This window comes from Klebsiella sp. CB_Kp196, from assembly GCF_040061575.1.
GTDB lineage: Bacteria > Pseudomonadota > Gammaproteobacteria > Enterobacterales > Enterobacteriaceae > Klebsiella > Klebsiella michiganensis.
This window is the reverse complement of the sequence record NZ_JBEAFH010000061.1, coordinates 1-57,252: the sequence shown is the minus strand read 5'-3', so window position 1 is coordinate 57,252 and position 57,252 is coordinate 1. Positions and strand designations below refer to the sequence as shown.

The window sequence follows — 57,252 nt, the reverse complement described above, 5'->3', positions numbered from 1 at the left end:
CTCGTCGGGGGCTGCGCCGGGCTTATCGGCGGCCGCGTCGATCAGGCCACCATGCGCGTCGTGGATCTGTTTATGACCTTCCCGACCTCAATCCTCTCTTTCTTTATGGTGGGGGTACTGGGAACCGGGCTGACCAACGTAATTATCGCCATCGCCCTGTCGCACTGGGCGTGGTATGCGCGGATGGTGCGCAGCCTGACAATCTCCCTGCGCCAGCGCGAATTTGTGCTCGCCGCGCGACTTTCCGGCGCGGGACACGTGCGGGTATTCGTCGACCATCTGGCCGGCGCGGTCATTCCGTCGCTGCTGGTGCTGGCGACCCTGGATATCGGGCATATGATGCTGCACGTCGCCGGGATGTCGTTTCTCGGCCTCGGCGTCACCGCGCCAACCGCCGAGTGGGGGGTGATGATTAACGACGCCCGCCAGTATATCTGGACCCAGCCGCTGCAAATGTTCTGGCCGGGACTGGCGCTGTTTATCACCGTCATGGCCTTCAATATGGTGGGCGACGCGCTGCGCGATCGCCTGGATCCTCATCTGATCGCGGAGCACGCCCACTAATGCCGCAACAAATTACACTGCAAAACATCGTCTTACAGGCCGAGCGTCCGCTGGTGCACGGCGTATCATTGACGCTCAAACGCGGGCGCGTGCTGGCGCTGGTTGGCGGCAGCGGCAGCGGAAAATCGCTAACCTGCGCGGCGGCGCTGGGCATTTTGCCTCCCGGCGTACGGCAAACGGCGGGGATGATCCTCGCCGACGGCCAGCCGGTCTCCCCTGGCGAGCTGCGCGGCAGCAAAATCGCCACCATTATGCAGAACCCGCGCAGCGCCTTTAATCCGCTGCACACCATGGCGACCCACGCGCGGGAAACCTGCCGGGCATTGGGTAAACCCGCAGACGACGCCACGCTTACGGCGGTACTGGAAGCCGTTGGGCTGGAGGAGGCGCAGCGCGTCCTGAAGCTTTATCCGTTCGAGATGAGCGGCGGCATGCTGCAGCGGATGATGATTGCCATGGCGCTGCTGTGCGAGGCGCCGTTTATCATTGCCGATGAACCCACCACCGACCTGGACGCCGTGGCCCAGGCGCGCATTCTCGATCTGCTGGCAGGTGTTATGCAAAACCGCGGGCCCGGGATGCTGCTGGTCACTCACGATATGGGCGTCGTGGCGCGGCTGGCGGACGATGTGGCGGTGATGGATAGCGGCTGCATTGTGGAACAGGGGGATGTCGAAAGCCTGTTCAACGCTCCGCAGCACAGCATCACCCGCAGCCTGGTGGCGGCGCATCTCGCCCTCTACGGACTGGAGCTGGCCTGATGACATTACTGAGCGTATCCGCGATAACCCATCAATATACCGATTCAACGGTGCTAAAAGAGGTCTCTTTGGCGCTGAAAAGCGGTGAAACCGTTGCCCTGCTGGGACGCAGCGGCTGCGGGAAAAGCACCCTGGCGCGCCTGCTCGTTGGCCTGGAATCCCCCACTCAGGGCAGCGTCTGCTGGCGGGGAGAACCGCTCTCTCGGCTCAATCACGCTAAGCAAAAGGCGTTCCGTCGGGATATTCAGATGGTGTTTCAGGACGCCATCAGCGCGGTGAATCCGCGTAAAACGGTACGCGAGATTTTGCGTGAACCCATGCGACATCTGCTGTCATTGACGAAAGCGGAACAGCTGGCCCGGGCAAGCGACATGCTCAGGGCGGTGGATCTCGATAATAGCGTGCTCGATAAGCGCCCCCCTCAGCTGAGCGGCGGACAGCTGCAGCGCGTCTGCCTGGCGCGCGCGCTGTCGGTTGAGCCGCAGCTGCTGATCCTTGATGAGGCGGTGTCTAACCTCGACCTGGTGCTCCAGGCGGGCGTCATTGGTCTGCTCAAAAAGCTCCAGCGACAGTTTGGCACCGCCTGTCTGTTCATCACCCACGACTTACGTCTGGTGGAGCGTTTTTGCCAGCGGGTGATGGTGATGGATGAGGGGCAAATCGTTGAGACGCAGGTCGTGGGCGACAAATTAACGTTTTCTTCCCACGCCGGTCGCGTGTTACAAAATGCGGTACTTCCCGCCTTTCCCGTGCGCCGTAATAAGGTTTAAAACAGATGCAACGTATCACGATTACTCTTGATGACGATTTACTCGACACGCTGGATAGCCTGAGCCAGCGCCGCGGCTATCATAATCGCTCCGAAGCCATCCGCGATATTCTGCGCGGCGCGCTGGCCCAGGAAAGCGCTCAGGAGCACGGCACCCAGGGCTTCGCGGTACTCTCCTATGTTTATGAACATGAGAAGCGCGATTTAGCCAGCCGTTTAGTTTCCACCCAGCATCACCACCACGACCTCTCCGTCGCCACCCTCCACGTACATATCAACCATGACGACTGTCTGGAAATCGCCGTGCTGAAAGGCGATATGGGCGACGTTCAGCATTTTGCCGATGACGTTATCGCCCAGCGCGGCGTGCGCCACGGCCATTTGCAGTGTTTGCCAACGGAGAAGGAGTCACCCCACTCATAGCCGTGGGATGCGATAAATGACTCTTTAACGCGCGATCGGGACTAACGCCATTATGGCGACTCGTTGGCCCATGCGCCTCGTATCGGTTTTGCCAGCAGGGCAAGAACGGCAATCATGCTGATTTCAATCGAAAACGACCAGCAAATATGTCCGAGGGTTTCGCTCCACAGCTCGTAGCCATTCAGGTTCCACAGCCACCCGGTTTCCCCGTTTAAATAGGCGGGATGCCTGAAGCCCAGCGCGGGAATGAGGAAGCCGTGCATAACGAGAGTAATAATCAGACCATAGGCCGCGCCGTACCAAAGCCGGATTTTCGGCCAGTATGCGGAAATAAAGACATAGAGAAAGGCAAAAGCAAAGCTGAACAGCCAGTGGTAAAGCATGACGGCGCCGGGGATTGTCACCCCCTGATAAACGTAGTCCAGCGAGTGTGAATTAATGCCAAGCCAGCCGAGCCAGGCGTCGATATGCGCCGCCGGGGGCGATATCTCGCCCGCCACGCGGGGCGGCATATTAGCTTCCGTTCCCGACTTCACCAGAGAGCTGATGAACCCTCCAATGAGCGTCGTCCAGATAATAACCTGAAGATTAATCCTGTTTTTCAACATAACAGCGTTCCTCTTAAATATCGCTTATACGATGGGTCACCTCAGTTTTTTCAACCAACAATCTCGCGGGAAATAGCATTTATAACGCATCCATTGCTAAGTATAGTTTGAAAAAATTTTGTTCACCCTAAGAGGGAAAAATCCCTGTATCGCCCTGATCGCAATAAACTTTCGCCTTTTCTCAACAATTAATAAACCACATGAATTATATGCTTGGTTAATCATCTCTCTTCGCGAATAATCAGGCCTCATTTAACGATCTCGTTATGGCGAGGCTCCTGCATAAACATAAGTTACCGCCCTGTTGGTATCGAGAGAGACCACTCAGGGAAATACAGGCTTCCATCGAATCAAGGTGTTGCCAAGGTAACTTCTGACGGCGTTCATGCCGGGCAGATACGTTGTGCAGTGCTAAAACCAGGACGTAGGGATCTGCCTGTGCTCATCCTGTCTTGTTCGCCCCTATGAGTGATTTTTTATAGGGAATTACACCATGTCTTCCATTCAACTGTGCGCCGCACATCAGGCTACCGCAGCGTTCGACGGCGACGCGATCGCCCAGTACATGCGTACCGATTTCATTACCCTGCCGGAACATTTCAGCGTTCATGAAGCGCGTGAGCTGTTCGTTTCTCAGCTGGCCAGCGATGAGATCCCCGGCCAGGTTTTTGTCGTCGCCGGGAAAAAACTGCGCGGCAGTTTATCGATTAAAAAGCTGCTGCAGGAGAGCGATACCGCCCAGTCCATTCGTTATTTAATGGATAGCTGCCTGTTTCGCGTCAGGCCTGACGACCCGCGGCCGCAGGTGGTCGCCGAGCTGGCCGAGCGCGGGCTCGACCTCGTGCCGGTGGTCGAAAAGGGCGAGCTGGTCGGCTGCCTGATGGAAAAAGAGATCGCGCATCTGCTGGAAGATGACGTGACCGAGGATGCTCAGCGTCAGGGCGCGACGCTGCCGCTGGAAAAGCCCTACCTGGAAACCAGCCCGTGGGCGCTGTGGAAAAAACGTTCGGTATGGCTGCTGCTGCTGTTTGTCGCCGAAGCCTATACCAGCAGCGTGTTACAGCATTTTGAGGAAGCGCTGGAGTCGGCGATTGCGCTGGCCTTTTTCATTCCGCTGTTGATTGGTACCGGCGGCAATAGCGGAACGCAGATCACCTCCACCCTCGTGCGTTCCATGGCGCTCGGCGAGGTGCGGCTGCGCGATATGGGGCGCGTAATCCGTAAAGAGGTCTCAACCTCGCTGCTGATTGCCATTACGCTCGGCCTGGCGGGCTGCCTGCGCGCCTGGATGATGGGCATCGGCATGGAGATCACCCTGATTGTCAGCCTGACGCTGGTATGCATTACCCTGTGGAGCGCGGTGGTGTCTTCGGTGATCCCCCTGACGCTCAAACGCGTCGGCATCGACCCGGCTGTAGTTTCAGCGCCGTTTATCGCCACCCTTATCGACGGTACCGGACTGATTATCTACTTCAAAATTGCCCAGTATTTCCTGGGGCTGAACTGATTATTTTGCCCGGCGGGAAGGACTTGCCGGGCTGTTTTATTCCCGCCCGAATATCCGCAATCGCATTAAGCAATCTCAGTAACTCTGGAGCAAGCCGATAAAAAGCGTGTCCTTTTTCCGTTAAGATAACTTTTCTGATATTCCTGCCGCGCTTAATCAGGTTGAAACCCAGTTCATTTTCAAGCGCACATACGCTGGTTGTTATCAACGAAGGCGCAATACTCAGCCGCTGCGATACAAAATGAACACTCCCCTCCCGAACCATAAGCATGAATATCTCCACCTGTGATTTATTCATTGCCGAAACCTCTCCAGATTAACCTTTGGCTTACGTTTTAAGTTGTCCACCGGGCAATGTCAATCGCTACAAGAAAATGCTCTCCGCATATAAATAAAATAAAGTGTGAAGCTCGCCATTCGCACATTTAATTATGCATTTCAGCCATTTCATAATTAAATAACCGACCTCACTTCGGCGTTCAGGTATGTGAAGAACATCACCACAACTCGTTGACCACAAAAACAAAATACACATACATATCAAAGCATTACAAAAAACATTCATCTTGCATGAATGTATGGCACACGCCATGCAATTACCTCCACGTAATCAACACTGGAGATAGTTAAATGACGTACAAAATTTTACTCCCGCAGGAAATCATGGCAGAAGGGAGAGAATATCTGGAAAGCCGCGGTTATCAACTGATTAACGGCTCAGGGATGGAAGAAGAAGATATCATTCGCGACATCGTCGATTGCGACGGTATTATCGTCCGCCTTTCAAAAATGTCCGACCGCGTATTTGAAGCGGCTAAAAAGCTGAAAGTCGTTGCGCGTCACGGTGCCGGTTACGATACGGTCGATCTGGCGTCGGCTAAACGTCACGGCGTCGTCGTATTAAATGCGCCAATTGCTAACAGCATGTCCGTTGCCGAACTGGCCATATTTTATATGCTGCACTGCTCGCGTAATTTCAAGCTGGTACAGGAAAAGATGCTTGAAGATTATTACTGGGCAAAACTGCGCACGCCAAAAGTGGAGCTGGATGGAAAAATGCTGGGTTTAATTGGCGTCGGGAATATCGGTTCACGCGTGGCAATCAAAGCGCTGCATGGCTTTAATATGAAAGTTATCGCCTATGACCCGTATAAAACCCAGCAGCAGATCCCCGAAGGCGTAGAGCTTACCAACGATTTTAACCGTATTTTCAAAGAGAGCGACTTCGTTTCTCTGCACTGTCCGACGACGGCGGAAACCACCGATTTTGTCGGAGAGAAACAGTTTTCCATGATGAAGCCTACCGCCTATTTCATTAATACCGCACGCGGAAAGCTGGTTGATGAAAAAGCGCTGTATCACGCCTTGAGCACCCACGCTATCGCCGGGGCGGGCGTGGATGTTTTAAAGAAAGAGCCGTTTGATGCCAACGACCCGATTTTCTCGCTAAGCAATATCGTGATTGCCCCGCATATTGGCGCCGCCACCATTGAAGCGACCGACAGAGCCTCGCTCCATTCCGCGATTGGCATTGATGAAGTCTTATCCGGTAAGAAACCGTCCTGGCCGGTCCCGGGTTTTTAAGGAGAAAAAAATGACTATTGGTAACCGTATTTTTTTAAAGCGTCCGACCTGCAGCGTCGATCTTCTTAAAGAATTTGAACAGCTCCCGGCGGCGAATATTGCTGACACCATGAACCGTATTGCCGTTCTGGGTAACGGCATTAAACGTATCTCTTCGCCGAAAAAGCCGATTATGGCGGGGTTCGCCATCACCGTGAAAGTCCGCGCGGGCGATAACCTGATGCTGCACGCCGCGCTGGATATGGCGGGTGAGAACGATGTGATTGTCGTCTCCAACGAAGGCGACCGTTCGCGGGCATTAATGGGCGAAATCATGGTGGCCTATGCCCACTGCATGAAAAAAATCGCCGGTATCGTGCTGGACGGGCCTATCCGCGATATCGATGCGCTGTCGGTTCTCGATTTTCCGCTGTTCGCTACCGGCTCCAACCCGGCAGGCCCGTTTAAACAAGGTCCAGGGGAGGTAAACACGCCGATCGCCGTTGGCGGCGTCGCGGTTTGTCCGGGCGACCTGATCGTCGGCGATGCGGATGGCGTGATTGTTATTCCCCTCGGCGACGCAGAAGCCGTACTGAATAAAGCCAAAGAGTATGCAAAATTCGATGCCAGCAAAGTAGAGGCCGCCAAAAACGGCACCGCGAATCGCCTTTGGGTCAAAAAATCACTGGATGAGACCGGCGTTGAGTTTATCGACGACATGTATCGTTAATTTGATTAAATAATATCAGGCCGCGGTGCCCTGACGGGCCGTGGCTTTAAAGCAAAGGTAATAAAAATGCTTTATTTAAAACTCTTGCCCATTATCTTTTTCCCCGTTTTATTTTGGATAATACCGCACCCGGAAGGCGTCTCCGCACCGACCTGGCATATGGTTGGCATCTATCTGGCGATGCTGTGCGGGCTGGTTTTGCGCCCGTTTACCGATGCGGTCATTATGCTGATTATTCTCGGGTTTGCCTCTCTGGTTCTCGACCCCGCTCCCCTGTTTGCCGGTTTTGGCAGCCCTATGGTCTGGTTTATTATCAGCGCCTTTATTATTTGCAAAGCGTTTGTTATTACCGGACTGGGTAAACGTATCGCCTATCTTCTGCTAAAACGCTATGGAAAAAATACCCTCACCCTGGGTTATTTGATGATGGTGACGGATACCGTACTGGCCCCGGCAACGGGTTCAAATATGTCCCGTTCGGGAGGCATTACCTATCCCATCTTCAGGAACATCGCCGAAGCGCTGGGCTCGAAGCCCGACGACGGTAGCCGCAAAATCGGCGCCTATCTGACCATCCTGATGTACGTCGTCTCAATGGGAACCTCCAGCCTGTTTCTGACGGGGATGGCGACCAACTCAATTACCGTCTCGCTGGCCAACGAGATCATGAAGGTGAATCTCGAATGGATGACCTGGTTTAAAGCCGCCGTGGTGCCAGCCGGACTGGTGCTGCTGCTCGCGCCGTGGATACTGTATAAAATCTACGCGCCGGAACTGAAAGTTATCGATAACGTCAATGAAATTGCCGAGAAGGGCTTGCGTGAGCTGGGTCCGGTAAAACGTGAAGAGAAGCTGCTGATCGTGTTCTTTGTCCTGGGCGTGCTCGGCTGGATGACGGGTTCCATCACCGGCATCGCCTTTATTCCCGTCGGCCTGGCGTTCCTCGCCTGTCTGCTGCTTTTCGGCGTGCTGAGCTGGAATGACGTGGTGAGCGAAAAATCGGCCTGGCAGACCTTCGTCTGGTATGGCGCGTTTTATGGCTGTGCGGTTGCCCTATCAAAAGGCGGGTTCTACGTCTTTCTGGTGGACGTTATCAAAAACTATCTCGACCTGTCGCATCTCAATGAAATCAGCGCGATTGCCGTGCTGGTCTTTATCAGCCTTGCCGTCCGCTATTTCTTTGTCTCGAACAGCGCGTTCGTCGTCTCTTTCTATCCGGTACTCTTTACCCTGGGAATGACGACCCAGGCGCACCCGATGTACGTGGCGCTTTCTCTGGCTTTCTCCGCAGGCTATGGCGCACTGCTGACGCACTACGGCAACGGCGCGGGCGTATTTACGTTCTCCAGCGGCTACGTCCCGCAAAAAACGTTCTGGATGTTGGGCACCATCATGGTGGTGGTCAACGTATTAATCTTCTTCCTGATCGGTATTCCTTACTGGAAGTTTATCGGCATTTAACAGGAGCATAAAATGAAACTGGATATTCTGATTAAAAACGGTCTGGTCGCCGATCTCGAAGGTCATGATTATATTAATCGTAATATTGGCGTTATCGGCGATCGCATCGTGGACTTAAATACCGTTGACGATTTGCAGGCCGAAACGGTGATTGATGCCGCGGGTTGTATCGTGCTGCCTGGCTTAATCGACTTCCATGGTCATGTTTTTCACGGCGGGACTGCCATCAGCGTCAACCCTGACATCGTATGCTTGCCCAACGGGGTCACCAGCATGGTCGATGCCGGCAGCAGCGGCTGGGTGAATTATCAGCTTTTTCGCAATAGCGTGATTCATCCTGCCATGGTGAAAATCAAAAGCTATTTGAACGTGGTCAACGTCGGGCTTTCCACCCTCGGGGGCGGGCCGACCGGGTATCTGGAAAATACCAATCCGGCGAATTACAACGAGGAGAAAATCGCCCAAACGCTGAATAGCAACAGAGACAATATTCTGGGATTGAAACTACGCTACAGCCAGGATATCGCCAAAGGGAAACAGTACGCCAGCGACCCTCTTCTCTCTACCGTCTCCCTGGCGCGTAAACTGGATACCACGATTTGCGTTCACGTCACGGACTCTCTTCTCTGCGCCGATGAACTGATCCGCTATTTTAATGCCGATGATATTTACGCCCACTGCTTCCACGGTACCGGCCACTCGATTCTCGATGAACAGGGCGAGGTCTATGCGGCAATAAAAGAGGCGCAGACCAGAGGGGTTATCTTCGACTGTTCAAACGGCGTGGCCCACTTTGATTTTCACGTTGCCAGAACCGCCATGGAGCAGGGATTTTATCCCGATATCATCAGCACCGATCTCACCCTGAGAAATAGCTTACGGACGGATAAGGTCTACAGTCTGCTCCACGTCATGTCGAAATATCTCAACATGGGAATGTCCTTCTTCGATATCGTTCGCGCGGTAACCGCCACGCCGGCCCGCTTAATGAAAATGCAGGGACAAATTGGTACCCTGGCGCCCGGCGCTTTTGCTGATATTTCCATTGTTAAGCTGCGAAAAGAGAACGTCATTTTTGAAGATACCCACGGGGTCAAACTCGAAGGTGACCGTTATATCGATAACTGCGCTACCTTATGCAACGGTCAAATTGTCTACCGCCGCCTGCGTTTCTAATCACTAATGACATAGCCTTACGCATTTGCTATGCGTAAGGCTTTTATTCTTAATATCGTATTATATGACCACCCTCATTGATTCTCCCTGTGCTCGCCATATAATAAACATTGCAAACCCAGAACACCTGAGCGAACAATATATGAAGAATAATGAAATTGTCATTTTTTCAGTTTCCAAAACAATAACCCAACGCATCATGAATGTTCTTATTGAGAGGAAGCTCGATGTTCCGGTATATGAATTTCGTTATTCTGACGTTCTCGATAAAGCGAATGAAATGATCCAGTCCGGCGCTAAGATAATTATTAGCCGAGGCGGCACCGCCGCCCTCCTGCGTAACAATATTAGTATCCCGGTCATTGAGATCGCCCATGATTTTCACGGCGTTTATCGCATTTTACAACAGGCCAAAATCAAATCACAAAAAATCGCCGCGGTTGGTTTCCCCCAATTTTGTAATGCCTTACGTCATTATCAGAACATGACTAACGAAGAGTTTAAAATTTGCCAGGTATACAACCACAATGATATTGAAAACGTTATAAAAAATCTTTCAGAGAACGATTACCATACGGTCATCGGCGGCCTTACGGTTGCTGAAATGGCTAAAAAATATAATCTCAATGCTATTATGGGAGACACCGATAATATTTCGATTGAGCAGGCCATCAATGAAGCCTATAGCCTATTAAAATATCTCAACCGAGAAAATACCAAGCTCATCATGAGCCACGCCGCGCTGAATCAAGCACGTGAGGGCATCATGTGTATTGATCAGTTGGGTGAGATCATAAATATTAATGCTATCGGCCTGAGCTTATTCCAGTGTCATGTCGGAGATAAAATATTCAAAAAAGAGGCATTTAAAGATATTTACCCCAGTATTATTAACGAATTAGACATTAAAGAACAGGCTATTGATATTAACGGCCAAAGTATTTACATTTCCATACGTCATTTCTCCAACCGCCAAACATCTTATAGCATTATTACAGGATTAAACCAGGAGAGTTCACTTTGGCAAAATAGTATCAGCAAAAAAAGTAAACTCCGCGGTTTTTCCACAACCTGGTCTTTCGACGACATTATTGGCCAGTCTCCGGCGATACGCGATGTAATAAAAAAAGCTAAACTGTGCGCCCGCCACGAACTTCCCATTCATATTTTGGGCGATACCGGCACAGGTAAAGAGCTTTTCGCTCAGAGTATTCATAACCATAGCGCCAGAAGCCACGGCCCTTTTATCGCGATTAACTGCGCGGCCATTCCCGAGAGCATTCTGGAAAGTGAACTCTTTGGCTATGCCGACGGCGCATTTACCAGCGCGCGCAAGGGCGGAAAACCGGGGGTGTTTGAAATGGCGATGAACGGCACGGTGTTTATCGATGAAATCAGCGAAGCGCCGTTATCGGTACAGGTTAAGCTGCTGCGCGTGTTACAAGAGAAGCAATTCTCTCGTCTCGGCGGCGATACGCTGATCACCGCCGATTTTCGCCTGATCACCGCCAGCAATAAAGATCTGCGCCAGCTCGTCGCCAGCGGTGAGTTCAGGCAGGATCTGTACTATAGAATCAATATTCTTGAGTTGAGTCTACCGGCCTTACGCCAACGACCGGGCGATATCATGTTGTTGATTCAGCACCTGCTTTATCAGCAAGGTAAGCAAATCACATTTACCCCCGACGCGGTGGATTTTTTGCATCGCTATAGCTGGCCTGGCAACATTCGTGAACTTCAGGCGGTTATCTACCGGCTCATCGTCCTGCTGGACATCGATCGAGTGAGCAAAGACGTTTTGCTGCAGATCGGTCAAATTTCACCGGATGACGCCAACGAGAGCTCTCACTTCCCGGCCGCGGGCGTGGCATCAGATGAAACCGATTTATTAAAGAAACAAGAGAAACGGCTGATTAGCCATATCATAGAAAAAACCGACGGGGACAGAACCAAAGCGTCGGTGATGCTCGGCATCAGCCCCACGACCCTGTGGCGCAAATTAAAGCAGCACAATATCAGCGGATAAGGCGGAGCCGGGTCCGCTGATACAGAGCAGGCGGTTATTTCTGTTCCGCTAAAGCCTGCGCGCATGCCCAGGCTGACGCCCACGCCCACTGGAAGTTATAGCCTCCCAGCCAGCCGGTGACGTCCATCACTTCGCCGATAAAGTACAGACCGGGCACCTTGCGGGCCTCCATGGTGCGCGAAGAGAGTTCGTTGGTGTCGACACCGCCGAGGGTCACTTCCGCCGTGCGATAGCCTTCGGTGCCATTCGGCTGGACGCGCCACGCGGTCAGCGTCTCAACCAGCGCCTGCTGCTCGCGAACGTTTAGCTGTTTCAGGGTGACGTCCGGCAGCTGCCCCAGCTGCTGCAGGCACTCAACCAGCCGCTTTGGCAGCTGTATTGCCAGGGTGTTCTTCAGGCTCTGATTGGGATGCGCCGCGCGCTGCTCGTTAAGGAAGTCATCAAGATGGCAATCCGGCAGCAGATTGATGCTGACGAACTCTCCCGGCTGCCAGTAGCTGGAAATTTGCAGTACCGCCGGCCCGGACAGCCCGCGGTGGGTAAAGAGCAGATTTTCCCGGAAGACGGTCCCGTTTTCTGCCGTGATGGTGGACGGCACCGACACCCCGGAAAGCACCTGCAGCTGTTCGAGCAGCGGCTTATGCAAGGTAAACGGCACCAGGCCCGCGCGGGTCGGCAGCACCTTCAGGCCAAACTGCTCGGCGAGCTTATAGCCAAACGGCGAGGCGCCCAGGCCGGGCATGGATAATCCGCCGGAGGCAACCACCAGCTTTTTCGCCGCCACCGTCTCGCCGTTAAGCTGTAGCGTATAGCCCTCATCATCCCGCTCTACGCTGATAATTTCGCTACGCAGGCGAATGTGTACGCCGCCTTTTTCGCACTCGGCCAGCAGCAGGTTAACGATTTGCTCGGCGGAATCATCGCAGAAAAGCTGGCCCAGGGTTTTCTCATGCCAGGCGATACCGTGTTTGCTAACCAGATCGATAAAGTCCCACTGGGTGTAGCGCGCCAGCGCAGATTTGCAAAAATGCGGGTTTTGGCTGAGATATGCCGCGGGTTCGATATACATGTTAGTAAAGTTGCAGCGGCCACCGCCAGACATCAGGATCTTCCGCCCGGGCTTTTTGCCGTTATCGAGCAGCAGCACCCGACAGCCTGCCTGCCCCGCCTGCGCTGCACAAAACATTCCCGCCGCTCCGGCGCCGATTACGATGGCATCAAACCTTTCCACACAACATTCCTCATATCCCGATTGTCGGGAATTGTAAATTTTTCATTCTGGTCGCACCAGACTGAAAAAAACAGATTTGCGTACCTCATTGAAAGATATAGGAATACTCCCAACAAGGTAAAACTTAAACAGGAAGAAAATCAAAAAAAGTCTATATTTCACTTTGCCCGCGCCGCGAAAGTCACTGATAATGCGCCGCGTTCATGTCCTCAAAATGGCGTAACGTCCTATGGTACATTTATTTGCCGGTCTGGATTTACATACCGGGTTACTATTATTGCTTGCTCTGGCTTTCGTGCTTTTTTACGAAGCGATCAATGGTTTTCATGATACCGCAAACGCGGTTGCAACGGTGATTTACACTCGCGCAATGCGGTCGCAGCTTGCTGTGGCGATGGCGGCTCTTTTTAACTTCTTCGGCGTTCTGTTGGGCGGTCTCAGCGTAGCCTATGCCATCGTGCATATGTTGCCGACCGACCTGCTGCTTAACATGGGTTCAGCACATGGTCTCGCCATGGTCTTTTCCATGCTGCTGGCGGCAATTATCTGGAACCTCGGCACCTGGTACTTCGGCCTTCCGGCCTCCAGCTCGCACACCCTGATCGGCGCGATCATCGGTATTGGTTTAACCAATGCCCTGATGACCGGTACGTCGGTGGTGGACGCGCTGAACATCCCGAAAGTCATGGGTATTTTTGGCTCGCTGATCGTCTCGCCAATCGTTGGCCTGGTCGTAGCGGGCGGCCTGATTTTCATTCTGCGTCGCTACTGGAGCGGAACCAAAAAACGCGCCCGTATCCACCTGACTCCAGCCGAGCGTGAAAAGAAAGACGGCAAGAAAAAGCCGCCGTTCTGGACGCGTATTGCGCTGATTCTGTCCGCCATTGGCGTCGCGTTCTCCCACGGCGCGAACGATGGTCAGAAAGGCATTGGCCTGGTGATGCTGGTGCTGATCGGCGTGGCTCCGGCTGGCTTCGTGGTCAATATGAACGCTTCCGGCTACGAAATCACCCGTACCCGCGATGCGGTCAACAACGTGGAAACCTTCTTCCAGCAGCGTCCTGAGCTGTTGAAAAAAGCGACCGGCGCCGAGCAGCTCATCCCGTCTCCGGACGCAGGGGCTGCCGCAAACGGCGAGTTCCACTGCCACCCGGCAAACACCATCAACGCGCTTGACCGCGTGAAGACGATGCTGACCGGTACCGAAAGCTACGACACGCTCTCCGTGGAACAGCGTAGCCATCTGCGCCGTATTATGCTCTGCATCTCCGACACCACTGACAAAGTGGCTAAGCTGCCGGAAGTGAATGCTGACGATAAGCGTCTGCTGAAGAAGCTGAAAACCGACATGCTGAGCACCATCGAGTACGCGCCAATCTGGATTATTATGGCGGTTGCGCTGGCGCTGGGTATCGGCACCATGATCGGCTGGCGTCGCGTGGCGACCACCATCGGCGAGAAAATCGGTAAGAAAGGGATGACCTACGCACAAGGTATGTCAGCTCAGATGACCGCCGCCGTATCGATTGGTCTGGCGAGCTATACCGGTATGCCGGTTTCCACCACCCACGTGCTCTCCTCCTCGGTAGCGGGGACGATGCTCGTTGATGGCGGCGGTCTGCAGAAGAAAACCGTCACCAGCATCCTGATGGCCTGGGTACTGACCCTGCCCGCGGCGATTCTGCTGTCCGGCGCGCTGTACTGGCTCTCGCTGCAGATTATCTAAGCGAATATCAGAAACAAGAAAGATAAACGGGTCAGGAAACTGGCCCGTTTTTTTTGTATCGTGAAGCTAGTGCCAGATAGCCAGAGCAATCATGCTGACCACCACCAGGCCGCATAGCGCGCTGGTGAGAATAAACTGCCGACGAACCCGCTCGCAGCGGCGGATAAATTCATCGTCGTGGTGATCGCGGTAGCGCTGGGCGTAGATGTACCACACCAGGCGCACCTGTTTGCCGGGCTGCCCGTGCGACGTAAAAAAACCGCCGCCGTCGACATATTGATAGAGCAAAGGGTCACAACCACGTAGCACAACAAGCAATGCACGCAGCGACGAGAAGTAGCGTGCCATATTCACTACACATACGATACACAGGGCCCAAAACAGCGCAACAGTGCTGATCATACCTCCTCCCCGGCGACCCGTCCTCGGAGGCTCCCTCCGGGACTACCGCTCCCCAATATCAAACCGACTGTACTGTGAAAGAGTGCGATTCCGATCACGTTTATTTATCCGACCGGCTCATTAAATAGTGTAGGAGATCAGTTAATTTTTTTACCACAACGTTAATCATTATCAATGCATAAGTCGGATATATTTGTTTAACTATTCGCTGAACAAGGTGGATTGACGGATCGCGAGGGGCGCTATAAGGTAGAAATATCTTCTACAATTAGGTCCTTAAGGACTCCCCCCCGCGAATGTAGCACGCAGGACGCGGGCGAAGCGGCAGCGCTGGCTGTCAGGTCCAACGGTCATCGACAACTTATGGAAGGAGTAACACCATGGCTTACAAACATATTCTTATTGCAGTAGACCTGTCCCCGGAAAGCAAAGTACTGGTAGAAAAAGCCGTTTCTATGGCCCGCCCCTACAATGCAAAAGTTTCCCTGATCCACGTGGATGTGAATTACTCCGATCTCTACACCGGCCTTATTGACGTCAATCTGGGCGACATGCAGAAACGCATCTCCGAAGAGACTCACCACGCGTTAAGCGAGCTGTCCACCAACGCGGGCTATCCGATCACTGAGACCCTGAGCGGCAGCGGCGATCTCGGCCAGGTGCTGGTTGATGCGATTAAAAAGTATGATATGGACCTCGTGGTTTGCGGTCACCATCAGGACTTCTGGAGCAAACTGATGTCCTCGGCTCGTCAGCTCATCAACACCGTTCACGTGGATATGCTGATTGTCCCGCTGCGCGACGAAGAAGACGAATAACAGGCCGTTACTTCATTTCGCTGATGACCAACGCCCGCCAACGCGGGCGTTTTTATTTCCCCCACCCGCCGCAAAAAGCATATAAATCCAAATAATCGCCACAATGCCAGGTTGATCAACCATTTCAAAAGCAATATAGCCATATAATAATTCGCCAAAATAGATAAACATCATATCATTACGCAAAATTAACCTTTTTCAGCGCGTTTTGGCATACGCGTTCATACTTTTCCGGACAGGACTTAAAGGCGAAGAAAGATGAATTCAACCGCACCGACAGGCTTGCTGCAGCAACCTCGCCCATTCTTCATGATCTTCTTTGTGGAACTATGGGAGCGATTTGGCTATTACGGCGTTCAGGGGATCCTGGCCGTTTTCTTTGTTAAACAGCTCGGTTTTTCTCAGGAGCAGGCGTTTATTACCTTTGGCGCGTTTGCCGCGCTGGTATATGGCCTTATCTCCATCGGCGGCTATGTTGGCGATCACCTGCTGGGTACGAAACGTACGCTGGTTCTGGGCGCGATTGTGCTTGCCGCAGGCTACTTTATGACCGGCCTGTCGCTGCTCAAACCCAATCTGATTTTCATCGCGCTGGGGACCATTGCGGTGGGTAACGGCCTGTTTAAAGCTAACCCGGCGAGCCTGCTGTCCAAATGCTATCCGCCAAAAGATGCCCGCCTGGATGGCGCCTTCACGCTGTTTTATATGTCGATCAATATCGGTTCGCTGCTGTCGCTGTCGCTGGCGCCGGTGATTGCCGACAAGTTCGGCTATGCGGTAACCTACAACCTGTGCGGCGCCGGTCTGATCGTCGCCCTGCTGGTTTACTTCGCCTGTCGGGGTATGGTGAAAGATATCGGCTCTGAGCCGGACCACAAACCGCTGAGCCTGCGCAATTTACTGTACGTGCTGGCCGGTACGGTGGTCATGATTTTTCTCTGCGCCTGGCTAATGCATAATGTCAAAATCGCCAATCTGGTGCTGATTATCCTCTCAGTGGTGGTGACGATTTTCTTCTTCCGCGAGGCCTTCAAGCTGGATAAAACCGGGCGCAACAAAATGTTCGTCGCCTTTATCCTGATGCTGGAAGCGGTGCTGTTTTATATTCTGTACGCGCAGATGCCCACCTCGCTCAACTTCTTTGCTATCAATAACGTTCACCATGAAATACTTGGTTTCGCGATTAACCCGGTGAGCTTTCAGGCGCTAAACCCGTTCTGGGTGGTGGTGGCCAGCCCGATCCTCGCCGCTATCTACACGCGTTTGGGCAATAAGGGCAAAGACCTGACTATGCCGATGAAGTTTACCCTTGGCATGTTCCTGTGCGCGCTGGGCTTTCTCACGGCCGCCGCGGCGGGAATGTGGTTTGCCGATGCCCAGGGGCTGACCTCACCGTGGTTTATCGTGCTGGTCTATCTGTTCCAGAGTCTGGGGGAACTGCTGATTAGCGCCCTGGGGCTGGCGATGGTTGCCGCGCTGGTGCCGCAGCATCTGATGGGCTTTATTCTTGGGATGTGGTTTTTAACCCAGGCGGCCGCGTTCCTGCTGGGCGGCTACGTGGCGACCTTTACCGCCGTACCGGATAATATTACCGACCCGCTACAGACGCTGCCGATTTATACCGATGTCTTCAGCAAAATTGGCCTGGTGACCCTGGGCGTAACGGTGGTCATGGCGATCATGGTGCCGTGGCTGAACAGGATGATTAATACAAAAAGCGCGTAAAAACGGTGCGGTCGACGAGGTTTCCCGGATTGCGGCTAACGCCTTATCCGGGCTACAGCCCCCCCAGATCGCAAGAACCCGTAGCCCGGGCAGGCGTATCGCGCCGCCCCGGGAACAGAGCGCAGAGTGGCAGAATTTCCCGGAGGCGATGCTGCGCATCTGTTCGGGCTACCAGACCCGCAGACGGCGGTGAACCCGTAGCCCGGGCAGGCGCAACGCGCCGCCCTCGGGGAAAGGTCCCTGACGCAGGTTGCTTACCCCTGCGGCTCAACCGCCGTTCCGGCATAGATATCAAACCGGTGGCCTTTGGTCACCACCGCGTTAGGCGTCGCCACATCCGCCAGCGGCGGCGCGTAGTCCGGGCGCTTAACCACCACCCGTTTGGTCGCCAGCTGACGCGCCGGCGCCAGCAGACCGTCGGCGTCTAAATCCGGCCCCACCAGCGACTGAAATACCCGCATCTCTTTCTTCACCAGCGCGCTTTTCTGCTTATGCGGAAACATCGGGTCGAGATAGACCACCTGCGGACGCGGGGTGATATCGGTCAGCGCCGTCAGGCTGGACGCGTGAATCAGCCGCAGACGCTCCTGCAACCAGGGGCCGATTTCAGCGTCGGCGTAGCCGCGCGCCAGGCCATCGTCGAGCAGCGCGGCAACCACCGGGTTACGCTCCAGCATCCGCACGCGACAGCCCACGGAGGCAAGAACAAAGGCATCCCTTCCCAGACCGGCGGTCGCATCGACCACATCCGGCAGATAGTCGCCTTTGATTCCCACCGCTTTCGCCACCGCCTCGCCACGGCCGCCGCCGAACCTGCGCCGATGGGCCATGGTCCCGCCGACAAAATCAACAAAGATGCCGCCAAGCTTCGGTTCATCGCGCTTGCGCAGCTCAAGATGCGCCGGCGTCATCACCAGCGCCATCGGGTTGTCCTCATCCTGCTCCAGCCCCCAGCGGTCAGCCAGAACAGATAAGGCGCCGTCTCCGGCGCCCGTTTCATCAATTAAACAAATTTTCACAACAGGATTAACTCTTAATGCCGTAATGCTCAAGCATCGCGTCCAGCTGCGGCTCGCGACCGCGGAAGCGTTTGAACAGGACCATTGGCTCTTCCGAACCGCCGCGGCTAAGGATGTTGTCGAGGAACGACTGGCCGGTTTCGCGATTGAAGATACCCTCCTCTTCGAAGCGCGAGAAGGCATCCGCCGCCAGGACGTCGGCCCACAGATAGCTGTAATAACCCGCTGCGTATCCGCCGGCGAAAATATGGCTGAAGGCGTGCGGGAAACGGCCCCACGACGGCCCGGGGATCAGCGCCACCTGCTGCTTAATTTCCGCCAGCGTTTCGAGGATTTTCGCGCCCTGCTGCGGGCTGAACTCCGCATGCAGGCGGAAGTCGAACAGGCCGAACTCCAGCTGGCGCAGAATAAACATCGCCGCCTGGTAGTTCTTCGCCGCCAGCATTTTCTCCAGCAATTCCTGCGGCAGCGGCTCGCCGGTTTCATAGTGGCCGGAGATAAAGGCCAGCGCTTCCGGCTCCCAGCACCAGTTTTCCATAAACTGGCTCGGCAGCTCGACCGCATCCCACGGTACCCCGCTGATGCCGGACACGCCGGCGGTGTCGATACGGGTCAGCATATGGTGCAGACCGTGGCCAAACTCGTGGAACAGGGTGATCACTTCATCGTGGGTGAACAGCGCCGGCTTACCGTTGACGGGACGGTTAAAGTTACAGGTCAGATAAGCGACCGGCTTTTGCAGCGAGCCGTCAAGCTTGCGCATCTGGCCAACGCAGTCATCCATCCATGCCCCGCCGCGTTTATGTTCGCGAGCGTAGAGATCGAGATAGAAGCTACCGCGTAGTTCATTTTTTTCATCGTACAGTTCGAAGAAGCGCACTTCCGGATGCCAGACGTCCACATCGGTACGCTCTTTCGCGGTAATACCGTAAATACGCTTAACCACCTCGAACAGGCCGTTAACCGCTTTGTTTTCCGGGAAGTAGGGGCGCAGCTGTTCATCGCTGATGCTGTAAAGATGCTGCTTCTGTTTTTCGCTGTAGTAAGCGATATCCCACGGCTGCAGTTCATCCACGCCGAATTCGGCTTTGGCGAAGGCGCGCAGCTGGGCCAGCTCTTTCTCACCCTGCGGACGGGCGCGTTTCGCCAGGTCGGTCAGGAAGTCGAGCACCTGCTGCGGATTTTCGGCCATTTTGGTCGCCAGCGACTTGTCGGCAAAGCTGTCAAAGCCCAGCAGCTGCGCCAGCTCGTGGCGCAGGGCGAGGATTTCCGCCATTACCGGGCTGTTGTCCCATTTTCCGGCGTTCGGCCCCTGGTCGGAGGCGCGGGTGGAATAGGCGCGATACAGCTCTTCACGCAGCGCCTGATTGTCGCAGTAGGTCATTACCGGCAGATAGCTCGGGATATCCAGGGTCAGCAGAAACCCTTCCTGCTCTTTGGCTTCAGCCTGGGCTTTCGCTGCGGCAAGCGCGCTTTCCGGCATGCCGGAGAGCTCAGATTCATCGGTGACCAGCTTGGTCCAGCCCATGGTCGCGTCGAGCACGTTGTTGCTGTACTGATTGCCCAGCTCGGAGAGGCGGGCGGCGATTTCGCCGTAGCGTTTCTGCTGCTCTTTCGCCAGGCCAATACCGGAGAGTTCAAAATCGCGCAGCGCGTTATCCACCGCTTTTTTCTGCGCGGTATTCAGGGTGGCGTAATGGTCGCCGTCGCGCAGGTCGCGGTACGCTTTGTACAGGCCTTCATGCTGCCCAACCCAGGTGCTGTACTCCGAAAGCAGCGGCAGGGTCTGCTCGTAGGCTTCGCGCAGTTCCGGACTGTTTTTGACCGAGTTCAGGTGGCTGACCGGGGAAAAAATACGCCCCAGCACGTCGTCTACTTCCGCCAGCGGCTGGCAAAGATTTTCCCAGGTATACGGCGCCCCTTGCGCCACCGCGCGCTCTACCGCCGCCCGGCAATCATCCAGCGCTTTAGTGACCGCGGGGACCACGTGCTCGGGTTTGATGGCAGAGAATGGCGGTAATGAAAAAGGCGTCAGTAATGGATTGGTCATATGCGCAGTCCTGTTGAATTGGGTGAATGAAGCGCGCGTCCGGCGCTATAGCATGAGATCTAGAATGGGGGATAGTTTGCTGAATTTCAATGTCAGGCGCCGCGCGCAGGCGGGTATTACTGCGATAAGTCTGGCCGTTGTGGCCAGAGCGCATAAAAAAGCCGGGTTCGCCTCGCGGCGACCCGGCCCGTTTTATGCGGACAAGCAGCTTATACCACCATCCCCAGCAGCAGACAGCCTACCAGGCCGCACACTGAGATAATGGTTTCCAGCACCGACCACGACTTAATGGTCTCGCCGATGGTCAGGTTGAAGTATTCCTTAAACAGCCAGAAGCCCGGGTCGTTAACGTGGGAGAAGATAACGCTGCCGGAGCCAACGGCGATCACCATCAGTTCCGGGCTCACGCCGGTGGTGGCGATCAGCGGCGCGGCGATACCGCCCGCGGTGATCGCCGCAACGGTGGCGGAACCCAGCGCGATACGCAGTACCGCAGCAATCGACCATGCCATAAACAGCGGGGACATATTGGATTCATGCATGATAGAAGCAATGTATTTATCCATGCCGCTATCGACCAGCACCTGCTTGAAGGCGCCGCCGCCGCCGATGATCAGCAGCATCATGGCGATAATTTTGATCGAAGAGGTCAGCGTATCGTTAATCTGCTCCATGGAACGACCGCGGTTAAGACCGAAGGTGAACATGGCGATCAGGACCGCGATCAGCGTGGCCATGACCGGGTCGCCGAAGAATTCCGCGATCGGCAGGAAGGCATGACCTTTCGGCAGAACCATTTCGGCCACGGCGCGCATGGCCATCAGAATAACCGGCACCAGAGAGGTCCAGACGCTGACGCCGAAGCCCGGCATCTCTTCCTCAGTGAACGTTTTCGGGTTATGCAGGCCTTCCGGAATCGGCTTATCGATACCTTTCAGGAAGCGTGCGTAAACCGGCCCCGCAAGGATAACCGTCGGGATCGCCAGAATCGTACCGAACAGCAGGGTTTTACCCATGTCGGCATGGAAAATAGTGGCAATGGCCGTCGGGCCCGGGTGCGGAGGCAGGAAACCGTGCGTGACGGAGAGCGCGGCCGCCATCGGGACGCCGATATAGAGCAGCGGGATACCGGCGGATGCGGCGATGGTAAAGACCAGCGGCAGCATCAGTACGAAGCCCACTTCATAGAACAGGGCGAAGCCGACGGTAAAGCCGGTGAGCACAACCGCCCATTGAATATGTTGTTTACCAAATTTGGCAATCAGCGTGGTGGCGATACGCTGCGCACCGCCGCAGTCCGCCAGCATTTTACCGAGCATCGCGCCGAAGCCCATGATCAGCGCGAGGCTGCCGAGGGTTCCCCCAACGCCGTTTTTGATGGAGACGATAACTTTATCCAGAGGCATACCCTGCATGAGCCCGACGGCAAGTGCCACCAGAACCAGAGCGATAAACCCGTTCAGCTTGAAACGGATCATCAGCAACAATAACAGGGCAACCCCGATAGCAACGATGACTAATGGCATGATTTACCTGGCCTTAATTTGTTATGGGTAACGTCATAGTTTCAACATTGACTTCATCCGTTCCGACCGGAACAAAAAATGTCTGACGCCGTAGAAGCTGGCTTTATCCTTACCCAGAGAAAGGATAGCTGGCTATTTTTTTATCTGTGGCGCCTCAAGTGAATGATACGGGTAACATATGAAGTTTGAGAATCACCTGGGCGGTGAAAATTTCAAATATGAGACTTAAGTCATACTCTTTCCCGGGTTTCTGCCGGGTCGCTTAGCGGGAAATGTTGCGCGGTAACATGAGGGGAGTCGCCCGGCCGCGAAAAGGCAGCCGGGCGGGGAAATCAGTAGTAGGAGTGCTCGCCGCGCTGGTGTTCAGTCAGATCGCGTACGCCTTTCAGTTCCGGGAACTCGTTCAGCATCTGCTTCTCGATCCCCTCTTTCAGCGTCACGTCAACCATCGAACAGCCGTTGCAGCCGCCGCCGAATTGCAGAATCGCCAGGCCATCGTCGGTGATTTCCATCAACGTGACGCGCCCGCCGTGGCCGGCCAGCTGCGGGTTAATCTGCGACTGCAGCAGGTACTCAACGCGCTCCATGAGCGGGGCATCGTCGGACACTTTGCGCATCTTGGCGTTTGGCGCTTTCAGCGTCAGCTGGGAGCCCAGCTGGTCGGTAACAAAATCGATTTCAGCGTCTTCCAGGTACGGCGCGCTAAGCTCATCGACGTAGGCGGTGAGCTGCTCAAACTTCAGCGCGGTATCGGAATCTTCCACCGCATCCGGTGGGCAGTAGGACACGCCGCACTCGGCGTTAGGGGTGCCGGGATTGATCACAAATACGCGAATTTGTGTCCCTTCTTCCTGATTTGCCAGCAGTTTGGCAAAGTGCGCTTGTGCAGCATCGGAAATACGGATCATAGCGTTGGCCTAATAGTTGACTATTTTACTGGGTTATTATACGCCCATCAGCAGGGGTCTACAAGGTACGGCATATACACCATACCTGAACCGTCGCGGCGCCGTTTCGCAAAAGCAGGCGGGATATCTCGGCGACGGTGCTTCCGGTTGTGACGACATCATCCACAATGGCGATATGGTGGCCCTGGAGCGACAATTCAAGCTGGAAGGCGTTTTTCAGGTTCCGTTTGCGCAATCTGGCGCTGAGCTGATGCTGGGTGGCGGTACGGCGCCGGCGGGTTAGCGCATCGCTGCGCCAGGCGCAGTCCAGCCAGCGGGAGAGCGGTCGGCACAGCAGATCGCTCTGATTAAATCCCCTCTTCCACTGACGACGCTGCCAGAGCGGCACGCTAATTATCCGGTCCGGGCGGGGAAGATCCCGACGCTGGCGAATGCGCAACAGCAGCAGACGCGCCAGCGCCGGGGCCAGCTCGGGCCGCTTATTGAATTTCAGCTGGTGAATCAGGCCGCTCAGCGGCGGTCGATAGTCATTCACCGTCACCAGCCGCTGCCACGGCGGCGGTTTTTGCAGGCAGCGCCCGCAGGGCAGTGTGCTTGATTGGGCTGGCAGGCCGCACTGCGGGCACAGCGGTTCAGACGCCAGCAGCGCCGACGCGCATCGCGAGCAGATCCCCCAGCTGGCGATGGCCAGCGGCATTTGGCATAGCCAGCATAAGCTGTGTGCTGTTAGCATATTTCCCCCTCGTATTGGTGGAAAGAGAACAGTAACTGATGAAAACGATCGCGTGGCAGACCACGGGCGAAGGAAATTGTCATCTTGTGCTGCTGCACGGATGGGGGCTGAATGCCAAAGTGTGGGATTGCATCACGCCGCAGCTGGCTTCGCATTTTACGCTGCACCTCGTCGACCTGCCTGGCTATGGCCGCAGCGGCGGCTTTGGCGCGATGTCGCTGGAAGAGATGGCCCAGCGGGTGCTGGAAAACGCGCCGGAGCGCGCTATCTGGCTGGGCTGGAGCCTCGGCGGGCTGGTGGCCAGCCAGGTCGCGTTATCCCATCCCGATCGCGTGCAGGCGCTGGTCACCGTGGCCTCTTCCCCCTGCTTTAGCGCTCACGACAGCTGGCCCGGGATTAAGCCCGACGTGCTGAGCGGATTTCAGCAGCAGCTGAGCGAAGATTTTCAACGCACCGTCGAACGCTTTCTGGCGCTGCAAACCCTGGGTACCGAAAGCGCGCGTCAGGATGCGAGAGCGCTGAAGAGCACGGTGCTGTCGCTACCGATGCCGTCGCCGGAGGTTTTAAACGGCGGGCTGGAGATCCTCAAAACCGCCGATTTACGCCAGCCGTTGACCGCCCTCGACATGCCTTTTTTGCGCCTATACGGTCGGCTGGACGGTCTGGTACCGCGTAAAATCATTCCGCTTCTCGATGCGCTGTGGCCCAAAAGCACGTCGATTGTCTTCGATAAAGCCGCCCATGCGCCGTTCATTTCACATCCGCAGGCGTTTTGCGCTCCGCTGATCGAGCTGAAGCGTGAGATCGATAAATTTTTTTAGCGGGACGTGGTAAAAACGCTGGGTGCAGCAATACTTAGGTTGTTGCGGGGGTTGACTATTTCACGCTGGCCCCGTGACCTAAAAAAAACAACCTAATGGAGAGTAGAGGCTATGAAACTTGTTACAGGAATTGTTGCATCTCTGGTGATTGGCTCCCTGTCCTTCGGCGCGTTCGCCGCCAAGGAAATTCAAAAAGACGAAGTGGCTAAGTTGAACCTGACCAAAATCGGTTCGATTACCACCTCCAGAACAACCTCTCCGATGGATGCAAAGCGCGATCTGTCGAAAAAAGCGGATGAGCTGGGCGGCACCTATTTTGTGGTGATTGCAGGCGAGAAGAACGAGAAAACGGTTCACGCTAACGCGGACGTCTACAAGTAAGCCGGAAAGCGGGTCTCAGGACCCGCTTGCGGTATATGCCGCAGTCGGTTCCCGGAGGCGGCGCGTTGCGCCTGTCCGGGCTACCAAGCCCAAAACAGCACAAACTCGTAGCCCGGATAAGGCGTTAGCCGCAATCCGGGAAACCTGCCTTCACAACCCAATCAGCGCAGCGACCACCACTCCCGCAGGCAGGCTTTGCCTTCCGGGCAGCTTTTACAGCTGCCGGAGAGGCAGCCATCGGCATCTTCGGTCACTTTCACCGCTTTCCCCATCGCTTGCAGACGGCCCAGCATGGCGTCAATCAGCGGCTGCGGCGTATTCAGGCGGACGCTGAGCTGCTTTGCCTCCATCCTCCCCTGCAGGGCCAGCATATCGCGGACTTCAATTAATGACGCCATCATCGCTCCTTAGTGGCAATCGCCCGCCGGACTCTGGCAGCAGGTGGACGGCGTTTTGCGCGTCGCCAGCAGCGAGACGTCCACCCGGCTGCGCGCTCTGCGCAGCAGGCCAAAGACCACGATATTGAACAACACCACCGCCAGAATGCACACCAGGCTATAGCGCGGATGCTGGCTAAAGCTGACGGTCTGGTAGTACAGCGTAGAGAGCGAGTAAGCGATATTCAGCCCCCACAGGACGGAGAACATCATCCAGCCGCGGCTCGACTCGCGGGCAATCGCCCCCATTACCGAGATGCAGGGAATATAGAGCAGGACAAAAATCAGGTAGCTGTACGCCGCAGCGGCGCTACCGAATTTGCTGCCCATGACGCCCATCGCGCCGGTTGCCATTTCGCCGTCGCCTTTACTGGCTTCGATAGGGTTGGCCAGCACGCTCAGGCTGAACGTATCTTTCAGGCTCTGCCAGGTCTCGTCTACCGCGGCCAGCAGCTCATCGCCGAGGCTAAACGTCTGCGGATTAAACGCTTCGTTCTGGATATCTTCGGCTGTGTAGAGGGTGTTCAGCGTCCCCACCACCACTTCCTTGGCCATCGCGCCGGTGAACAGCCCGACGGTCGCCTGCCAGTTATCCTCATGTACGCCAATCGGTTTAAATACCGGGGTAATCACCCGGCTGACCGACGCCAGCGCCGAGTCGTTGATGTTATCGACGATCTTACCGCTCAGCGAGAAGCTGTTCAGCGCGCTGAGGAAGATACTGACGATAACGATCACTTTACCCGCGCGCAGGACGAAGCCTTTCAGGCGCTGCCAGGTCTGGATAATCAGACTCTTCACGTGCGGAACGTGATACACCGGCAGTTCCATCACGAACGGCGACGCTTCGCCGCGCATAATGGTATGCTTCAGCATCAGTCCGGTCGCAATCGCCATCACGATCCCCAGTACGTACAGCGAGAAGACCGCCAGCGCGCCGTTCTGGCCGAAAAAGGCGGCGGCGAAGACGGCGAAAATCGCCAGCCGCGCGCCGCAGGACATAAACGGCGCCATCATAATGGTCATCAAACGTTCGCGCGGCGCATCAAGCGTACGCGCGCCCATCACCGACGGAACGTTGCAACCAAAACCGACGATTAACGGCACGAAGGATTTCCCCGGTAGCCCCAGCGCCTGCATCAGGCGGTCCATCACAAACGCCGCCCGCGCCATATAGCCAGAGTCTTCAAGGAAAGAGAGGAACAGGTACATCATGCCGATCTGCGGTACCAGCGGCAGTACGGTATTGATACCGCCGCCAATCCCCTGGGCGAGGAACACCGTCAGCCAGTCCGGGAAATGCAGGGTATAGCCAACCCACTGAATACCGTGGATAAAGATAGCCACGGAACCGGCATCAAAAATGGGCTGCAGCGCGCCGCCGATATTAATCGCCAGCAAGAACATCAGGTACATAACGAACAGGAAGACCGGCAGGCCGAGGAAGCGGTTGAGGATCACTTTATCCATCGCCGCGGTAAAGCGGCTGGGCTCGGCGGTAAGGGTGTTACTGACCGCATCGCAAATGGCGGCAATGCTTTGGTAACGGGCATCGGCGATATGCAGCGCGGGGTCATCCATCTCTTCGCTCAGGTGCGCCAGGGACACGTCCAGCTTGTGGGCAGCGTCACCGGCGTAGGCGCGGCTGTAAATATCGCCTTCAAGCATCTGTAAACCCAGCCAGCGACGCTGGCGCTGCGGAATATCCGCGGCCATGGCCTGCGCCAGCTTGTCCGCCTCCCGCAGCAGCGGCTGCGGATAGTGCACCAGTTCAATAGCCTGGTTCTGCTGATGGCGATCGATCGCCATTTTTAAGGCCTCGATACCGCGCCCGCGGGTGGAAACCAGCGGGATCACCGGGCACCCGAGACGCGCGGCCAGCGCGTCGACATCGATGCGGATCTTCTGTTTTTCCGCGATATCGAGCATATTCAGCGCGACCACGCAGGGGATGCCAAGCTCCAGCAGCTGCAGCGTCAGATAGAGGTTACGTTCCAGATTGGACGCATCGACCACGTTAATCAGCATGTCGGCGTCGCCGCTGAGAATATAGTGGCAGGCAATCTGCTCATCCAGCGAGGTTTGCGAGGAGATGGTGGTCAGGGAATACGTGCCCGGAAGGTCTACCAGCGTGACCTGATGATCGGTGGTGTTGAAGCCACCCTCTTTGCGTTCAACGGTCACTCCCGCCCAGTTACCGACGCGCTGGCGCGCGCCGGTGAGCTGATTGAACAGCGTGGTTTTACCGGAATTAGGATTACCAATTAAGCCAAGGGTTAATTTTTTCATATTCATACTCTTAGTGCCGGTCAGGCATTATTGTGCAACCGCTTCCAGCTCAATTAACGCAAGATCCTTTTTACGTAATACCAGGCTAACGCGTCGGGTTTCAATATGAATAGGGTCGCCGAGCGGCGCCACGCGAACCACATTGAAAGAAGAACCCGGCAGCATCCCGAGGGACAGCAGCTTCTGCCGATACGCCGGACTAATATCGCGGGAGAAACCGGTGATTTTCCACGCACTATCAGGTGTAAATTGCATAGGACCTACTTGTTTATCGCCAACTGAAAAGAGTGTTTTCCGTATGCGCCGGAGACGCGGCGCCAGGGACCGTAGCTAACGAAGAAGAAAAAATACTCAATGCAAATAATGATAATGAGAATAGTTTTTATCATCAATACATATAATGCGGCCGTTTCGCTTTTTAAAGAGAAAATTGAGCTTTTGTTGATATTGAGCAAACTCTTTTTTCTCGCCGTGGCGGAGGTGATGATTATTCTTAATGACTAAATGTTTAATTAAAGTTTCGATAGTTAACGAAATGAAAATAATAATATCGCCGTCCGTAATTCGCGCTTATTACGACGTTATAAGAAAATACTGATGCTTGTTTGCACAATATGGCGAATGCCGGAAGAAATGCGGCCCCTTAGCAAAAGGGGCCGGAAAGAATTAACGTTTTTTACCCATTGCCGCCGCCAGCGCATCCATCATCGCGCTGTTGCCCGCAGGCTGAGCCTCGCGACCGCGAGGTTTAGCGGCCTTCGCCGCCGGGCGGTTGCCCTGAGGACGATCGTTACCGCCGCCGCGGCGCGCGTTGCTGTCGCCAGGCTGTTCGTCCAGACGCATCGTCAGCGCGATGCGCTTACGCGGCAGGTCGACTTCCATCACTTTCACCTTCACGATATCGCCCGCTTTGACCACCGTGTGCGGGTCTTCAACGAACTTATTCGACAGGGAAGAGATATGCACCAGGCCGTCCTGATGAACGCCGATATCAACGAACGCGCCGAAGTTGGTGACGTTGGTCACCGCGCCTTCGAGGATCATCCCCGGCAGCAGGTCGTTCATCGTCTCTACGCCATCGGCGAACTGGGCGGTTTTAAACTCAGGGCGCGGGTCGCGGCCCGGCTTCTCCAGCTCTTTGATGATGTCGGTCACCGTCGGCACGCCGAATTTCTCATCGGTGAAATCAGCGGCTTTCAGATGACGCAGTTCACTGCTGTTGCCCATCAAATCTTTCAGCGCCTGCTGAGTCGCCGCCAGAATGCGCTCCACCACCGGATACGCTTCCGGGTGCACGGTTGAGGCGTCCAGCGGGTTGTCGCCGTGGTTGATACGCAGGAAGCCCGCGCACTGTTCAAAGGCCTTCGGCCCCAGACGGCTGACCTTCAGCAGCTGCTGGCGATTCTGGAACTGGCCGTTTTCATCGCGCCAGGAGACGATATTCTGCGCCATCATGCGGGTCAGACCGGCGACGCGGGTAAGCAGCGGGACGGAAGCGGTATTCAGATCGACGCCGACGGCGTTTACGCAGTCTTCCACCACCGCGTCCAGCTTACGCGCCAGCTGGGTCTGGCTGACATCGTGCTGATACTGGCCGACGCCAATGGATTTCGGATCGATTTTCACCAGTTCGGCCAGCGGGTCCTGGAGACGACGGGCGATAGAGACCGCGCCGCGCAGGGAAACGTCGAGATCCGGGAACTCCAGCGCCGCCAGCTCGGAGGCGGAGTACACGGACGCGCCCGCTTCGCTGACGATGACCTTCTGCGCGGTCACTTTCGGGAACTGCTTCTGCACGTCGAGGAAGAAGCGCTCGGTTTCACGCGAGGCGGTACCGTTGCCGATCGCCACCAGCTCAACGTTGTACTTTTCACACTGCGCGGCAACCGCCACCGCCGCTTTTGCGGCCTGGCCGGTATGCGGGTAAATGGTATCGGTAGCCACCAGCTTGCCGGTACCGTCAACGACGGCGACTTTGACGCCGGTGCGCAGGCCCGGATCGAGGCCCATGGTGGCGCGCAGCCCGGCCGGCGCGGCCATCAGCAGGTCGTGCAGGTTGCGGGCAAAGACGTTAATGGCTTCATCTTCCGCGCGTTCGCGCACGGTCCCCATCAGCTCGGTTTCGAGGTGCATCAGCACCTTGATACGCCACGTCCAGCTCACCACGCCCTTACGCCAGCCGTCCGCCGGTGCGTTATTCAGGCGCAGGCCGAGATGGTCGATAATGATTTGCTCGCCGTGGCTCTCTTTCGGCGGCTCGTCGAACTGCGGGTCGGCGTTTAAAGAGAGCTGCAGCACGCCTTCGTTGCGGCCGCGGAACATCGCCAGCGCCCGGTGCGACGGGACGGTGGAGATCGGTTCATGGTGATCGAAGTAGTCGCGGAATTTCGCCCCTTCCTCTTCTTTACCGCTGACGACGGTCGCCACCAGGTGGGCGTTTTTCCACAGATAGTCGCGCACTTTCGCCAGCAGGCCCGCGTCTTCAGCAAAGCGCTCCATCAGGATATAGCGCGCGCCGTCGAGAGCGGCTTTTGTGTCCGCTACGCCGTTGTCGGCGTCGATATATTTAGCGGCTTCGGTTTCCGGGTCGTGAGAGGGTTCGTTCCACAGCAGATCGGCCAGCGGTTCCAGTCCGGCCTCAATGGCGATCTGCCCGCGCGTGCGGCGCTTCGGCTTGTACGGCAGATAGAGATCTTCGAGCTCGGTTTTACTCAACGTCCCGTTGATGGCTTTTTCCAGCGCCTCGGTCAGCTTGCCCTGCTCGCCGATGGACTTCAGGATCGCCTGACGACGGTCTTCAAGTTCACGCAGATAGCCCAGGCGGGTTTCCAGATTACGCAGCTGCGTGTCATCCAGACCGCCGGTGACTTCTTTACGATAGCGTGCGATAAACGGCACGGTATTCCCTTCATCAAGCAGGCGAACGGCAGCTTCTACCTGTTCAGCCCTGGCCTGAAGTTCACCCGCAATAATGCGGCAGAGCGAATCATTCATCATCGGTTTAATTCATCTTTAGGATCAAAAATCAGGGGGATAGTTATACGGACTGGCACGCTAAAATGCCAGCCGCGACCAAAGCCTCTCGGAATGTTCCGGACCTATTTGGCTTTGACGTATTCAATTTCGTTCACGTACCAGGCCGCCTCGCCCGCGGGGGTGTTCACGATAGCTAAATCACCGACCTCTTTTTTCAGCAGCGCGCGCGCCATTGGCGAATCAATGGAGATGTAGTCGTTGCGGCCAAAGATTTCATCGTAGCCGACAATCCGGAAGCGCTTCGTCTCGCCCGCATCGTTTTCAATCTCCACCCACGCGCCGAAAAAGACCTTACCCTCCTGCTGCGGCGAATAATCGACGATTTTCAGCTGCTCAAGGCACTTGGTCAGGTAGCGCACCCGGCGGTCGATTTCACGCAGGCGCTTTTTATTGTATTGGTAATCGGCGTTTTCACTGCGGTCGCCGAGGCTCGCCGCCCAGGTCACCTTTTTGGTGACTTCCGGACGTTCTTCGCGCCACAGGGTATCCATCTCTTTCTTCAGTTTTTCATACCCTTCACGGGTGATCAGCGGCGTTTTCATCGAAGGTTCCGGCTCCTGATTACAGATCTTTGTGCAATGCTGCGCACAATTCGTCGCACGTCATCATACCAACAGGATAAATAATGTGTCTTATGCTTAAATGTATACTTAAGCTGCTGTTAAATATGCTTTGTAACAATTTAGCCTGGAATATATACCAGATTTCGCTGGTGGGCGACCCGGGCTTTTTTGAGAATACGTACTGACAATTGCAGTGAACCTTTGGGAGTATAAACAATGCAAGAGAATTATAAGATTCTGGTTGTCGATGACGACATGCGCCTGCGTGCGCTACTCGAGCGTTATCTGACCGAGCAGGGCTTCCAGGTTCGTAGCGTGGCGAACGCTGAACAGATGGATCGCCTGCTGACCCGTGAATCCTTCCACCTGATGGTGCTGGATCTGATGCTGCCGGGCGAAGATGGCCTGTCCATTTGCCGCCGCCTGCGCAGCCAGAGCAACCCGATGCCGATCATTATGGTCACGGCGAAAGGGGAAGAAGTTGACCGTATCGTGGGCCTGGAAATCGGCGCCGACGACTACATCCCAAAACCGTTCAACCCGCGCGAGCTGCTGGCCCGTATCCGCGCCGTACTGCGCCGTCAGGCTAACGAACTGCCGGGCGCGCCTTCGCAGGAAGAAGCGGTTATCGCCTTTGGTAAGTTCAAGCTGAACCTCGGCACCCGCGAGATGTTCCGCGAAGATGAGCCTATGCCGCTGACCAGCGGTGAATTCGCGGTACTGAAAGCGCTGGTGAGCCATCCGCGCGAACCATTATCCCGCGATAAGCTGATGAACCTCGCTCGCGGCCGTGAATATTCGGCCATGGAGCGCTCCATCGACGTACAAATCTCCCGCCTGCGCCGCATGGTGGAAGAAGATCCGGCGCATCCGCGCTATATCCAGACCGTTTGGGGCCTGGGCTACGTTTTCGTCCCGGACGGCTCTAAGGCATGAAACGCGTGCGCTTTTCGCCGCGAAGCTCGTTTGCCCGCACCCTGTTACTGATCGTCACCCTGCTGTTCGCCAGCCTGGTGACGACCTATTTAGTGGTGCTGAATTTCGCGATCCTGCCCAGTCTTCAGCAGTTTAATAAGGTTCTGGCCTACGAAGTGCGTATGCTGATGACCGATAAACTCCAGCTGGAAGACGGCACTCAGCTGGTGGTGCCGCCGGCGTTTCGCCGCGAGATTTACCGCGAGCTGGGCATTTCGCTCTATTCCAACGAAGCGGCGGAAGACGCAGGCCTGCGCTGGGCGCAGCATTATGAATTCTTAAGTCAGCAGATGGCGCACCAGCTCGGCGGGCCAACCGAAGTGCGGGTCGAGGTAAACAAAAGCTCCCCCGTGGTGTGGCTGAAAACCTGGCTTTCTCCCAATATCTGGGTGCGCGTACCGCTGACCGAAATCCACCAGGGCGACTTCTCGCCGCTGTTCCGCTACACCCTGGCCATCATGCTGCTGGCGATTGGCGGCGCCTGGCTCTTTATTCGTATTCAGAACCGACCGCTGGTCGACCTGGAGCACGCGGCGCTTCAGGTCGGGCGAGGGATTATTCCCCCGCCGCTGCGCGAATACGGCGCATCGGAAGTGCGATCGGTGACCCGCGCCTTTAACCACATGGCGGCTGGCGTGAAGCAGCTGGCGGATGACCGCACGCTGCTGATGGCCGGGGTGAGCCATGATTTACGCACCCCCCTTACGCGTATCCGCCTGGCGACGGAGATGATGGGCGAAGAGGACGGCTACCTCGCCGAGTCGATTAATAAAGATATTGAAGAGTGTAACGCCATTATCGAGCAGTTTATCGACTACCTGCGCACCGGCCAGGAGATGCCGATGGAGCTGACGGACCTTAACGCGGTGCTGGGGGAAGTGATTGCGGCGGAGAGCGGCTACGAGCGAGAAATCGCCACCGACCTGCAGCCGGGCGAGATCCCGCTGCGCGTGCATCCGCTCTCCATCAAGCGCGCGCTGGCGAATATGGTGGTCAACGCCGCCCGCTACGGCAACGGCTGGATTAAAGTCAGCAGCGGCAGCGAGGGGAACCGGGCCTGGTTCCAGGTGGAAGATGACGGTCCGGGAATTAAACCGGAGCAGCGTGAGCATTTGTTCCAGCCGTTCGTGCGCGGCGATAGCGCCCGTACGATTAGCGGGACCGGCCTCGGCCTGGCTATCGTTCAGCGCATTATCGATAACCATAACGGTAAGCTGGAACTTGGCTCCAGCGAACGCGGCGGATTATTAATTCGCGCCTGGCTGCCGGTGCCGATGCAGCGCGCCCTGCCCGCGATAAAGCCCGCCAAAGAGAGCTAGTTCTGCCGGTACGCCCGCATTAAAACGCCCGGCGGCGCCACGCTGTACGCCGCCGCATTGCTCTTGTATCCCGGAGAGGTGCGCCAGCACCGCCTCCGGACTGCGCCAGGTTTAATGCGCTTTATTCGCCATCGCATACGCCGCTGGCAAATTCAGCCGCTGCCAGAACTGCTGCGCGTCGTTATCACCGGAAAGCGGATACCCTGCGGGCAACGCCGTTTTGACCATCAGCGCCCGACGCTGCGCGGCGGACAGATTCGGCAGCGCAGCCTCCAGCAGCACTTCAGCCCCTTGCGGCACCTTCAGGCTCTGTTTTTCGCCCTTCTGCTGCGGCAGATCGTAGGTCATGGTAAAGCGATAAAACGCGACCATCGCCGGGTCGCGATACGGATCGTCTTTCGCAGGCACTTTCGCGCACTCTGCCAGCGTCGTGCCGCACTCTTTCTCTAGCGCGGTACGCAGCTGGTCGCGGGCCTCATTAAACATCCCGCGATACTTCGCGTCATTCAGGTAGTGGGCGACATTGCGCTGCGCCACCATCCGCGAACCCATCACGTCCAGCGGATAGTGCACGCCCAGCACGATGCGCGAATAGCCATAGCGGGCGCCGCGCGTCACCAGCGCGTCGAAGCGCTCCGGGATCATCTCCGCCATCAGCAGAGCGTCGGTATAGCCGGTGTTGGTGTGCCCGCTCGGAAACGAGCCGCCGTCGGCGGTATAGGGCTTATTGTCCTTAACCACCACATCGTCCGGCACCAGATGGATGGTATTGCCCTGAATCAGAAACGGGCGCGGGTTATTGAAGTGCTTTTTCGCCGCCCCGGTACTCACTTCCGAAGCTTTGATCAGCGCCGCCGCCTTACCGAGCTCGCCTTTGTCGTAGGCGGCGAGGAACGCTTTGCCGAGGCGCGGCCCCAGCGCATCGCTGAGGAAATAGAGATAGCTGATGCCTTCGGCATCCGCCAGCGCCTGGTGGCGAGCGCTCTGTGCGGCATCGCGGTTAATGGCGGTGACGGTCGCCAGGTTTTGCTGTATGACCGCCTTCGGCAGCGCGCTGAACGCTGAGAGCAGCTCGATTCCCGCCTGCTGGTTGGCTTTTGTCTGGAAGTCATAACCGCTGGCCTTCAGCCACGCGGTATCCGCCTGAGTTTTATTCTGTCTGGCGTGTTCAAGCTGGTCGCGAGTCAGGGTTGCCGCATCGCCCTTCAGCGCGTTGCGCAGCTGCGACAGGCTTTGGCTCTCCAGCGCGTCAAACCCCGGACTGGCGGCGGCTGGCGTCACGCCGTTGGCGATTGCCGCCGCCTGATTCAAAGGAACCTCTTTCGCCAATGCCGGCAGCGCCAGCATGAGCGCCGATGCGAGAAGCGTGATGTGCAGTTTCATTATTTTCCTTTTATACCCTAAATAATTCGAGTTGCTTAAAGGCGGCAAGGGAGTGAGTCCCCGGGAGCATAGATAACTATGTGACCGGGGTGAGCGAACGTAGCCAACACATAAGCAGCTTGAAGTATGACGGGTAAATTCAAACCATTACCTTGCCTTTACGTGACGCTAGCCCTTCTGTTTGACGCTTTTATGACACGGTTATGTTTTGCAACGCTTTAAGCGGAATGGAAACAGCGCGGCGGTAATCCAGGCCGATCTGCGGTAAACTATCGGTCATCTTGTCTCAATCCCGGAATCACCGTATCCATGCTCAGTTATCGTCATAGCTTTCACGCAGGCAACCACGCCGACGTTCTTAAACACACCGTTCAGAGCCTGATCATTGAATCGCTCAAAGAGAAAGAAAAACCGTTTCTCTATCTGGACACCCACGCCGGCGCAGGCCGCTATCAGCTGAGCAGCGAACACGCCGAGCGTACCGGTGAATATCTCGAAGGCATCGCCCGCATCTGGCAGCAGGATGACCTGCCCGCCGAGCTGGAGCCTTATATCTCCGTCGTTCAGCACTTCAACCGTAGCGGCCAGCTGCGCTACTACCCCGGCTCGCCGTTGATTGCCCGCCAGCTGCTGCGCGAGCAGGACAGCCTGCAGATGACCGAACTGCATCCCAGCGATTTTCCGCTGCTGCGCGCCGAGTTTCAGAAAGACGACCGCGCCCGGGTTGAAAAAACCGATGGCTATCAGCAGCTGAAGTCGAAGCTGCCGCCGGTTTCTCGTCGTGGACTGGTGCTGATCGACCCGCCTTACGAAATCAAAAGCGACTACCAGGCGGTCGTGACCGGTATTCATGAAGGCTACAAACGCTTTGCTACCGGCACCTACGCGCTGTGGTATCCGGTGGTGCTACGGGCGCAGATTAAGCGCATGATCAAAGAGTTAGAGGCCACCGGCATTCGCAAAATTCTGCAAATCGAGCTGGCGGTGCGTCCGGATAGCGACCAGCGCGGGATGACCGCCTCCGGGATGATCGTCATCAACCCGCCGTGGAAGCTGGAGCAGCAGATGAACAACGTTCTGCCGTGGCTGCATAAAAAGCTGGTGCCGACCGGCATCGGCCATACCACCGTCAGCTGGATCGTGCCTGAGTAATCGCAGTCATCGGTGGAAACTATTGATTTCAGGTATACAATCGCGCCAATCAGACATTAAGGATAAGACTCATGAGCAAGCATTATGACTATATCGCCATTGGCGGCGGCAGCGGCGGTATCGCCTCCATTAACCGTGCCGCTATGTACGGCCAGAAGTGCGCGCTGATTGAAGCCAAAGACCTGGGCGGTACCTGCGTGAACGTCGGCTGCGTGCCGAAAAAAGTCATGTGGCATGCGGCGCAGATCCGTGAAGCCATCCATCTGTATGGTCCGGATTACGGTTTTGATACCACTATCAATCACTTCGACTGGGACAAACTGGTCGCCAGCCGTAGCGCCTATATCGATCGTATCCACACCTCCTACGATAACGTGCTGGGCAAAAATAAGGTCGATGTGATTAAAGGCTTCGCCCGTTTTGTCGATGCGAAAACCATCGAAGTTAACGGCGAGACGATAACCGCCGATCATATTCTGATCGCCACCGGCGGCCGCCCGAGCCATCCGAATATCCCCGGCGTCGAATACGGCATTGATTCCGATGGTTTCTTCGAACTGCCGGCGCTGCCGAAACGCGTTGCGGTTGTCGGCGCGGGCTATATCGCCGTTGAGCTGGCGGGCGTAATTAACGGCCTGGGCGCGGAGACGCACCTGTTCGTGCGTAAACACGCGCCGCTGCGTAGCTTCGATCCGCTGATCGTGGAAACGCTGGTTGAGGTGATGAACGCCGAAGGCCCGCAGCTGCATACCCATGCCATTCCGAAAGCGGTAGTGAAGAACGCCGACGGCAGCCTGACCCTGGAACTGGAAGATGGCCGCAGCCAGGCCGTGGACTGCCTGATTTGGGCGATCGGTCGCGAACCGGCAACCGATAACTTCAACCTCGCCGCGACCGGAGTGGAAACCAACGATAAAGGCTATATCGTCGTCGATAAATTCCAGAACACCAACGTTCCGGGTATTTACGCCGTCGGCGATAATACCGGCGCCGTCGAGCTGACCCCGGTCGCCGTTGCCGCAGGCCGTCGTCTCTCCGAGCGCCTGTTTAACAACAAGCCGGACGAACATCTGGACTACAGCAATATCCCGACCGTGGTGTTCAGCCATCCGCCTATCGGCACCGTCGGCTTAACCGAGCCGCAGGCGCGCGAGCAGTACGGCGATGAAGCGGTGAAAGTGTATAAATCCTCTTTCACCGCCATGTATACCGCCGTGACCTCACACCGCCAGCCGTGCCGCATGAAGCTGGTCTGCGTCGGCCCGGAAGAGAAGATTGTCGGTATTCACGGTATCGGCTTCGGGATGGACGAGATGCTGCAGGGCTTCGCGGTGGCGCTGAAGATGGGCGCAACCAAGAAAGACTTCGACAATACCGTGGCGATCCACCCAACCGCCGCGGAAGAGTTTGTGACGATGCGGTAAGACGCGCACCATGTCTGAAAAAGAAGCTCTCCGGAGCTTCTTTTTTTTCCTCTACGCCACGCCGTTATTCCCGTGACGCTTAAACGCCGGCCGCTGATTCAGCGCCATATACCAGCGCTCCACTTCCGCCATTTCAGGATGGGCGAACGGCGTCATTTTCCAGCGATGCACCGACAGGCCAAGGACAATATCCGCCAGCGTAAACTCTCTACCGGCGACCCATGCCCCGGTTTGCTGCAGCTGCGTATTGACGATCTGCACGCAGCGGGTCCAGGCGGCAATGCTCTCTTTGATAGCCGTCGGATCCTGAAAACGCGGGTCCTTGCGTACCAGTCCCATAAAGGCATAGCGCCAGGCAGTATTAAATTCCGTTGCCTGCCAGTCCATCCAGTGCTCAACCTCGGCGGCAGCCCGCGGCGCCGTGGGGAGCAGGTCTTCCCGCCCGGCTTTGCGCGCCAGATAGCGGCAGATGCTGTTCGACTCCCATAACACAAAGTCGTCATCCCGCAGCACGGGCACCAGGCTGTTTGGATTAAGGGCGCGAAACTCCGGGGTCTCAATCGACTGAAACCCGCTGCCGTAATCTTCCTGCTGATATTCAAGCCCCGCTTCTTCGCAGGTCCACAGCACTTTGCGCACGTTAATTGATGAGCGTTTGCCCAGTATTTTTAGCATTGTCAGCAATTCCTCAATCAAAAGAGATGGTTGTTTCACAATACTGCATCGGCGGCGCATGTACAGCCGGATAATGTGTATAGTGGATTGCACGATTTTTCTCCAGGACAGGTTACCCGACATGTTGACCTCTTTTAACGTTTTAACACCGGGCAATATCCGCTTTGGACGCGGCCTTGCTCGCAGCGCCGCCCCCTGGCTCGCCGCCCGCTCCGCACAGATACTGCTGATTCACGGCGCCAGCCTGCAGCGCGCGGCGTTCTTATTAAGCGAACTCCACGCTCACCAGCTGAACGTCACCACGCTGTCTATCGCCCATGAACCCGACCTGCAGGATATTGAACGGGGCGTTCGTCTGGCGCGGGAAAAAGGCGTCGGCGCGGTGGTCAGCCTCGGCGGCGGCGCGGTGATAGATGCCGGCAAAGCGATTGCGGCGCTGGTTCCCGCGCAGGGGCCCGCGATCGAGTATCTGGAAGTGGTGGGTACCGGGCGCCTGTTAGAAGCCAATCCGCTGCCGTTCGTCGCCATCCCCACCACGGCCGGTACCGGGGCGGAAGTCACAAAGAACGCGGTGATCAACGTCCCCGAGCAGCAGCGCAAGGTCAGCCTGCGCGACGACCGCATGCTGCCGGACCTGGCGATTGTCGACCCGTCGCTCACCGACAACACCCCGCGCGCGGTGACCCTCGCTTCCGGCCTGGATGCCCTCACCCAGGTGATTGAGCCCTGGCTGTGCGCCCGGGCGAATCCTTTTACCGACGCTCTCTGCCGGGAGGCGATCCCGCGCGGCATCAAAGCGCTCAGAACGCTGATGGCCAAAGAGTGTCCGGATAGCCGCGATGAGATGGCATGGGTCAGCCTGTGCGGAGGGCTGGCGTTAGCCAACGCCGGTCTCGGCGTCATTCACGGTCTTGCGGGCCCATTAGGCGGTCTGAGCAACGCCCCCCACGGTGCGCTTTGCGGCAGCCTGCTTCCCTTCGGCCTGGCGCTCAATGAAACGCAAATTAGCGACGAACGCCTCCGCCAGCGTTTTGCCGACGTACGCCAGTGGCTGGCCGCCGGACTGGACGCCGATCCAAACAGCGCCTGGGAGAGCCTGCGCGAGTGGAGCCAGCGATCCGGTCTGGGCAATCTGCGCGAGCTCGGCGTCCCCCGCGAAGCGCTGGAACCCGCGGCCCTCGCCGCCAGCAGCTCATCCTCCATGAAGGCTAACCCGGTTATGCTGACCAGCGAGCAGCTGCTGGAAATGCTGGAGGCCGCGTGGGAGTAATGGCTTAATCGCTAAAGCGCCTGAAAATTTAGATTTTGTTGCAAAAACGAAATCTCCGAATTTTTCGGCGCAATACGAAGCGGTTAAAACGGTTTTAATGCGCCAGGTCAACGAGTTAAAGCAGAAACCCCGGGCAGACGGTTTAGAACAAAGCGTGATCTACCGCACACTTCTCTTTTCGTTTCCCGCTGCGAATGTCTAAGCTTAATAGACAGGTCGGGCGCGCCCGGCATCCTCTACTGACGCAATCCGGAGGTCCGTACCACTATGTTCAGCCAGAAATTACGCAACGTTGATGACGATGAGCTCAGGATCGAAATCGATCCGTGCTACGAAGCCGATCCGTATGAGTTAAAGCTGGATGAAATGTTCGACGCCGAACCCGAACCGGAGATCATCGAAGGGCTGCCCGCCTCGGATGCCCTGACCCCTGCCGATCGCTATCTGGAACTGTTCGCTCACGTCCAGAAGTCGCGAATTTTCGCCGATAGCAAAACCTTCCCCGACTGCGCGCCGAAGCAGGACCCGCTGGATATTTTGATTCACTACCGTCGCGTCCGGCGCACCCCCGGATTCGATCTCCGCCAGTTTGTTGAAGACCACTTCTGGCTGCCGGAAAACCGCGCCGAGGATTACGTCTCCGATCCCACGCGATCGTTAAAGGAGCATATTGATAATCTGTGGCCCGTCCTGACCCGCGAGCCGCAGGATCATATTCCCTGGTCATCGCTGCTGGCGCTGCCGCAGTCTTATATTGTGCCTGGCGGGCGGTTTAGCGAAACCTACTACTGGGATTCCTACTTCACCATGCTGGGGCTGGCGGAAAGCGGCCGCGAAGACCTGCTGAAATGCATGGCCGACAACTTCGCGTGGATGATTGAAATCTACGGCCATATTCCTAACGGCAACCGCACCTACTATCTCAGCCGCTCGCAGCCGCCGGTGTTTGCCCTGATGGTCGAACTGTTTGAAGAGGATGGGGTTCGCGGCGCCAAACGATACCTTGACCATCTGCGGATGGAGTACAGCTTCTGGATGGACGGCGCGGAATCGCTGATTCCCAATCAGGCCTACCGTCACGTGGTGCGGATGCCGGACGGCTCGCTGCTGAACCGCTACTGGGACGATCGCGATACGCCGCGCGATGAGTCATGGCGGGAAGATGTCGAAACGGCGAAGCACTCCGGGCGCCCGCCGAACGAGGTCTATCGCGACCTGCGCGCCGGGGCGGAGTCCGGCTGGGATTACTCCAGCCGCTGGCTGCGGGATATTACCCGGCTGGCGAGCATCCGTACCACCCAGTTTATCCCCATTGATTTGAACGCCTTCCTGTTCAAGCTGGAGAACACCATCGCCAACCTCTCCGGCCTGAAGGGCGACCGGGAAACAGAGGCCGCTTTTCGCCAGAAGGCCAGCGAGCGCAGGGCGGCGGTAACCCGCTATCTGTGGGATGACGAAAGCGGCTGTTTCCGCGATTACGACTGGCGCCGCGAGCAGCTGGCGCTGTTTTCCGCCGCCAGCCTCGTCGCGCTGTACGTCGGCATGGCGACCCATGAACAGGCCGACAGGCTCGCCGACGCGGTACGCGCCCGCCTGCTCACCCCCGGCGGTATTATGGCGACGGAATATCAAAGCGGTGAGCAGTGGGATAAGCCCAACGGCTGGGCGCCGCTGCAGTGGATGGCGGTACAGGGTTTTAAAATGTACGGCCAGGATCCGCTGGGCGATGAGATAGCCCAAAGCTGGCTGCAAACGGTGAATCATTTCTATAAACAGCACTATAAGCTGATTGAAAAGTACCATATCGCCAGCGCCACGCCCCATGAAGGCGGAGGCGGTGAATATCCGCTCCAGGATGGCTTTGGCTGGACGAATGGCGTGGTGCGCCGGCTTATCGGCCTGTACGGCGAACCGTTGTAAAAGCGGACTATTCCCGCGGTCGATGTCCTGCTATGTTCATGGCATCGACTTTCGCCGGAAGCCCAGCTATGCCTGAACTGGTTACCCCACGTCTGCGCTGCTCGCCGCTGCAGCTTGACGACTGGCCCTTTTTTCTCAGCTTACAGCAAGACCCCCAGGTGATGCTTTACGTCGCGGATCCCCGCCCGGTAGCGGACATTCGCGACGCTTTTGATGCCCGGCTTCCCGCGTGGTCGCCGGGCGCGGCCCACTGGCTGTGCCTGGTAGTGCGCGACCGCTACACCCACGCTCCCCTGGGCCTCACCGGCTATCAGCATCACGCTCCCGATAGCGCCGAAGCGGGTTTTCTGTTTGCTCCCCGGGCGCAGGGCAAAGGTTACGGCTATGAGTCTCTGCGCGCACTGTGCGATTACGCTTTCTCCGCCGGCGGCATCCGGCGGCTGACGGCAACCGTCACCGCGGGCAATCTGGCGTCAAAAAATCTGCTGCAAAAGGTCGGTTTTCACCAGGAGGGCGAGCTGCGCGACTGCTACTGGCTCAACGGTCGCTGGCACAACGATTGGCTGTTTGGCCTGCTGCGCCGCGATTACCACCAGCCTGGGCCATCTGGCGAATAGGGCGCGACGCGCTTTTCCTCTACACTGCAGGCCGACAACAGAGGAAGCGATAAATGTCCCCAACCATACCGCCGCTAAGCCTGCACGGGCTGGAGTTTATTAAGCGAATGCAGGGGCTAGCGCTCGCCCCCTATCGGGACGAAAGCGGCCTGCGCGTGATTGGCTACGGCCACGTTCTCAATGATTACGAATCGTTCCCTCACTTCACGCGCGAGATCGCGGAGACTCTGCTTATCGTCGATCTTCTGCAGTGCCAGCGCGAACTTAAGCGCAGGCTCCGGGTCACGCTTAATCAAGCGCAATATGATGCGCTGGTCTCTTTAGCCTTTAGCTGCGGGGCGGCGTCTCCGGCGCTTGATACCGTCCTGACCCATCTTAATCATCAGCGGTTCGCTGACGCGCTGAGCGCATGGGAAAATATTCGCAGCGGCCGCGAACAGCGGCGCGAAGAGTGCGCAAGATTCAAAACCAGAGCCGATTAAGTTTCGCTGACGCGATGAAAGACCATCGCCGCCTGGGTACGATTCTTCACATCCAGCCGACGGTACAGCGACTCAAGATGGGCCTTTACCGTGCCGGTGCTGATATTTAACGTCCGGCTAATCTGTTTATTAGAGTCACCGGCGGCCAGCAGCTGCAAAATCTCCCGCTGGCGCTGGCTCAAATGAACCCGTTTATTATCGCTCACCTCCGCCATTATTAATCCATCGTCCGGCAAGCAGGGCAGCCCCCGCCGGAGACGGTTGATGGTCTGAGCGAAAGTGGGCAAACTTTCCTCGCGCTGCACGATGGCCCGCACATTATAAGACAGCGCGCGCTGTAGCCAGCCCTTATTATCGTCAGAAACGATCAGCAGGACCTGAGCGTGCGGAAAACGACGCTGTTTTTCCTCCAGCAGCCAACAGCAAAACTCACCGTGCATATCCCCGTCCAGCATGAGCAGCGCGTCAGGATGCACCGTCAGCTTCTGCCAGAGCTGTTCAGCCTGACAGGTGCCAAAAATATCAATCTCTGGAATGTATTGCTGGAGGCCAATTTTCATTCCATGAATAAATATCGACTGCCTGTCAAACATGAGTATCTGCATGGGTTTCGCTCCAATAAATAAATGCCCGATGAAAAGACAAACATCAGCCAAAATAAATAACAACTTGCCGTTTGGCCTGGGGCATTTTACCGATAGGGATGCGAAACTAAATATCATAACAATGAATAGTTACAGGGCTTATTGGCCCCATTACTTATCCACAATATTTATTACATTTGAATTAAGGAAATCCTTAATCAGGCGGGCAAGAAAAAATAAAAATAATACTAATTTTCTAGTTTAAACGAAGCCGGAAACGCAGGCGATGGCGAAATGAGGAAAGTCTGTTACGAAATAAGAAAGCGCATGAAATACGTTAGCCCCTCCATACTCTATGGAGGGGCGCGGGATTACAAGAACATCCCACCGGAGACTTCTACGCGCTGGGCGTTCATCCAGCGCAGGTCATCGCTAAGCAGCGCGGCGATGGCATCGCCAATATCATCCGGCAGCCCCACTCTTCCGAGCGCCGTTTGCGCGGCAATATGCTGATTCACCTGCGCGTTATCCCTGACCACACCGCCGCCAAAATCGGTTTCAATCGCGCCGGGCGCAATAATATTGACCGAAATTCCGCGTTCTCCCAGCTCCTTCGCCTGGTAGCGCGTCAGCACCTCCATCGCGCCTTTCATTGAGGCGTAGGCCGCATAGCCCGGCAGCGCGAAACGCGCCAGTCCGCTGGAAACGTTGAGGATCCGCCCCCCGTCCTGCAATAACGGCAGCAGGCGTTGGGTAAGGAAAAACGGCCCCTTAAACTGGATGTTCATTAATTCATCAAACTGCGCCTCGCTGGTTTCAGCAAAGGGAATATTCAGGCCAATTCCGGCATTGTTCAATAAATAGTCGAAGGTCTCCCGCTGCCAGCGCTGCTGAAGCACTTCTCTTACCTTCTGAGCAAAACTGTCGAAACTGCCAACATCACCGACGTTTAGCGGTAATGCCGCGGCTTTCACGCCTTTTTGCTCAATTTCAGCCACTACGTCCAGCGCCGCCTGCGGGTTACTGTGCCAGGTCAGAATAATATCGGTTCCCTTTGCCGCCAGCTTTAATGCGGCGTTTTTTCCCAGTCCACGGCTACCGCCGGTGACTAAAGCGATACGTTGCGTCATCAGAAAACCCCTTCTTGGTTGCGTTTGCATCGTTGAAGAGCTTATTAGCTGCTATAAAAACAATAAATATGGCAAATTACGTTTTACTGTTTCATTAAAAACAACAATAGGCCGCCGGCATGGATAAAATTCACGCAATGCAGCTGTTCATCAGAGTCGCGGAGCTGGAAAGTTTTTCCCGCGCCGCCGATACCCTTGGCCTGCCGAAAGGAAGCGTCTCGCGCCAGATTCAGGCGCTGGAGAGCCACCTTGGGGTTCGTCTGCTGCATCGCACAACCCGCCGGGTACAGCTGACGCAGGATGGTATGGTTTATTACGAACGCGCCAGAGACCTGCTCAGCAATCTTGAAGAGCTGGACGGCATGTTTCAGCTTGACCCCTCCAGCATCAGCGGGCGTCTGCGGGTTGATATGCCCGTCGCCGTAGCGAAAAAGCTGGTCATTCCACAGCTGCCGGCATTTCTGCAGCAGTATCCCGGCATCGAACTGGAGCTCAGCAGCAGCGATCGGTTAGTCGACGTGGTTCGCGAGGGCTTTGACTGCGTGGTGCGCGTCGGTACGCTGAAAGATTCCGGGCTCATCGCGCGACCGCTGGGCAAGCTAACGCAAATCAACTGCGCCAGCCCGCAGTACCTGACGCGCTTCGGCTATCCGCAATCGCTGGACGATCTCGCCGATCATGCGCTGATCCACTACGCAAGCAGCCTCGGGGTGCGCCCGCTGGGCTTCGAAGTGGTCAGCGAGGGCGCCGTCCGCTGGATCAAAACCGGCGGCGTCTTGACGGTGAACAGCACCGAGACCTATCAGGCGTCGTGCCTGGCGGGGCTGGGCATTATTCAGGTGCCGCGGGTGGGGGTTCGGGAATGGCTGCGCACCGGCGAGCTGATAGAAATTCTGCCCCACTACCGCGCCGAGCCGCTGCCGGTGTCGCTCATTTATCCGCACCGGCGTAATCTCTCGCGCCGGGTACATCTGTTTATGGAGTGGCTGGGCGGCTTGATGAAAAACTACGTTGATTAGGCCGAATGATGAAAAATCTATATTTGAGAGCGTGCCGATATTCCCTGCCGGGTGCCGGCTGACGCCTTACATAGCGTAAAAAAATCATCAATATCATGCCATTATAAAATTCACCCAGGCCGATACAAACGCAGCGCAGCCGGGGAATAACACAAGAACGCGCTTCAGTGATTCGCAGATTCCGATGCCCGCTCCCCCCGATACGCCCCATCCGTGATTTTACGTATATAATTTTTGAAGAATATCGCTGTAAAAAAGGAAGAAATAATTTATGACGCCGGAAAACGACGCTCAACGCCCAACCGAGGATCCGGGCCAGCAGCCGGATAAAAACAAAAGCGCGATGGCTGCGATAAACGATTCTACCGTGGCGAAAAAAGCCAACCAGGCGCTGAAAAGCGTCACCGGAACGGCGGAAAAAGTTCAGCGTAACCATATGGTCGCCCATATCATCCGCGCCGCGGAGCGCTTTAACGACAGGCTGGGTAATCAGTTTGGCGCGGCAATCACCTACTTCTCGTTTTTATCGATGATCCCAATCCTGATGGTCTCTTTTGCGGCCGCCGGTTTTGTTCTCGCCTCGCATCCCACGCTGCTACAGGACATCTTCGATAAAATCCTGCTTAACGTTAGCGACCCGACGCTGGCGGCAACGCTGAAAAATACCATCAATACCGCCGTACAGCAGCGTACCGCCGTCGGTATCGTGGGTCTGCTGGTGGCGCTCTACTCCGGCATTAACTGGATGGGCAACCTGCGTGAGGCCATCCGCGCCCAGTCGCGCGACGTCTGGGAACGCACTCCGCAGGATCAGGAGAAAATTTGGGTTAAGTATTTTCGCGACTTTATCTCGCTGATCGGCCTGCTGGTTGCGCTGGTCATTACCTTGTCGATCACCTCTATCGCCGGCTCGGCCCAGCAGATGATTATCTCAGCGCTTTATCTTGATTATATCGAGTGGCTGAAACCGGCGTGGCGGCTGATTGGCCTCGCGATTTCCATCTTCGCCAACTATCTGCTGTTTTTCTGGATTTTCTGGCGACTCCCGCGCCACCGCCCTCGCCGTAAGGCGCTGATTCGCGGCACCCTGATTGCGGCTGTCGGCTTTGAGATAATCAAAATCATTATGACCTGGACGCTACCGGCGCTGGTGAAATCCCCATCCGGGGCGGCATTCGGTTCGGTGTTGGGGATAATGGCCTTCTTCTATTTTTTCGCCCGCCTGACGCTGTTCTGCGCCGCATGGATTGCCACCGCCGAATATAAAGACGACCGCCGGATGCCGGGCAAAGCCCACGACTAAACCATCACTGGGCTGAATAAAAGACGCAAAATTCAGCCCAACCTGGCATTTCAGCATATAAATCCAACATGTAACTTTTATTTAACCTAAACCTGGTTTTATCGACCATTATTTTAATTTTGTGAAGCATTTCATAGAAGTTATTTTTCTGGCACAGAAATTATTCACTTTTTGCTTCTTTTTTCGCCTCCCCCGCCCCTTGTTACAGATTGAAATGTCCCCAAGGCTGTGGCTATATGGCCTTTCGTTCGCAAAAAATAAGAAAGATCTATGCAAGCCACAGCCACAACACTCGACAACGCGCAGGACACCGTTCCGGTTAACTCACGCAATAAAGTCGTCGTCGCCTCACTCATTGGTACCGCCATCGAGTTCTTCGACTTCTACATCTATGCCACCGCGGCGGTTATCGTATTCCCGCACATTTTCTTCCCGCAGGGCGATCCCGCCGCCGCGACGCTACAATCGCTGGCGACCTTCGCTATCGCCTTTATTGCGCGCCCTATCGGTTCAGCGGTCTTTGGCCACTTCGGCGACCGCGTAGGCCGTAAAGCGACCCTCGTCGCCTCGCTGCTGACGATGGGGATCTCCACCGTGGTTATCGGCCTGCTGCCCGGCTATGAAACCATAGGCATTATGGCACCGGTGCTGCTGGCGCTGGCGCGCTTTGGCCAGGGGCTCGGCCTTGGCGGCGAATGGGGCGGCGCGGCGCTGCTGGCGACGGAAAACGCCCCGCCGCGCAAGCGCGCGCTGTATGGCTCATTCCCGCAGCTGGGCGCGCCTATCGGCTTCTTCTTCGCGAACGGCACCTTCCTGCTGCTCTCCTGGCTGCTGACCGACCAGCAGTTTATGGAATGGGGCTGGCGTATGCCGTTTATCTTCTCCGCCGTGCTGGTCATTATCGGCCTGTACGTCCGCGTTTCGCTGCACGAGTCGCCGGTGTTCGCTAAGGTAGCCGCCGCGAAAAAACAGGTCAAAATCCCGCTGGGCACGCTGCTGACCAAACACGTGCGCGTCACCGTTCTCGGCACCTTTATCATGCTGGCGACCTATACGCTGTTTTACATCATGACCGTCTACTCCATGACCTTCAGCACCGCCGCCGCGCCGATTGGCCTCGGCTTGCCGCGTAACGAAGTGCTGTGGATGCTGATGATGGCGGTTATCGGTTTTGGCGTGATGGTACCGGTGGCGGGCCTGCTGGCGGATGCATTCGGTCGTCGTAAGAGCATGGTCGTGATTACGACCCTGATCATCCTCTTCGCGCTGTTTGCCTTTAAACCGCTGCTCGGCTCCGGCAACCCGCTGCTGGTCTTTGCCTTCCTGCTGATTGGCCTGAGCCTGATGGGGCTGACCTTTGGCCCCATGGGCGCGCTGCTGCCGGAGCTGTTCCCGACGGAAGTTCGCTATACCGGCGCATCGTTCTCCTATAACGTCTCGTCGATCCTCGGGGCGTCCGTGGCGCCGTACATCGCCGCCTGGCTGCAGGGCAACTACGGTCTGCCTGCGGTAGGGCTCTATCTGGCTGCCATGGCGGCGCTGACGATGATCGCGCTGCTGCTGACTCACGAAACGCGTCACCAATCGCTGTAACTCTCCCTCCATGCCCCTGGCCATCCGGCGAGGGGCGTCTCCTTGCCGACTATTTTTTCATCTGCGACAGGATTGCCCGACACTGGTTCGCCTCGCCTTCGGCGGGTGAGATCAGCGCCAGCAGCGCGGCGGCCGGCGTCACCAGGGTCGCCAGCGCTGCCGCTACCGCGCCGCGGGCAATCAGCGGCCCCGCCTTCACGCCCGCATTCGGCGACTTAAAGGTGCCGCGCACGTAGAGCGGTGAACGCAGGGTGATAATGCGAAAGCCTTTACTCTCCGGATCGATAGTGAGGTCCAGCTGCTCAGAGGCAAAGCTGGCGGTACCGGTGACGTTGATCAACGCGTTTTCCGTATCAAAGGCAAACACCTGCGGCCGGGCGACGCCGTTGACCACGTCGATATTGGCCGCCGCGCAGTTCACCCGCACCTCATCATCGCCAAAGATCTGCCCGATGATAAAGTTGCCGACGTTCAGGCCGAGGATCTCCATCAGGTTGCGGCTAATTAAACCGTCGTTCATCAGCAGCTTCAGGTTACCGTTACTGTTGCCCAGCAGCGCGGCGACGGAGTTGCCGGTGCCGCGAAGCTGCACATCGCCGTTCATTTCGCCGAGGGTTTTCTGCATCATCTCCACGTTTGGCATCAGCGCTTTCAGCTTCAGGCGGCGCGCCTGCAGGTTCGCCGTCCCCTGCAGCGGTTTTTTATCCCCTTCAAGATGAATGCTGCCGGCAATCGTGCCGTTGGCCAGCCCCAGACGCAGCGGCTGCAGGCGCAGGTCGCCCCTTTCGAGGATCACGTGGGTGGAGAGGTCGCTGATGGGGAGCGTGCCGCCGTGCTCAATGCGCCGTCCTTTAAAACGTACATCGGCATCCATCACCTGCCACTTATCGGTTTCAAAGCGGTCATACGGCAACACTTTTCCGGCCGGCTGCGGGGAGGCCTCGCCTTTGCGCCGTTCGGTCTGGCTGCCTTTACCGCCGGAGTCGACGCCAATCAGCGGCCCCAGATCCGCCAGCCTTAGCTGTCTGGACTCAAGGTCGCCCTCCAGCTTAGGCCGGGGTTTACCGGTGCTGTAGGTCAGCGATCCGTGGATATCGCTCTCGCCGATGCGGCCATTAAAATCCTGATAGGCGAAGCGTGAACCGTTTTTCTCCTTGAAGGTAGCCCGCAGATGCCCGTCGGTCGAAAAAGCCGGCGTATCCGGCAGCAGCACGCCGGTCAGGTCATAGAGATCGCCCAGCGAGTCCCCGGAAAACTTCAGCCGCAGATCGACGCCGCCGAGGTTAAGCGGATCGCTGACCGTGCCGGTAAACGCGACTCGGGTATTGCCGGAACGAAAATCCCCCTGCAGGGGGAACGGCGTCCCTTCGCTGCGCAGCGCCAGCATGCCGCCGATTTTGCCGCTACCGGAGAGCGGCTGTCCGTTGTAGCTCCCTTTCGCCTGCAGGCCGAAGACGTAATCGCCCACTTTCTGCGGCTGCCCTTTCCCCTTCTCGCCGGTCACTTCACTGAACGCCAGCGGCTTACCGAGCGGATCAACCACGATCGTCACGTCAGCGCGCGACACTTTGTCATCAACGGCAATCTTGCCGCGATCGAAAAGAATATTGTCGAGGCGGAAAGACCAGCTGGAAGGCGCCGCATCTTTCTCCGACGACCCCGCCGAAGCCAGGTCAAAAGTCCAGTTGTTGGTCTTCTCCGACAGTCGGATCAGCCGCGCGTCGGGCTGTTCAAGCTTAATCCACGGCAGATAGACCGTTTTGCTGAGCAGAGCCAGCGGGGCGAGAGTCGCCTCAACGCGCGGCAGGTGGACCATTGTGACCTGCGGGATATCAGGGGGGTTGCCAAGGACGATATCTTCGGCATGAACGTGCGGCCAGGGGATCCAGCTTCGCCAGCCGCTCTCGCCGGGCTGGCGTTCCCAGACGACGCCCAGATCGCCGCGAATCGCGAACGGGCGGTTCAGCTCGGCAGAGACTTTCTGGTTGATCGTCGGCTTCAGGCGGTTCCAGTCAAAGGTCGCCAGCACGATAAAAAACAGAACGATCAGTACGACAATCGTTCCCAGGATAATAGCCACGGTTTTTCGGGTTCTGCTCATCCCTTCTGCACTCCTTTTGCGTCTCGTCACTCCTGAATATAGTTGAGAAACGCCATTTGCTCCGCCGAATGAGGTTTTCGTCACATAATCCGCGTCAGGTCAAAAAAATAATGGAACGTTGTTTTAATATCATTGACCATCAAAGCGCCCCAGCGCACACTAGGGTTAATATTGATTTAATTTCAGGTCATCACTATGTCGAAGAAAATTGCCGTCATTGGCGAATGCATGATTGAGCTGTCAGAGAAAGGCGCAGCGGTTAATCGCGGCTTTGGCGGCGACACCTTAAACACTTCCGTCTACATCGCTCGCCAGACCGACGCCAGCGCGCTGGGCGTGCACTACGTTACCGCCCTGGGCACGGACACCTTCAGCCAGCAGATGCTCGAATCCTGGCAGCGCGAGAACGTTCAGACTGACCTGATTCAGCGCATGGCCGACCGTTTACCGGGCCTCTACTACATCGAAACCGACGATACCGGCGAGCGCACCTTTTACTACTGGCGCAACGAAGCCGCGGCGAAGTTCTGGCTGGAGAGCGAGCAGTCTGCGGCCATCTGCGAAGAGCTGGCGACCTTTGATTATCTGTATCTTAGCGGGATCAGCCTGGCGATCCTCAGCCCGACCAGCCGCGAGAAGCTGCTGACCCTGCTGCGGGAATGCCGGGCAAACGGCGGCAAGGTTATCTTTGATAATAACTATCGTCCGCGCCTGTGGAGCAGCAAAGAGGAGACGCAGCGGGTTTATCAGCAGATGCTGGCCTGCACCGACATCGCGTTCCTGACCCTCGATGACGAAGACGCGCTGTGGGGCGAGAAGCCGGTTGCGGAAGTGATTACCCGCACCCACGCCGCCGGCGTTGAAGAAGTGGTGGTTAAGCGCGGCGCAGACTCCTGCCTGGTGGCGATTGCCGGCCAGCCGCTGCGGGAAGTCCCGGCCGTTAAGCTGCCGAAAGAGAAAGTGGTTGATACCACGGCGGCGGGCGATTCGTTCAGCGCCGGCTACCTGGCCGTACGCCTGACCGGCGGCGACGCCGAATCTGCGGCAAAACGCGGACACCTGACCGCCAGCACGGTGATCCAGTATCGCGGCGCGATTATCCCGCGCGAGGCGATGCCGCAGTAATTTTCGATTGCGTTACGCCCGCCTGCGAGAATCCCGGCTGGCTCTGGCATTAGACCGGACAAGGCGCGCCAGCGCCGCCTCCGGGAAAATCACCGGGCCAATCCAGCAATACGTAAAACAGATTAGCCATAAACCTCACCGGATAGCCACGCTATCCGGTTTTGCTTTACTGCGCTGGCGGGATATCCGTCGCTTCGTTACGCCCTTCCACAACATCACCGACGGCGCTCGACGCCGCTGCGGCCGCTGGCGCGGGCGCCATCAGCTTTTCCCACGTCGCCTGCAGTTCCTTCATGTTGTATTCCGGCTCACCCTGCGGCTGCTGCAGCACCAGCGCCATATCCTGCGACAGCTGCTGACGCAGGTACTGATTCAGCATGTCGACCGTCAGCGAATTGAGAAACTCCTGGCGCAGTTTCTGATACTGCTCGGGCGCGATATCCACCACCTGATTTTGCAACGAACGCATCCGCTGGCTAATCAGGATGTACGTATCGGTGCGCGCATAGGTGGCAAACAGCTTCTGCAGTTCGAGGTTTTTCTGCGCGATCAGGGCGTCAAACTCCTCCTGCGGCAGGCCGCGATCGCGGACTTTCGCCAGCTCGCGCGCCACGGTCGTTAAGTTGGCGTTCAGGCGCTCGCCCGGCGATTCGATATTGATCGCGCACTGGGCGCGCTGGTAGAGCACGCGGCAGTCAAAGCCAAGGCCGATATCCTTGATATTACTTTTGCTCAGATTCTGCTGTACGTGCCAGAACAGCGCTTCCCGGGCAAGATCGTCGCGCCAGTAGCGCTGCAGCGCGACCGAGTCGCGGATCGGCTGCCACGGCGCATCCCACATCAGCGACAGCTTATCCTGGCGCACCGCATCGGTCATGATGCTGACCGGCGTCGTCGGCAGCGGCGATAGCGTAGGAACCGCCACCGGCGTTTCGCGCTTGCCCTTCAGGCCGCCGAAAGTTTTGTTGATTTGTTCCGCGACGCTGCGGCTATCCACGTTGCCGACCACAATCAGGGTCATGGCATCCGGGGTGTACCACTTGTGGTAATACTCTTTTAGCTGAGCAATATCCACCGGCTGCTTCAGCGGCGCCGCCGGATCGTGCCCCAGCATGGTGGAGCCTTTTAGCCGATAGCGCCACCAGCCTTCTTTGGTATCCGCAGGCCAGGTCGCCACCATGTCTTCGCCCTGCAGCGCGTGGTTGACGGTTTCCGGGGAGATCGACATTTTACCGCTGGCGCTGGCCAGCCAGCTCAGCGCCTCTTTCAGCAGGTCGTTACGGTTATTCGGTATGCTCAGGTTAAACAAACTGTAGTCATAAGAGACGATGGCGGGCGGCAGAGGACGCTTCGGGTCAATACTCTGCTGCCATAGCGAACGGGCCTGCATGGTCGGGAGGCCACCGTTTTGCGTCAGCGCGAGGCGCGGGATAAAGTGGCTAAAGCCGCTCTGCTGAGTGCTTTCGCTCAGCGAGCCAATATTCACGGACAGGCGAACTTCGATACGATCGCTGGGACGCTGCGGGGTGGCTAAAACCTGCCACTGAAACCCATTCGCCAGTGTCCCCTGTTGCCAGGCCGGGTCCGGCTGGAGCGCTTCTGCCTGCACATAGCCGACCGTCGCCATCATCAGCAAACCACCGGTTAAGAGTCGAATTTTTGTGCCCTGCATGTGAACCCCTGATGAACAATCCTGGTTACAACAGCGGCCCACGGGAGGGCCGCCGAAAAAATATGGTGAGTTAAGTACGTCGGTTAGACCACACGGAGATGAAAATGTCGCATGTTGACGTGAAATAAACATAAGGGTCACCGCCGCGCAAGCGACAGTGACCCCTAATTATGCGCAGGAGCCCGTAGTCCAGCAAGGGACAACGGGCCTAACAGATGGATTTATGAGGATAATTCGTGCGATTTGCTTACCGGAGTACGGTTGTTCAGCACATCATCCAGCTGTTTCGCGTCCAGCTCTTTGACCCATTTAGCGACAACGATGGTCGCGACGCCGTTACCCACCAGGTTGGTCAGCGCGCGCGCCTCGGACATAAAGCGGTCGATGCCAAGAATGAGCGCCAGACCGGCGACCGGCAGGTGCCCGACGGCGGAAATCGTCGCCGCAAGGACGATAAACCCGCTGCCCGTCACCCCCGCCGCGCCTTTTGAGGAGAGCAGCAGCACCACCAGCAGGGTGATCTGATGGAAAATATCCATATGGCTGTTCGTCGCCTGGGCGATAAACACCGCCGCCATCGTCAGGTATATTGAGGTGCCATCGAGGTTAAAGGAGTACCCCGTCGGGATCACCAGCCCCACCACCGACTTACGGCAGCCCAGCTTCTCCATCTTATCGAGCATACGCGGCAGCGCCGACTCGGATGAAGACGTTCCCAGGACAATCAGCAGCTCTTCGCGGATATAGCGGATAAATTTAAAGATGCTGAAGCCGGTGGCTTTGGCGATCGACCCCAGCACCACCACCACAAACAGGATGCAGGTGATGTAGAAGCAGACGATCAGTTGGCCAAGCTGCACCAGCGTACCGACGCCGTATTTCCCAATGGTAAAGGCCATGGCCCCGAACGCGCCAATCGGCGCCAGGCGCATGATCATATTGATGATGCCGAAGATCACCTGCGAGAAGCTTTCGATAACGTTAAAAATCAGCTGGCCTTTGCTGCCGAGGCGATGCAGCGCGAAACCAAACAGCACCGCAAACATCAGCACCTGCAGAATGTTGCCGCTGGCAAAAGCGCCAATCACGCTGCCGGGGATAATATCGAGCAGGAACGCTACGATGCCCTGATCTTTCGCCTGTTCGGCGTAAACCGCCACGGCCTTCGCGTCGAGGGTCGCCGGGTCAACGTTCATTCCCGCGCCGGGCTGCACCACGTTTACAATGATCAGGCCGATGATCAGCGCAATAGTGCTCACGATTTCAAAGTAGAGCAGCGCCACCGCCCCGGTGCGGCCGACGGCTTTCATGCTCTCCATCCCGGCAATCCCCGTCACGACGGTACAGAAGATAACCGGGGCAATAATCATTTTAATCAGCTTAACGAAGGCATCGCCGAGGGGTTTCATCTGCGCACCCAGTTCCGGGTAAAAATGGCCCAGCAGAATACCGATCGCTATGGCCGAGAGAACCTGGACATAGAGGCTTTTAAAGAAAGAGATTTTCATAGGGTGTCCTTTGGAGATAACCACAGACCTTGAGGGGGTATTGCGTCCGTGGCTTAAAAATAACACCCATGAAACATTTCAGAAATAACGAGTGATGAAATTGCAATGTAATTGTTAATTTATTTGAACTGACTCGCATAAGCTAACAATGTTGTTACAAACTTGCATCCTCAACATCACCGGGTAAAAAACGGGCCATAAAAGCCTCAGGCGGCATGGCGCAGCCAAAAAGATACCCTTGCACCGTCTCGACGCCCGCCTCCTGCAGCCAGCGATACTGGGTATCGGTTTCGACGCCCTCCGCGACAATGTGCAGATTCAGCCCCCGCGCCAGCTGGATAATCGCGGGCACCATGCTGATGTCATCGGGCAGCATATCGATAAAGACTTTATCGATTTTCAGGATGTCTACCGGCAGCGATTTAATATGCTGCAGCTGGCGCAGGCCGGCGTAGCCCATACCAAAGTCATCGAGGGCAATCCGCACGCCCGCTTCACGCAGCGGACGCAGCAGGGAAATAATCGCCTGCGGGTCGTCAATCCGACGGCTTTCAGTGACTTCCAGTACCAGCGTACCCGGCGCGATACGATAGCGTGCGAGCAGCGCCAGCATCTCCTCGCCGCGATCGTGATGCAGCAGCTGCAGCAACGACACGTTGACCGACAGCGGCAACATGATCCCCTGATTTTGCCAGGCGGCAAGCTGCCGGCAGGCCTCTTCCATCACCCAGTAGCCGACCGGTACCATCAGCCCGCAGGCTTCGATACGCTCAATCAGATCGCCCGGCAGCGACCAGCTGCCGTCCGCCTGACGCTGACGCAGCAGCACTTCCGCACCGCACACCTCGCCGCTGTGGGTATCCACCTGCGGCTGCAGCCAGATGGCAAACTGCTGGTTATCAAGCGCCGTCAGAATATCGTGCTCTTCCATTAAGCGGCGCTGCGCTTTTTCCATCTGCTGCGGATCGAAGAACTCAATCTGGTTTTTCCCTTTACGACGCGCGGTTACGGCGGCGGAAAACGCCCGACGGTAGAGCTGTTCGGCGTTAATTTCGCCGTTAAACATCGCGATACCGACGCTGGCGCAGGGGCGCAGCTGGATGCCGTGCAGCGGCAAACGTTCATTTAAGACAGTGAGTACTTGCTTACTTAACGTCACCGCCTGCCAGGGTTCGTCAATGCCGTGGGCCAGAATCGCGAAGTCGTAGCCGCTCACCTGAGCCAGCACCATCTGCGCCGGAATAATCGCCCGCAGCTTTTCAACCAGGGTTAGCAGCAGCATTTCACGCTGCGTCTCTTTCAGTACGCCAGCGGTATCCTGTAGCGTTTCGCAGGCGATAATCAGCAGCGCCGAGGCCTGCGGGCGCGCGACGGTTTGCTCCAGCATGGCCATTAGAAAGGCTTTGTTCGGCAGCTCGGATACCGGAAAACGGGTCGATTGCAAAGAGAGTTCGTCGTGCAGGCGCAGCAGCGTCTGCTGATTACGGTTGTAGCTGCGCACCAGCATGCCGATTTCATCGTCATGATGGAGACGCGGCAGCGTGAGCTGATGGCCCAAACGCTCATGCTGCGGGACATCGTTTAGCTCACGGGCGATTTTACGCAGCGGTCGTACCATCAGACGGTTGATGCACCAGGTGATCGCCACCGTCAGCATCAGCACCAGAAGCAAGTAAGCGGTCACTAACGTCGCCAGCGCGCTCATGACGAATTTATACATGCGGTATGAGTCGGCCTGGAGTACCAGATAGGCCAGCGGCTGTGGGTTAGCGGGCCGTTCAAGGGAGTAGATAGGCAGCGAAATCTGTACCGGCAGTTCAAACATACGGGTGATGGTTACCGGTACGGGGCGCTCGGGGATAAAGCGCATCCGCAGCGCCTGGAACTGATTGGGCAGGACAACATCCGCCCGGCTGACGATGCCTGCGGGTTGAATACGGCTCAGAATGGCTTCCGCCTCAGGGATATCGGCTTTCAGGATAGCCGCTGACAGCGGTTCGCGAACGGAACGCGCGATGCTTTCTAACTGCGTGGCCGTGGTAAAACGACTCTGCTGAACAAAGTGGAACAGCAGAATAGAACAGAAGACCAGTACAAACGCCATGGACACGCTCGCGACCATCGCCATCTGTTTAATTGTAAGTGAACGGCTGACGCGCAACGGGGTTCTCCACTGAAACTGAACGCATATCGGGTATAGGTCCCTCTCACCGATCGTTATCAGGCTGATTATATACTCAAATTGTTCGCTCACGCCCGCAAGGCGCGAAGCAATGCCATCAGGCCGCTTTCCCGGAGGCGGCGCAATGCGCCTGTCCGGGCTACAAAACCCGCAGGCGGCGCGGCCGGTGGCCCCGGTAAGCACAGCGCGACCGGGGAACATTCCCGGGTGGCGGCTGACGCCTTACCCGGGCTACGAAATTGCCCGGCCTACACATTCACAGCCGCCATCGGGACGCTTTCCCGGAGGCGGCGCAATGCGCCTGTCCGGGCTACAAAATCCGCAGGCAGCACCGACCTGTAGCCCCGGTAAGCATAGCGCGACCGGGGAACATTCCCGGGTGGCGGCTGACGCCTTACCCGGGCTACAAAATTGCCCGGCCTACACGTTCACAGCCGCCATCGGGCCGCTTTCCCGGAGGCGGCGCAATGCGCCTGTCCGGGCTACAAAATCCGCAGGCGGCGCGGGCCAGTAGCCCCGGTAAGCATAGCGCGACCGGGGAACATTCCCGGGTGGCGGCTGACGC

Annotated in this window: 50 protein-coding genes and 1 riboswitch (1 of these 51 only partly in view); of the genes, 27 read left to right on the top strand and 23 right to left on the bottom strand. The window is 56.7% G+C overall.

Annotation, left to right across the window (positions count from 1 at the left end):
* The 4 genes in view from nikC to nikR are tightly spaced (at most 5 nt apart) and all read left to right on the top strand, a layout consistent with a single transcriptional unit that may run on beyond the window.
* Nucleotides 1-564 carry the 3' portion of a nickel ABC transporter permease subunit NikC gene (gene nikC / locus ABLU87_RS22675; protein ID WP_196942106.1) on the top strand. The gene continues 270 nt to the left of window position 1, outside the view, so 564 of the gene's 834 nt are visible here — the last part of the coding sequence; its start codon lies off the left edge, out of view; the stop codon is at nt 562-564.
* Nucleotides 564-1,325, top strand: coding sequence for a nickel import ATP-binding protein NikD (gene nikD / locus ABLU87_RS22670; protein ID WP_014227131.1), 762 nt, complete (start codon nt 564-566; stop codon nt 1,323-1,325). Before nikC ends, nikD begins: the two co-directional genes overlap by 1 nt.
* Nucleotides 1,325-2,095, top strand: a complete 771-nt coding sequence (gene nikE / locus ABLU87_RS22665) for a nickel import ATP-binding protein NikE (protein WP_064378246.1) — start codon at nt 1,325-1,327, stop codon at nt 2,093-2,095. The genes nikD and nikE overlap by 1 nt, the downstream gene beginning before the upstream one ends.
* A 5-nt stretch (nt 2,096-2,100) precedes the next feature.
* The gene (gene nikR, locus ABLU87_RS22660; RefSeq protein WP_025106836.1) at nt 2,101-2,517 is read left to right on the top strand and encodes a nickel-responsive transcriptional regulator NikR; all 417 of its coding nucleotides are present in this window, start codon (nt 2,101-2,103) and stop codon (nt 2,515-2,517) included.
* A gap of 50 nt (nt 2,518-2,567) precedes the next feature.
* Here the strand turns inward: nikR and ABLU87_RS22655 are convergent, their stop codons facing one another.
* Complete coding sequence (locus ABLU87_RS22655; RefSeq protein WP_025106835.1) at nt 2,568-3,125, bottom strand: DUF1440 domain-containing protein; 558 nt, start codon at nt 3,123-3,125, stop codon at nt 2,568-2,570.
* Nucleotides 3,126-3,378: 253 nt separating this feature from the next.
* Nucleotides 3,379-3,562: riboswitch (M-box (ykoK) riboswitch) on the top strand.
* Nucleotides 3,563-3,618: 56 nt separating this feature from the next.
* Here ABLU87_RS22655 and ABLU87_RS22650 point away from each other — a divergent pair.
* A complete protein-coding gene (locus ABLU87_RS22650) occupies nt 3,619-4,632 on the top strand; it encodes a magnesium transporter (protein WP_004855147.1) in 1,014 nt (337 codons plus the stop codon).
* Here ABLU87_RS22650 and ABLU87_RS22645 read toward each other — a convergent pair.
* Nucleotides 4,598-4,930 (bottom strand): LysR family transcriptional regulator, encoded by a 333-nt coding sequence (locus tag ABLU87_RS22645; RefSeq protein ID WP_049080823.1) that lies wholly within the window; start codon nt 4,928-4,930, stop codon nt 4,598-4,600. The two genes, ABLU87_RS22650 and ABLU87_RS22645, sit on opposite strands and share 35 nt — an antisense overlap.
* A gap of 332 nt (nt 4,931-5,262) precedes the next feature.
* Here ABLU87_RS22645 and ABLU87_RS22640 point away from each other — a divergent pair, with 332 nt between their 5' ends.
* The 5 genes from ABLU87_RS22640 (at nt 5,263) to ABLU87_RS22620 (ending at nt 11,588) form a co-directional block, all read left to right on the top strand.
* Entirely contained in the window at nt 5,263-6,216 is a 954-nt protein-coding gene (locus ABLU87_RS22640) for a hydroxyacid dehydrogenase (RefSeq protein ID WP_122116809.1), read from the top strand.
* Nucleotides 6,217-6,226: 10 nt separating this feature from the next.
* Nucleotides 6,227-6,925, top strand: coding sequence for an RraA family protein (locus tag ABLU87_RS22635; RefSeq protein ID WP_047722841.1), 699 nt, complete (start codon nt 6,227-6,229; stop codon nt 6,923-6,925).
* A gap of 66 nt (nt 6,926-6,991) precedes the next feature.
* On the top strand, nt 6,992-8,386 hold the full coding sequence (locus ABLU87_RS22630; protein WP_004126262.1) for a DASS family sodium-coupled anion symporter: 1,395 nt from the start codon (nt 6,992-6,994) through the stop codon (nt 8,384-8,386).
* 12 nt (nt 8,387-8,398) lie between these two features.
* Nucleotides 8,399-9,562, top strand: a complete 1,164-nt coding sequence (locus ABLU87_RS22625; RefSeq protein ID WP_047722840.1) for a metallo-dependent hydrolase — start codon at nt 8,399-8,401, stop codon at nt 9,560-9,562.
* 142 nt (nt 9,563-9,704) lie between these two features.
* Nucleotides 9,705-11,588, top strand: a complete 1,884-nt coding sequence (locus ABLU87_RS22620) for a sigma 54-interacting transcriptional regulator (protein WP_122116810.1) — start codon at nt 9,705-9,707, stop codon at nt 11,586-11,588.
* Between the two features lie 34 nt (nt 11,589-11,622).
* Here the strand turns inward: ABLU87_RS22620 and ABLU87_RS22615 are convergent, their stop codons facing one another.
* The gene (locus ABLU87_RS22615) at nt 11,623-12,819 is read right to left on the bottom strand and encodes an NAD(P)/FAD-dependent oxidoreductase (RefSeq protein ID WP_025106829.1); all 1,197 of its coding nucleotides are present in this window, start codon (nt 12,817-12,819) and stop codon (nt 11,623-11,625) included.
* A gap of 229 nt (nt 12,820-13,048) precedes the next feature.
* Between ABLU87_RS22615 and pitA the strand changes: the two genes are divergently transcribed.
* Nucleotides 13,049-14,545: an inorganic phosphate transporter PitA gene (gene pitA / locus ABLU87_RS22610; protein ID WP_014227140.1), complete on the top strand. Its 1,497-nt coding sequence runs from the start codon at nt 13,049-13,051 to the stop codon at nt 14,543-14,545.
* A 66-nt stretch (nt 14,546-14,611) separates the two neighbouring features.
* On the opposite strand, the gene uspB is transcribed toward pitA, so the two are convergent.
* Nucleotides 14,612-14,947, bottom strand: coding sequence for a universal stress protein UspB (gene uspB / locus ABLU87_RS22605; protein WP_004855171.1), 336 nt, complete (start codon nt 14,945-14,947; stop codon nt 14,612-14,614).
* Nucleotides 14,948-15,327: 380 nt separating this feature from the next.
* Here uspB and uspA point away from each other — a divergent pair, with 380 nt between their 5' ends.
* Nucleotides 15,328-15,765, top strand: a complete 438-nt coding sequence (gene uspA / locus ABLU87_RS22600) for a universal stress protein UspA (protein WP_004126268.1) — start codon at nt 15,328-15,330, stop codon at nt 15,763-15,765.
* A gap of 12 nt (nt 15,766-15,777) precedes the next feature.
* Here the strand turns inward: uspA and ABLU87_RS22595 are convergent, their stop codons facing one another.
* A complete protein-coding gene (locus tag ABLU87_RS22595) occupies nt 15,778-15,951 on the bottom strand; it encodes a hypothetical protein (protein ID WP_155774232.1) in 174 nt (57 codons plus the stop codon).
* 72 nt (nt 15,952-16,023) lie between these two features.
* Between ABLU87_RS22595 and dtpB the strand changes: the two genes are divergently transcribed.
* Nucleotides 16,024-17,490 (top strand): dipeptide/tripeptide permease DtpB, encoded by a 1,467-nt coding sequence (gene dtpB / locus ABLU87_RS22590; protein ID WP_025106828.1) that lies wholly within the window; start codon nt 16,024-16,026, stop codon nt 17,488-17,490.
* A gap of 254 nt (nt 17,491-17,744) precedes the next feature.
* Here dtpB and rsmJ read toward each other — a convergent pair whose 3' ends face one another.
* From rsmJ to gntX, 5 genes are all read right to left on the bottom strand, one after another.
* Nucleotides 17,745-18,509 carry a 16S rRNA (guanine(1516)-N(2))-methyltransferase RsmJ gene (gene rsmJ, locus ABLU87_RS22585; RefSeq protein ID WP_004855183.1) on the bottom strand — a complete coding sequence of 255 codons (765 nt, stop codon included), beginning with the start codon at nt 18,507-18,509 and terminating at the stop codon, nt 17,745-17,747.
* Between the two features lie 7 nt (nt 18,510-18,516).
* Entirely contained in the window at nt 18,517-20,559 is a 2,043-nt protein-coding gene (gene prlC / locus ABLU87_RS22580) for an oligopeptidase A (protein ID WP_014839726.1), read from the bottom strand.
* Nucleotides 20,560-20,768: 209 nt separating this feature from the next.
* Nucleotides 20,769-22,085, bottom strand: coding sequence for a gluconate transporter (gene gntT, locus ABLU87_RS22575; RefSeq protein WP_004134706.1), 1,317 nt, complete (start codon nt 22,083-22,085; stop codon nt 20,769-20,771).
* A gap of 332 nt (nt 22,086-22,417) precedes the next feature.
* Nucleotides 22,418-22,993, bottom strand: coding sequence for a Fe-S biogenesis protein NfuA (nfuA, locus tag ABLU87_RS22570; protein ID WP_004106660.1), 576 nt, complete (start codon nt 22,991-22,993; stop codon nt 22,418-22,420).
* A 58-nt stretch (nt 22,994-23,051) separates the two neighbouring features.
* Nucleotides 23,052-23,726, bottom strand: a complete 675-nt coding sequence (gntX, locus tag ABLU87_RS22565) for a DNA utilization protein GntX (protein WP_032694208.1) — start codon at nt 23,724-23,726, stop codon at nt 23,052-23,054.
* A 38-nt stretch (nt 23,727-23,764) separates the two neighbouring features.
* Here gntX and bioH point away from each other — a divergent pair, with 38 nt between their 5' ends.
* Both bioH and ABLU87_RS22555 read left to right on the top strand, forming a co-directional pair.
* On the top strand, nt 23,765-24,547 hold the full coding sequence (gene bioH / locus ABLU87_RS22560; RefSeq protein WP_032751608.1) for a pimeloyl-ACP methyl ester esterase BioH: 783 nt from the start codon (nt 23,765-23,767) through the stop codon (nt 24,545-24,547).
* A gap of 111 nt (nt 24,548-24,658) precedes the next feature.
* Nucleotides 24,659-24,928, top strand: coding sequence for a YdgH/BhsA/McbA-like domain containing protein (locus ABLU87_RS22555; protein ID WP_014227147.1), 270 nt, complete (start codon nt 24,659-24,661; stop codon nt 24,926-24,928).
* A 161-nt stretch (nt 24,929-25,089) separates the two neighbouring features.
* On the opposite strand, the gene feoC is transcribed toward ABLU87_RS22555, so the two are convergent.
* The 5 genes from feoC to greB form a co-directional block, all read right to left on the bottom strand.
* Nucleotides 25,090-25,326 (bottom strand): [Fe-S]-dependent transcriptional repressor FeoC, encoded by a 237-nt coding sequence (feoC, locus tag ABLU87_RS22550; RefSeq protein WP_014227148.1) that lies wholly within the window; start codon nt 25,324-25,326, stop codon nt 25,090-25,092.
* Between the two features lie 9 nt (nt 25,327-25,335).
* On the bottom strand, nt 25,336-27,654 hold the full coding sequence (gene feoB, locus ABLU87_RS22545; protein ID WP_042934424.1) for a Fe(2+) transporter permease subunit FeoB: 2,319 nt from the start codon (nt 27,652-27,654) through the stop codon (nt 25,336-25,338).
* Nucleotides 27,655-27,681: 27 nt separating this feature from the next.
* Nucleotides 27,682-27,909, bottom strand: coding sequence for a ferrous iron transporter A (feoA, locus tag ABLU87_RS22540; RefSeq protein ID WP_004126281.1), 228 nt, complete (start codon nt 27,907-27,909; stop codon nt 27,682-27,684).
* Nucleotides 27,910-28,320: 411 nt separating this feature from the next.
* On the bottom strand, nt 28,321-30,651 hold the full coding sequence (locus tag ABLU87_RS22535; RefSeq protein ID WP_122116811.1) for a Tex family protein: 2,331 nt from the start codon (nt 30,649-30,651) through the stop codon (nt 28,321-28,323).
* A 101-nt stretch (nt 30,652-30,752) separates the two neighbouring features.
* Entirely contained in the window at nt 30,753-31,232 is a 480-nt protein-coding gene (greB, locus tag ABLU87_RS22530; RefSeq protein ID WP_004106676.1) for a transcription elongation factor GreB, read from the bottom strand.
* Nucleotides 31,233-31,469: 237 nt separating this feature from the next.
* On the opposite strand from greB, the gene ompR reads away from it, so the two are divergent.
* Nucleotides 31,470-32,189 (top strand): two-component system response regulator OmpR, encoded by a 720-nt coding sequence (ompR, locus tag ABLU87_RS22525; RefSeq protein WP_001157751.1) that lies wholly within the window; start codon nt 31,470-31,472, stop codon nt 32,187-32,189.
* Nucleotides 32,186-33,547 (top strand): two-component system sensor histidine kinase EnvZ, encoded by a 1,362-nt coding sequence (gene envZ / locus ABLU87_RS22520; protein ID WP_004855221.1) that lies wholly within the window; start codon nt 32,186-32,188, stop codon nt 33,545-33,547. The genes ompR and envZ overlap by 4 nt, the downstream gene beginning before the upstream one ends.
* Nucleotides 33,548-33,658: 111 nt before the next feature.
* Here the strand turns inward: envZ and ABLU87_RS22515 are convergent, their stop codons facing one another.
* Nucleotides 33,659-34,930 carry a phosphatase PAP2 family protein gene (locus ABLU87_RS22515; RefSeq protein WP_048263484.1) on the bottom strand — a complete coding sequence of 424 codons (1,272 nt, stop codon included), beginning with the start codon at nt 34,928-34,930 and terminating at the stop codon, nt 33,659-33,661.
* A 309-nt stretch (nt 34,931-35,239) separates the two neighbouring features.
* Here ABLU87_RS22515 and ABLU87_RS22510 point away from each other — a divergent pair, with 309 nt between their 5' ends.
* Nucleotides 35,240-36,082, top strand: a complete 843-nt coding sequence (locus ABLU87_RS22510; protein WP_009651758.1) for a 23S rRNA (adenine(2030)-N(6))-methyltransferase RlmJ — start codon at nt 35,240-35,242, stop codon at nt 36,080-36,082.
* 71 nt (nt 36,083-36,153) lie between these two features.
* Nucleotides 36,154-37,506, top strand: a complete 1,353-nt coding sequence (gorA, locus tag ABLU87_RS22505; protein ID WP_122116812.1) for a glutathione-disulfide reductase — start codon at nt 36,154-36,156, stop codon at nt 37,504-37,506.
* Between the two features lie 51 nt (nt 37,507-37,557).
* Here the strand turns inward: gorA and ABLU87_RS22500 are convergent, their stop codons facing one another.
* Nucleotides 37,558-38,181 (bottom strand): glutathione S-transferase, encoded by a 624-nt coding sequence (locus ABLU87_RS22500; protein WP_025106820.1) that lies wholly within the window; start codon nt 38,179-38,181, stop codon nt 37,558-37,560.
* A 121-nt stretch (nt 38,182-38,302) separates the two neighbouring features.
* Here ABLU87_RS22500 and ABLU87_RS22495 point away from each other — a divergent pair, with 121 nt between their 5' ends.
* The 4 genes from ABLU87_RS22495 (at nt 38,303) to ABLU87_RS22480 (ending at nt 42,470) form a co-directional block, all read left to right on the top strand.
* The gene (locus tag ABLU87_RS22495) at nt 38,303-39,451 is read left to right on the top strand and encodes an iron-containing alcohol dehydrogenase (RefSeq protein ID WP_032694203.1); all 1,149 of its coding nucleotides are present in this window, start codon (nt 38,303-38,305) and stop codon (nt 39,449-39,451) included.
* A gap of 267 nt (nt 39,452-39,718) precedes the next feature.
* Nucleotides 39,719-41,371, top strand: a complete 1,653-nt coding sequence (locus ABLU87_RS22490; protein WP_014227158.1) for an alpha,alpha-trehalase — start codon at nt 39,719-39,721, stop codon at nt 41,369-41,371.
* A gap of 68 nt (nt 41,372-41,439) precedes the next feature.
* Nucleotides 41,440-41,988, top strand: a complete 549-nt coding sequence (locus tag ABLU87_RS22485; RefSeq protein WP_014227159.1) for a GNAT family protein — start codon at nt 41,440-41,442, stop codon at nt 41,986-41,988.
* Between the two features lie 53 nt (nt 41,989-42,041).
* Nucleotides 42,042-42,470, top strand: coding sequence for a lysozyme (locus ABLU87_RS22480; protein WP_032751618.1), 429 nt, complete (start codon nt 42,042-42,044; stop codon nt 42,468-42,470).
* Here ABLU87_RS22480 and ABLU87_RS22475 read toward each other — a convergent pair.
* The gene (locus ABLU87_RS22475) at nt 42,467-43,075 is read right to left on the bottom strand and encodes a response regulator transcription factor (protein ID WP_064406136.1); all 609 of its coding nucleotides are present in this window, start codon (nt 43,073-43,075) and stop codon (nt 42,467-42,469) included. The two genes, ABLU87_RS22480 and ABLU87_RS22475, sit on opposite strands and share 4 nt — an antisense overlap.
* A 350-nt stretch (nt 43,076-43,425) precedes the next feature.
* A complete protein-coding gene (locus ABLU87_RS22470) occupies nt 43,426-44,184 on the bottom strand; it encodes an SDR family oxidoreductase (protein WP_032719951.1) in 759 nt (252 codons plus the stop codon).
* Between the two features lie 119 nt (nt 44,185-44,303).
* Between ABLU87_RS22470 and ABLU87_RS22465 the strand changes: the two genes are divergently transcribed.
* The 3 genes from ABLU87_RS22465 (at nt 44,304) to ABLU87_RS22455 (ending at nt 48,099) form a co-directional block, all read left to right on the top strand.
* On the top strand, nt 44,304-45,203 hold the full coding sequence (locus ABLU87_RS22465) for a LysR family transcriptional regulator (RefSeq protein WP_014227163.1): 900 nt from the start codon (nt 44,304-44,306) through the stop codon (nt 45,201-45,203).
* Between the two features lie 271 nt (nt 45,204-45,474).
* Entirely contained in the window at nt 45,475-46,506 is a 1,032-nt protein-coding gene (gene yhjD, locus ABLU87_RS22460; RefSeq protein ID WP_004134249.1) for an inner membrane protein YhjD, read from the top strand.
* Between the two features lie 270 nt (nt 46,507-46,776).
* The gene (locus ABLU87_RS22455) at nt 46,777-48,099 is read left to right on the top strand and encodes an MFS transporter (RefSeq protein WP_004126314.1); all 1,323 of its coding nucleotides are present in this window, start codon (nt 46,777-46,779) and stop codon (nt 48,097-48,099) included.
* Nucleotides 48,100-48,148: 49 nt separating this feature from the next.
* Here the strand turns inward: ABLU87_RS22455 and ABLU87_RS22450 are convergent, their stop codons facing one another.
* Nucleotides 48,149-50,200, bottom strand: coding sequence for an AsmA family protein (locus ABLU87_RS22450; protein WP_025106813.1), 2,052 nt, complete (start codon nt 50,198-50,200; stop codon nt 48,149-48,151).
* 195 nt (nt 50,201-50,395) lie between these two features.
* Between ABLU87_RS22450 and ABLU87_RS22445 the strand changes: the two genes are divergently transcribed.
* A complete protein-coding gene (locus tag ABLU87_RS22445) occupies nt 50,396-51,325 on the top strand; it encodes a sugar kinase (RefSeq protein WP_122117118.1) in 930 nt (309 codons plus the stop codon).
* 166 nt (nt 51,326-51,491) lie between these two features.
* On the opposite strand, the gene ABLU87_RS22440 is transcribed toward ABLU87_RS22445, so the two are convergent.
* From ABLU87_RS22440 to hmsP, 3 genes are all read right to left on the bottom strand, one after another.
* Nucleotides 51,492-52,997: a pitrilysin family protein gene (locus ABLU87_RS22440; RefSeq protein ID WP_064378241.1), complete on the bottom strand. Its 1,506-nt coding sequence runs from the start codon at nt 52,995-52,997 to the stop codon at nt 51,492-51,494.
* A 221-nt stretch (nt 52,998-53,218) separates the two neighbouring features.
* Nucleotides 53,219-54,505: a C4-dicarboxylate transporter DctC gene (gene dctA, locus ABLU87_RS22435; protein WP_014227166.1), complete on the bottom strand. Its 1,287-nt coding sequence runs from the start codon at nt 54,503-54,505 to the stop codon at nt 53,219-53,221.
* A gap of 154 nt (nt 54,506-54,659) precedes the next feature.
* The gene (hmsP, locus tag ABLU87_RS22430; protein ID WP_025106810.1) at nt 54,660-56,666 is read right to left on the bottom strand and encodes a biofilm formation regulator HmsP; all 2,007 of its coding nucleotides are present in this window, start codon (nt 56,664-56,666) and stop codon (nt 54,660-54,662) included.
* Nucleotides 56,667-57,252 lie beyond the last annotated feature (586 nt).

Excerpts from the sequence above, each read along its gene's own strand:
- nikD (WP_014227131.1), top strand. The coding sequence starts at position 564 with ATGCCGCAACAAATTACACTGCAAAACATCGTCTTACAGGCCGAGCGT.
- nikE (WP_064378246.1), top strand. The coding sequence starts at position 1,325 with ATGACATTACTGAGCGTATCCGCGATAACCCATCAATATACCGATTCA.
- nikR (WP_025106836.1), top strand. The coding sequence starts at position 2,101 with ATGCAACGTATCACGATTACTCTTGATGACGATTTACTCGACACGCTG.
- ABLU87_RS22655 (WP_025106835.1), bottom strand. The coding sequence starts at position 3,125 with ATGTTGAAAAACAGGATTAATCTTCAGGTTATTATCTGGACGACGCTC.
- ABLU87_RS22650 (WP_004855147.1), top strand. The coding sequence starts at position 3,619 with ATGTCTTCCATTCAACTGTGCGCCGCACATCAGGCTACCGCAGCGTTC.
- ABLU87_RS22645 (WP_049080823.1), bottom strand. The coding sequence starts at position 4,930 with ATGAATAAATCACAGGTGGAGATATTCATGCTTATGGTTCGGGAGGGG.
- ABLU87_RS22640 (WP_122116809.1), top strand. The coding sequence starts at position 5,263 with ATGACGTACAAAATTTTACTCCCGCAGGAAATCATGGCAGAAGGGAGA.
- ABLU87_RS22635 (WP_047722841.1), top strand. The coding sequence starts at position 6,227 with ATGACTATTGGTAACCGTATTTTTTTAAAGCGTCCGACCTGCAGCGTC.
- ABLU87_RS22630 (WP_004126262.1), top strand. The coding sequence starts at position 6,992 with ATGCTTTATTTAAAACTCTTGCCCATTATCTTTTTCCCCGTTTTATTT.
- ABLU87_RS22625 (WP_047722840.1), top strand. The coding sequence starts at position 8,399 with ATGAAACTGGATATTCTGATTAAAAACGGTCTGGTCGCCGATCTCGAA.
- ABLU87_RS22620 (WP_122116810.1), top strand. The coding sequence starts at position 9,705 with ATGAAGAATAATGAAATTGTCATTTTTTCAGTTTCCAAAACAATAACC.
- pitA (WP_014227140.1), top strand. The coding sequence starts at position 13,049 with ATGGTACATTTATTTGCCGGTCTGGATTTACATACCGGGTTACTATTA.
- uspB (WP_004855171.1), bottom strand. The coding sequence starts at position 14,947 with ATGATCAGCACTGTTGCGCTGTTTTGGGCCCTGTGTATCGTATGTGTA.
- uspA (WP_004126268.1), top strand. The coding sequence starts at position 15,328 with ATGGCTTACAAACATATTCTTATTGCAGTAGACCTGTCCCCGGAAAGC.
- dtpB (WP_025106828.1), top strand. The coding sequence starts at position 16,024 with ATGAATTCAACCGCACCGACAGGCTTGCTGCAGCAACCTCGCCCATTC.
- prlC (WP_014839726.1), bottom strand. The coding sequence starts at position 20,559 with ATGACCAATCCATTACTGACGCCTTTTTCATTACCGCCATTCTCTGCC.
- gntT (WP_004134706.1), bottom strand. The coding sequence starts at position 22,085 with ATGCCATTAGTCATCGTTGCTATCGGGGTTGCCCTGTTATTGTTGCTG.
- nfuA (WP_004106660.1), bottom strand. The coding sequence starts at position 22,993 with ATGATCCGTATTTCCGATGCTGCACAAGCGCACTTTGCCAAACTGCTG.
- gntX (WP_032694208.1), bottom strand. The coding sequence starts at position 23,726 with ATGCTAACAGCACACAGCTTATGCTGGCTATGCCAAATGCCGCTGGCC.
- bioH (WP_032751608.1), top strand. The coding sequence starts at position 23,765 with ATGAAAACGATCGCGTGGCAGACCACGGGCGAAGGAAATTGTCATCTT.
- ABLU87_RS22555 (WP_014227147.1), top strand. The coding sequence starts at position 24,659 with ATGAAACTTGTTACAGGAATTGTTGCATCTCTGGTGATTGGCTCCCTG.
- feoC (WP_014227148.1), bottom strand. The coding sequence starts at position 25,326 with ATGGCGTCATTAATTGAAGTCCGCGATATGCTGGCCCTGCAGGGGAGG.
- feoB (WP_042934424.1), bottom strand. The coding sequence starts at position 27,654 with ATGAAAAAATTAACCCTTGGCTTAATTGGTAATCCTAATTCCGGTAAA.
- feoA (WP_004126281.1), bottom strand. The coding sequence starts at position 27,909 with ATGCAATTTACACCTGATAGTGCGTGGAAAATCACCGGTTTCTCCCGC.
- ABLU87_RS22535 (WP_122116811.1), bottom strand. The coding sequence starts at position 30,651 with ATGATGAATGATTCGCTCTGCCGCATTATTGCGGGTGAACTTCAGGCC.
- greB (WP_004106676.1), bottom strand. The coding sequence starts at position 31,232 with ATGAAAACGCCGCTGATCACCCGTGAAGGGTATGAAAAACTGAAGAAA.
- ompR (WP_001157751.1), top strand. The coding sequence starts at position 31,470 with ATGCAAGAGAATTATAAGATTCTGGTTGTCGATGACGACATGCGCCTG.
- envZ (WP_004855221.1), top strand. The coding sequence starts at position 32,186 with ATGAAACGCGTGCGCTTTTCGCCGCGAAGCTCGTTTGCCCGCACCCTG.
- ABLU87_RS22515 (WP_048263484.1), bottom strand. The coding sequence starts at position 34,930 with ATGAAACTGCACATCACGCTTCTCGCATCGGCGCTCATGCTGGCGCTG.
- ABLU87_RS22510 (WP_009651758.1), top strand. The coding sequence starts at position 35,240 with ATGCTCAGTTATCGTCATAGCTTTCACGCAGGCAACCACGCCGACGTT.
- gorA (WP_122116812.1), top strand. The coding sequence starts at position 36,154 with ATGAGCAAGCATTATGACTATATCGCCATTGGCGGCGGCAGCGGCGGT.
- ABLU87_RS22500 (WP_025106820.1), bottom strand. The coding sequence starts at position 38,181 with ATGCTAAAAATACTGGGCAAACGCTCATCAATTAACGTGCGCAAAGTG.
- ABLU87_RS22495 (WP_032694203.1), top strand. The coding sequence starts at position 38,303 with ATGTTGACCTCTTTTAACGTTTTAACACCGGGCAATATCCGCTTTGGA.
- ABLU87_RS22490 (WP_014227158.1), top strand. The coding sequence starts at position 39,719 with ATGTTCAGCCAGAAATTACGCAACGTTGATGACGATGAGCTCAGGATC.
- ABLU87_RS22485 (WP_014227159.1), top strand. The coding sequence starts at position 41,440 with ATGCCTGAACTGGTTACCCCACGTCTGCGCTGCTCGCCGCTGCAGCTT.
- ABLU87_RS22480 (WP_032751618.1), top strand. The coding sequence starts at position 42,042 with ATGTCCCCAACCATACCGCCGCTAAGCCTGCACGGGCTGGAGTTTATT.
- ABLU87_RS22475 (WP_064406136.1), bottom strand. The coding sequence starts at position 43,075 with ATGCAGATACTCATGTTTGACAGGCAGTCGATATTTATTCATGGAATG.
- ABLU87_RS22470 (WP_032719951.1), bottom strand. The coding sequence starts at position 44,184 with ATGACGCAACGTATCGCTTTAGTCACCGGCGGTAGCCGTGGACTGGGA.
- ABLU87_RS22465 (WP_014227163.1), top strand. The coding sequence starts at position 44,304 with ATGGATAAAATTCACGCAATGCAGCTGTTCATCAGAGTCGCGGAGCTG.
- yhjD (WP_004134249.1), top strand. The coding sequence starts at position 45,475 with ATGACGCCGGAAAACGACGCTCAACGCCCAACCGAGGATCCGGGCCAG.
- ABLU87_RS22455 (WP_004126314.1), top strand. The coding sequence starts at position 46,777 with ATGCAAGCCACAGCCACAACACTCGACAACGCGCAGGACACCGTTCCG.
- ABLU87_RS22450 (WP_025106813.1), bottom strand. The coding sequence starts at position 50,200 with ATGAGCAGAACCCGAAAAACCGTGGCTATTATCCTGGGAACGATTGTC.
- ABLU87_RS22445 (WP_122117118.1), top strand. The coding sequence starts at position 50,396 with ATGTCGAAGAAAATTGCCGTCATTGGCGAATGCATGATTGAGCTGTCA.
- ABLU87_RS22440 (WP_064378241.1), bottom strand. The coding sequence starts at position 52,997 with ATGCAGGGCACAAAAATTCGACTCTTAACCGGTGGTTTGCTGATGATG.
- dctA (WP_014227166.1), bottom strand. The coding sequence starts at position 54,505 with ATGAAAATCTCTTTCTTTAAAAGCCTCTATGTCCAGGTTCTCTCGGCC.